Origin of the sequence: Castellaniella sp., assembly GCF_004321985.1 — a bacterium.
Classification (GTDB): domain Bacteria; phylum Pseudomonadota; class Gammaproteobacteria; order Burkholderiales; family Burkholderiaceae_B; genus Castellaniella.
Window position 1 is genome coordinate 1 of sequence record NZ_SCQN01000055.1, and the last position, 45,034, is coordinate 45,034.

Genomic DNA, 45,034 nt, shown 5'->3' on the forward strand with positions numbered 1-45,034 from the left:
CGATGCTCCTGCACCAGCCGCACGGCGCGTTCGCGCACTTCGGGGGAAAACTTCGTTTGGTTTGCCATGACTCCATTCTCTCAAAGCTTGGAGCCTCCGCGAAACCCGGGGCGATTCACATCGCGGCGGCCATGACATTCGAGTCACTATCGACGGATCCAACATAACCGCAGAAATTTTACGCAATGATGGCGCTACTCTCGCGAAGTCGATGTCCGAGCATCACGGTGCTGTTGGGCCGCATACGGCGGAACCTGAAAAGTCTGTCTTAAGCAAGGCAGTGGTCAATGAGGCAATTCGCAAACTAAATCCGTTCGACAGCCTAATCGCCGAGCTTCGCGTGGCCTATGCTCGAAAGAGGGGCTGCTCCCCACGCAAGATGATGCTAATCTTCGAGGCTCCCAAGCGCGGCGCGATCTTGGCGAAGGCCGATCGCGCCCTCGAAACCGGTCGGCCGACGAAAGCGGCCAAAGCGAGCCGGCAGCCCGTGCTGAGATATGACCCGAACGCGCCCGTCGACGCCGCCGTACTCCGCCGTGTCATCGCGGTTGCCAAGCGTGGCGTGCTGACAGCCACCGACCTGCAGTCCGTCAAAGATGCATATCGCGCCGGCCTGGCGCTGCCGGGCTTCGTGCTGCGCAAACTTGCGGAGGTGCGGTCATGACCGGCGTTCGCATTCCAGTTGAGGCAAGTTTTGATCCTGGTGACTTGCAGCGCATGGTGCAGCAATTCACTGACCAAGTTAATAAACTTGGGACGGCCGTCGCTCAGGCGAACAAGGTCAAGTACGAACCGGTCGACAAGCGCACGCTGGACAACATGCGCACGCTCAAGGCGCAGTTCGAAAGCCTCAAACGGATCTCCGGTGGCTTCAACCAGCGCCTGCGCGCGACCGGGCAGGGATCGACGGGTTTCTTCGATATCGACTGGGCCCGGATGTACGACAATCCGGCCATCCGTGCGCGCCAGATGCGACAGACCTACGAGTATGTCGCGGTTGGGGTGGGAGGGCGGTTCATTGGTGCTCCGGACGTGCCCCCCGCACCTGGCGGCGGCCGGGGTCCCGGTGGAGGTGGTGGCGATGGTGGCGTACCAAACACGCCTCGGCCGGGCCCTGGTTCTCAACCGGGCTGGCGATCGGCCGGCCGGAATATCGTGTCATCCGGACTGCGCGCCACGGGCTCCGTAGGTGCGGGCGTTGATGGCGCGCTATCGGCAGGCGCGATCGGTGGCCTTGCCGGCTTGGTCGGCGGCATCGTGGCGCTGGGCGTTGGCAAGGCGATCGGCGCCGTCATGGGTAAGGTGACCGGGCAGTCTCAGCGTGTCTCCATCGAAGGCGCTTTCACCCTGAACAAGCCCGATGGCACGTCGGTGGCGTCGCCTATCCGGATCAACAAGACTGTCGGTGCCCCGACATCCTTCGGAGGGTAGCGAGGTGCCCACCGTTGTCTACGTCGAGATCGTCCCGGGCATGAAGCACTTCACTTGCGAGCGAATGCGCGCCACCCTGTCTGTGCAGGCGTGTGCCGACAATTGGCGCCGTGGGCATTATGAGGGTGACTTGTCCCGTCAGCCTTGCAAGGGCTGCGAGATTGGTGCCATGCACGCTGGCGAGGCGGGCGCAAGTCAATCGCCGCTGCTCAACACTCGGATCTGTGGCCGATGCCATAGGACGGGAATGCGGTTGATCCACAAACATCTGTGCGTGAGCTGCTACAACAGACAACGAGAGGTGCTGGTAGGCAAGAACGCCAAAGGCTCGTCACCGGTGAAGTGGCAGGCCCTGGCGCGGCGCACCATCACCTATCAGCTATCCGATGGCACGGTGGCAGAGCGTACGCTTGACCGGACCACCGACATGGAGGAGCTGATCGTGGGGGTGCTACGCGATGAGCGCAAGGCGGTGCGATTCGGCTGGAAGGCGCCGGAGCATGTGCGTCAGCTATTGGACGGGCTCGACGGCGACCTCGAGTCGGACCTGGCGGCGTCTCCAACGGCTTGAAGCACGCAACGACTGCGCTGATGACGGTGCCGTCGCTGCACACGCGCTGGCACTTGGGCGCGGTCGGCGTCGCAGCGAACAAGAGCTTGCCTGTGATTCGCAACGAACGTGTTTCAGAAGGCTGGCTTCACTGGCGCTTCGGCTTTTCCTCCGGTCGGCCTGATTGCACTTTCGGCGTGTCATCATCCGGGCCCGGAGCTGGGCGTGGCGGGCGATTAAATCCTGATCGAACGGTAAGCGTGCTGCCGGATTTAGTCATGCTCATGCTGTCTCCACCTCGAAGAAAATGTCAGCGATCTCAGGGTCACCAACAAGCCTGCTGGCTACGCGATCGTCAGGAAGGCCGGCCAGAGACGCGATAGCGCATGCTGTGAGCCGTCGGTTGAGGACGCTGCCCCCGGCCGTGCTTTGCGAGAAGAAACAGGCGGCCCACCAGGGTTCCGAAGTCGATGTGTCGCTCATTCAGGTCGCCAGAGCGAATGTCCACGACGCCCCCGTCGTCGACTTGGACCCTAGCGCGAACGTCCGGGCCGGACACATTGGGTGAATGGTTGACAGGCCGCCATTCAGCGCGGCCGCTCCCCTCCGGGGAGACGTCCCAAGCAAAGAGTTCGAGTACCATGTCGACCGCCAGTACAAACCCAGTGGCAAGACGCGCGTCGCTGCGGCGCCGGGCGAGCTCGTGAAGCGCGGCGTCGTCGATGTCGGGGGCATTCATTCGGCCTCCCGATTGGCACGCGGCTCACGGGCAACAATCGCCGCGAAAACCTCAATTGGCATCGCCTCTGAGTCGTAGCCGGCGGCGCTGAGCACGATATCGCGCACCGCCGTGACCAACACGTCGTCATCGGCGCTCAGACGCCCGATTCCTTTATCCCGAGCTATCCGGGAGAGGGTCACCAGAAGCTGCATATCGTTGTCAACTGACTCAAGCGACGCTGTCTCGCAATCATCGGCATCGCCCAGAAAGATCTGCACGGTGCCAGGGTCGGAGGAGGAGGAAAGCGCGAAGCTTTCCTGATAGATGCCCCCGTTTTGCGCGACAGGGTGCCACCGGAATAGGCCGTGCTGAGTAGGGGGAAGCGCGACCCAGCTAAATGCCCGGAAAATCGTGTCCGCACTAGTCATATAGCGCTTGGCCAGGTCAAGATCAGCATCATCGCCAGCGAGTTGAGCTGGTGGCTTCCGATCAAAATCTGCGCGTGTCACAGTGCTCATGCGGCCTCCGCGTGGCTGCCTTGGGGGGCATGGGCCAATTCCCATGCTCGAGGGTCCTCTAGATACCTTCGAATCTCTTCAACGCGCCAGCGCGTACACCGCGCACTGAATCGCTCCGGCGCAGGGAATCGTCCTTGCCGGATTAGTGAAAACAGACTGCTGCGCCCCCACGGCGTGCAGCCGCTTGGCTGCGCAAGTGCTCTGATACTGCAGAATCCCTCGGAAGGAAGAGCAATTACGGCCGGACGTTGTTGAGTTCGTTCGGGCTTTTGAGTATTGCTGCGCATATGAACTCCGTTTGTGTGCGTCTGTGTCCATTTAGCCATCACGACCGGGCGCCGTGTTGCGCTCAGGTTGCGCCCTAAGCTGCGCCCTAAACGCCTGCTGGAAAAAATCGTGAGTCGGCAAATAGCCAGACTGACAGTCTGTTTTCTGATTTGTATTTCTTGTAACAGCGTGCCGGAAACGCAACATTAGCCCGACGAGAGCGGAGGAATCCGCGCACCAACCGGACGGTCATATTCAAAAACAGGACGCATGATTGCGCCGCTATGGTTGAGGCTGCGATGCGAGTCGCTTCAGCGCCTAGACGAATACCCGCCCCCTATCGACAAGGGTCAAGGAAAAATCCTGTTTACCCCTTTGTTTACCCCTTACGCGCAAGAAAGCAAAAGGGCCTACAGACTGCAATCTGTAGACCCTTGATTTCATTGGTCGGGGCGACATGATTCGAACATGCGACCCTCTGCTCCCAAAGCAGATGCGCTACCAGGCTGCGCTACGCCCCGACAGGCGATACTTGAAACGATTTACGGGATACCAGGGATGCAGATTCTACCATGCTTCCCTGGTGTACGAGGGGTTGCCGGGCGGCGGAGGTTGGCTTGGGGTGCGGCTCTCGCCGCGCTCGCTTGCGCCATCAACCGCACCGTCTCAGGCGGCTGCGTGATGCAGCAATTCGGGCAGGCTGTGGGCCTGGTGCCGATAGGCCCAGGTGGGCCAGAGCGCGTGGGCGAGGGCAATGCGGCCCAGCTCGGGATCGGGACCCAGCGGGGTATAGGTATCGGGAGCCGTGTAGCGATAGAACAGCGGCGCCCGATGCGGTTCCAGCACCACCAGCGTATCGCCCCTCAGGTACCCGTAGTGGTCTTCGTATTGCATCAGCGCCCGGCCGCCCGTGCCAGGCTGTGTCAGGTCGTGGCCTATCATGGGGTGGGCATCGGACACGCCGATCAGCGACAGCAGGGTCGTGGGCAGATCGATCTGGCTGATGATGCGTTCGTCCCGTCTGGCCTCCACTCCAGCTCCGACGATCAGCGCCGGGATGTGAAAGTGCCGCAGCGGGATGCGCTGGGCGCCCCCTACACGCGCATCGTGGTCGGCCACGATGAGGAACACGGTGTCTTCCCAATAGCTGCTCGACCGTGCGCGATCGAAGAACTGGCCGATGGCCCAGTCAGCATATCGGACACTGTTTTCAACCGTGGCCGGGTCTCCCTGCACGGTGATGCGGCCGGCTGGGTATTCCCAGGGGGTGTGGTTGGTGACGGAGAAAGCCAGGTGCAGCGTGGGTTGTTCGCGGCTCTGGGATAGCAGGGTGTGCAGCTTGTCGAACATGTCCTCGTCGCTGGCGCCCCAGGTGCCGACGAATGCGGGTGACTCGAAGCTGGGGAGATCATGCAGTTCGTCGAAGCCGTTGCCCAGGAAAAAACTCTTCATGTTGTCGAAGTGTGCCTCGCCGCCATAGATGAAGCGTGACCGGTAGCCGTGGCGGCGCAGGAGCTGTGCCAACGTGAAGAACCGGCTCTGCGCGCCAGTCAGCCGCAGGGCGGCATCCGACAGCGTGGGCGGGAAACCGGCCGTGACCGCCTCCAGGCCGCGGACTGATCGCGTCCCGGTTGCATAGGCGCGCGTGAAATTCCAGCCATGTCCAGACAGAGTATCCAGGCAAGGGGTGAGCCCCGAGCCGCCCAGGTTGCCCACATATTGAGCGCCCAGGCTTTCCTGCACGATCAGGACCAGATTGCGGGGCCGGGCGGGGGCCTGGCTGGCCGGCTGGGGGTGCAGGGTGGGGAGTTCGGGGGGACCGGGCTCGATGTGGGCCTGTTCTCGGATGATGGTCTGTAGCGTGTCTTCGGGCAGATCACCGTACACGTCGGCCGCCGAACGCTCGTTCTTGATGGCGTACAGGGCGAACAGCACGCTGTAGAACGAGTTCAGCGGCAGCGTGTTGAGCAGGCTGTCTCCGCACCAGGCGACCGAGGATGGATTGATCGGGCGGTGGCCCAGCGTGCCCCGGATCGCCAGCGCGATGGCTGCTCCGATCAGCAACGTCAGCAGGATGCGCCAGGGCCAGGCCGGGAGCGCGTCCGGTTGGGCCTGGGCAAACCACACATGGCCCAGCCAGGCGGCCACTGCCATCATGACGGCCGCGCCGAACAGCACCAGTTTGTAGCCCTTCCAAAGCATGCCGAAGACTTCCTTGGGATATTTCAGATATTCGACGTACAGACGGTTCGGACGGCTGTCGTATTCCTGGATGAACTGCGGGGTCGACACTTCCATCAGCACGAACACCAGCCAGATGATTTGAAGCCACAGGCCGGTCAGGGTGATGGCGACGGGCTGGTCGGCCAGCCAGGGCGCGAGAAGCGCGGGGACTGCGGCCCACATCGCGATCTGGTTCAGGTCGATGCGCACGCCCCATCGCAGGATGGTCCAGGGCCCACCGGCTGCCCGTACGCGCGGCCAGAGCCAGGCGATCAGCGCGATCCGGCTCAGGGTGAGCAGCATCAGCATCGCCAGGATGAAAATCCCGATTTGTGTGAACATGGTTGTGATCGGTCCCTACGGAACGAAGGCGATGCCGACACGGAATTGTGGATCGTTCTTCTGGTCGTAGCCTAGCAGCGTTTCGCCGTAGCCGCGGAAGTATTGGGCGTACAGGTAGCCGTTCATGTGCAGGAAGGTGCGCTTCAGCGGCCAGGCGGCTTCGATCTGGGTGGCATTGCGCCCGCCCGTGCCCTGTCGGTAGAGACCCGATAGCACCAGCCCGTCATCTTGCGCCCAGCGCAATTTCCAGTCCACGTATCCCAGTGAGTTGGGATAGCCCATGCTGGGGTCGGTCCAGACATAGTGCTTGAAACGCGGCATGAAAGTCAGTGTGCTGCCGCTGTCCGACCGGTAGTTGAATTCCGGCTGGATGTAGAGATCATTCAGGGAGCGTGAGTCGTCGCCTGCCTTGCCGTTGGATTTGTGTTCGAACCCGGTGTTCAGTCCCAGGAACCAGTGCTTGTTGCTGCTTTGCAGCAGCGATTCGCGTGCCCAGAAGAGGCTGGGGTTGTAGGTGGTATCCACGAAGGGAATGGAGTTCGAGTGCAGGTCCCACAGCGAGGTCTGGGTGTAGCCGAGATACCAATTGTCCATGAACCGGGGATGTTCTGGATCCTGGGGGCTGAACAGGCGGTATTTGAGGCTGAGCTGGAAGCGTGCCGTGGCACCGCCATTATTGCCCACGATGAAATAGATGGGGTCGTAGGGCGAGATCGCGTTGCGGAAGGTGTCGAAGGGCGACAGTGCGGGCGCCGAGGCGACCTGGGCTGTGGGGGCCGGTGTAGAGGCCTGCGGCTCGGTCTGGGCGACGTGCTCGGAGGCGGTACCCCCGCCGACCTGCAGCGCCAGCAGCGTGTCGTTGGACCCGTTCAGACGGAGCGTCATCAGGCCCTTTGCGTCTGTGGGAACTCGGCCTGTCCAGATCATTCGCGTGAAGGTATTGGCCGGCAGGTTGGCGGTATCGGGGGACGTTCGCAGATGGAAGTGCGCGGGTATCGTGTGGCCCGCCGCATCGACCCACTCGCCGTCCAGCTCTTGGGGCGTTGGTGCAGTCAGCGGGCCACCGGTATCGTTGTAGAGAAGGCCCTGCAGTTCGACGGTAGCCCCAGGCGTTCCCTGGGGGCTGGCCAGGTGGTAGAGCATGCCTGCTTGGGCAGCGCTGACCGGCAGGAGCAACGCGGCCAGAAGCAGGCGTGGCAGTGTGCGGGAAAGGGCATGGCAAAAGGCGGGCATGGCGGGGGCAAGACAGGGTGCATTGCCCGAAACTTTAGCATCCACAGGGTAGAATTCGGGTTCTGGTCTGTGTCGTCAGGTATCCGCCCTTAGCTCAGCTGGATAGAGCAACGGCCTTCTAAGCCGTAGGTCGCCCGTTCGAATCGGGCAGGGCGGACCAGCCTAACCTACGGGAACCCGCATAGATATTGGGTCTCCCCTGTTAATGATGAAGAGCCCTACCGCTGTGATCGTGCGGCTGAGCGTGTAGCGGCGCCCGACCGCCATGCCTTCGAACTCTTGCCTGGTCACCTGTTCTCAGCCTTTCGTCGCCTGCGCGGCCGGAATGACACCCTTGTCGACCAGATGTTGGATCTCGTCTTCTCCGTAACCCGACTCGGCGAGTACTTCGACCGTATGCTCGCCGATCCGCGGCGGTGCACGCCGCAAGGCGGGCGCCTTGCCGTCGTAGCGCACGGGGTGAGCGAGCACGCGTATCGTTCCCTTGTCGTGGTATTCGATCGGCAGCACCACCTCGTTGTGGCGGACCTGGGGGTCGCTTTCAACCTGCTCATAATCATTCACTGGCGCATACCAGATGGCGTGCTTCTCGAAGATCTCCGTCCATTCGTGCGTCGTCCGCCCCCGCACGGCTTCGCACACAATGGCATGAACCGCCTCGCGCGCCTGTCCGGCGCTCTGCCCGGCATAGTGGGCAAGCTCGGGGCGCTGCAGGGCCTCGGCCAGCTTGTCGAGCGGAGAAATCGAAATGGCGATCCAGTCATCGGCTGTCTGGTACGCCCCATAGGGCGCCGCGTGGAATCGGCTGCCCATGGAAGGCGTGGTCTTGGCCCACAAGGGACCCTTGTTCAGATAATAGGTGAACGGCTCGATTTGCAGATCCAGCGCCGCGTTGAGCAGGTTGCTCTCCACCCGGGAACCCTTGCCCGTGCGCTCGCGCTGGTGCAATGCGGCCAGCACGCCGAAGGCCGCCAGCGTGGCCGCATGCTGGTCTACGATGGCCGACCCCACCAGAACCGGCCCCGAATCGCGGTCTCCCGACAGCTTGGACAGCCCGCTCATGGCCTGCAGCAGCACATCCTGACCCGGCCGCTCCCGATATGGCCCCGACGAGCCGTAGCCTGTACACGAGCAATAGACCAGGCGCGGGTTGACAGCCTTCAGGGCCTCGTACCCCAGGCCGAACTTCTCCAGCACGCCCGGGCGGTAATTCTCGACCAGCACATCGGCCTCGGAGGCCAGCCGGCGGGCGACCTCCTGCCCTTCGGGCTGTTGCAGGTTCAGCGCGATGCTGCGCTGATTGCGATTGGCCAGCATGAAGAAGATGCTCACGTCATCCACGAACGCGTCGAGCCCGGCCCAATGGCGCTCCCAGGCACCGCGCGCGGGTTCGACCTTGACGACGTCCGCCCCTATGTCGGCCAGCATCTGGACCGCGGAGGGTCCCTGAAGAAAGTGGGTGAAACTCAGGACCTTGATTCCTTCCAGCACAATGGGTTCCCTCCTCAGGCCAATAGTTCGCGAGAAATGATCATGCGCTGGATCTCGGAGGTTCCCTCGACGATCTCCAGCACCTTTGCGTCGCCCATGGCACGCGCGACAGGATATTCGCTCATGATGCCGTAGCCCCCGTGGATCTGGATGGCCTGATGCGTGGCCTCCATGGCCTTCTCCGTGGCGAACAGCTTCGCCATGGACGCCTCGCGGGAAAACGGCTCGCCCCGATCCTTGCGAGCCGCGGCGTCGTAAATCATGAGACGCGCCGCATGCGTGTGGACAGCCATGTCCGCTACCTTGAATTGCAGCGCCTGAAACTCGGAAATCGGATGGCCGAACGCCTTGCGCTCTTTCATGTAGGCGAGCGAGCGATCCAGAGACCCTTGCAGGAGTCCCAGGGCCAGCGCACCGATCAACACGCGGCCAGTGCTGATTTGCGAGAGTGTCTGGCGCAGGCCTGCCCCCCTTTCTCCCAGGAGGTTCTCTGCCGGCAGACGGCAATCCTGGAAAGACAGCTCATATGTGCTGGAGGCGCGCCAGCCGATCTTCTGCAGCTTGCGACCATAATGAAATCCGGGGGCGTCGCCCGGCACGATGAAGTTGGAAATCTCCTTGCGTCCATTGGCGCGCTTGCCGGTCACTGCGGCAATCACGACGGGACTGGTGATGCCCGTCCCTGTGTTGCTGATGAAAGTCTTCGCGCCATTGATGACCCACTGACTACCGTCCCAGTCGGCACGCGTCGAAACATTTGCGGCATCAGAGCCTGCATCGGGCTCGGTCAGTCCGATTGCGCCTATCCGGCTGCCTTCGAGCATAGGCACCAGATACGCCTGTTTCTGCGCCTCCGTCCCGTAGTAATACAGCAGGCTCGACACCGTCGAATTGGCCATCACTGCATTGGCCACGGCACAATCCACCCGTGCAAGCTCTTCGAGGACGATGGCGAAGGAAACCCAGTCACCGCCGCCTCCGTGGTATTGCACGGGATACGGCAAGGCTGGAAAGCCCAGCTTCGCCGCCTGCTTCCAGATCTCCAGCGGGAATTCCTGATGCTCCCACAACGCCTCGGAGGCCGGTGCAATCACCGCTTCTGCAAAGCGCCTCACGGCATCACGGATGATTTCATACTCGCTGTTCATGTTTGCGTCATTTTCCATCATGTCTCACACCCACTCAGGAATGCCCAGCGACGATCACAGGCGCTGAAGATGGCAGGAACTTTCCGGGCATTGCGGCGCGGCACAACGCTTCGACGAAGAAATAATCGCCAAACATCGTGGCGCTCGCCACACCGATCCGATGGGGTCGAGAGTAACAGCTGTTGCGCAGCAGCCCACGATGCGACGCCTCGTCCGCGAATTCCTCGCGACACAGGCCGGCCAGCATTTCGAGCCCGCGTTCGCGCCAGGACAGTGCAACCGTCTCGTCAGGGTGAATGTCGCCCAACTCCAGCAGGGCCGATGCGACGGCAGCTGTCGTTGCAGTGTCCTTGATGTCCGCGTCGGGGCCCGTCGCGTCGAAATCCCAGGGCGGCACGAGGCGCCCGTTCAGGCGGGCAAGATAATAGTTGGCTGTCCGCTCTGCGAGATCCAGGTAGGCTGCTCTGCGTGTCTCCCGATAGGAAACCACGTATCCATAGATGGCCCATGCCTGGCCGCGCGACCAGTCGGACTCGTCATGCAGCCCCTGGAAGGTGAACCCGCGGGTGCGTTTGCCGGTGGCCTCGTCGTACTCCACTGCGTGATAGGTGGAGTCGTTCGGACGGATGAAGCCCTTTGCTGTCATGGCGGCGTGCGCATCCGCTGCCAAGCGGTAGCTGCCGTCGCCGCTATGGTTGGCAGCCCAGTAGAGGAGCGGCAGGTTGGCCATGGTGTCGATGGCCGAACTGCGCCGACCGCGTGGATCATCCATGGGTCCCCAGGACGCGATGTAGGCCCCCGCCGGCGTGGTGACAAGCCGGGCGCGCAGCCGGTCGGCCGCTCGCAGCGCAATCTGCGCGTACCAGTCATCTCCCGTGATGTGAAAGCCCGGAATCGCGCTGCTTTCAAAGATGAAGCCGATATCGTGCGTGTTGCCATCGTCGGCACGCTGCGCCACCAAGCGCATGCGCTCGCGCGCCCAGACCAGGTAGTGTTCGTCGCCGGTCCGTAGGTACGAGGCAAAAAGCAGTCCGACCCAGAATCCGCAGAACCAGTTGCCATGGCTCCAGGCCTCGCCCTGGTAGCCTGCCGACAGGGAGGCCGGCATCAGGTCCCAGCTGCCGTCGGTGCGTGTCACATAAGGGAATTCGACGCCCAGCCCAGGTTCGTCCTCAGCCACTTTCTGTGCCACGCGCGCCAGCGTCAGGTCGAAAAGTTCGCGCAATGGCGCCGGCAAATCATGGCGTGTTTTCTGGCTTCGGGCATCCGTTTGCGTCGTCATGTCCATTACCCTTTCTTGACCCACTTGAGGATATGGTGGCCCACGGCGACCGTCTCGCCGTGCTGGTTGACAACCTGGATGTCGGCGCGCGAACGGCGCCGCTCGGCGTCGATCTCCGAAATCGTGTAGTGCGTCGTGAGCGTGTCACCGAAGCGCACACCCTTGAGAAATCGAATCCCGTCGTAGCCCAGGGACACCGGCAGCTCCGGGCCCGCGCTCTTGTCCTGGGTCGACTCTATCATCAGGGTCGAAGTCGTGGACATGTAGCCGACCAGCAGGGCGCCGTGCGCGATACGCCCGCCGTAAGGCGTCTGACGCATCGTTTCTTCATCCACGTGGTTGGTCGAAAGATCGCCAGTGAGACCGGCGAAGCTGTAGACGTCATACTCGCCGACCGTCTTGGTGAACTGGACGTGGTCGCCCACGCTGACATGAAAACTCATGACTTGGCCTCCTGGAGAGAGTGCGGATTAGATTGCGCAGGGATGATCCATGAGCCCTGGCGCTCAGTCGGAAGTGACCACGGAGACGGGCCGATCTCAGCCGAGAAATGCGACACGACTCTGATCCGTGCAAGTATTATCCCGAGTAGTCTGCCGGTAAACAACCCGGTGGGTGCACCCATCAAGTCCGAGGATCACGTGTGGACCGCTTTCGGCCGCCCGATCGACGGCTCGCGCGGGACCGTGAGACCCGCGAACAGCCCTGGCCGCGCCGACAAAGCCGCATGTCCCGCTCTGACAAGCGAAAAAAAACCTATTTTCTGAACGAAGATAAAAGGTCTTCTTCCAGAAATAGCGCTGTGCCATACTGGCTTCAGCATTTTCGGTAGACATGAGGACCTTCCATGGTAACCCCCAAGAAGATTCGTGGCGTGCTATCTCCGGTATTGACCCCCTTCAACGCCGACTATTCCGTGGCGGAAGAACGATTTGTCGACCACTGCCGCACGCTGGTCGATTGTGACGTCGGCCTTGCTATCTTCGGCACGAATTCTGAAGGGAACTCGCTGTCCGTACGCGAGAAAATGCAGCTGATGGACCGGCTGGTCGATGAGGGCCTGCCGGCTGACCGAATGATGCCGGGAACGGGTTGCTGCTCGCTTAGCGACTCCATCGAACTGACCCGCCACGCGGTCGAACTCGGCTGCGCCGGTGTCCTGATGCTGCCCCCTTTCTTCTACAAGGGAGTGAGCGATGCGGGCCTGTACCGGAACTACGCGGCGATCATCGATGCCGTTGCAAGCGAACAGCTGCGAATCTACCTGTACCACATTCCGCACGTCAGCCACGTGGGTATCACCTACGGGCTTATCGAACACCTGCTTCGGGACTTTCCAGCGACCATCGCGGGGGTCAAGGACAGTTCGGGCGACTGGAACAACACGCTGGGAATGCTGGAACAATTCCAGCCGCACGGCTTCGACGTGTTCGCAGGCAGCGAGCCCTTCCTTCTCGAGACCATGCGTCATGGTGGGGCAGGCTGTATTTCCGCCACCGGCAACGTCAATGCCAGCGCCATCTCCCGCCTGTATGCTACTTGGCAGGAGAATTCAGCAGACCGGCAGTAGGCCGCTCTCAACACCGTTCGCTCCGTCTTTCAGAAGTTCCCAATGATTCCGGCGATGAAATCGGCCATCGCCACTCAGAAGCAGGACTCGGAATGGTGCACGCTCAGACCGCCGCTGGTCGAGCTGGATAGTGAACAGACCCGCCAGCTGCAGCAAGCGCTTGCGGCGATCGACTTCGAACCCAATGGATCGCGCCCGTACTGACGCGATCCACGGGCGTCCCACACAAGCGGACGAGACCGCTTACAGATTTCCCTTTCATGCTGCCCCCACGGAGGCGAAGCAGACATAGACGGCAAGATTACCTTTCTTGATCACGATCATGCGGTAAAGGGAACATAAGCCCTCTGGGCTGCCCGTTCGCGGGTCCAACGAATTCCCACGCCGTCCAGGAGACATACCGAATGGCACCCAAACCGATCAAGCGGAGATTTTTCGGCGAACAGCAGCGCTTTGCCCTTGCGCTGGTGGCTCCCGCTGCCTTGATACTCATCTTCTTCCAGCTGATTCCCATCATCATGGGCACCAGCGCGAGCTTTCGCGACTGGATGCTGTTCAATCCAAAAAAGACCTGGGTTGGACTCGCACAATATAAAGCGGTGCTGACGGACTCGGGCTTCCTCACGATCGTTCTGCCCAACACCTTCCTTTTCATGATTTCCAGCGTCGTGATCTCGCTGGTGATCGGGATGATGCTCGCATTGGCCATGAACCGGGCCTTTATCGGTAGGAAGCTCGTGCAGACCATATTGCTGCTGCCGTTGATGGTTGCGCCAGTCATCGCCGCCATCATGATGCGCTGGATCTTCAACGACCAGTTCGGCATCGTCAACGTGGTGCTCGAGGCGCTGGGCGGTACAGGCCAGGCATGGCTCGTGCAGCGGTGGAGCGCCTTCAGCGTCATCGTGCTCACGGACGTCTGGCTGTGGGCTCCCTGGTTCGGCCTGCTGCTGTTGGCCGGGCTTCAAAGTCTGCCGAAAGAACCCTTCGAAGCGGCGGAAATCGATGGCACGACGGCCTGGCGTACCTTCCGCTACCTGACGCTGCCGATGCTCAAGCCCGTCATCATCGTCTGCATCGTGATCCGTGCCATCGATGCCTTCCGCACCTTCGATACTGTATGGGCGCTGACCGGGGGAGGTCCGGCGCGGCAGACAGAGCTCTTCAGCCTCTATGCCTATGAAGAAGCTTTCGTCTTCCTGAATTTTGCCAAGGGAACCGCAGCTGCCATCGTCGGCGCAATCATCATCTTGGTGGCCGGGCTCGCACTGTACCGCGCCTTGGGCCACGTACGGAGGGCTGGTTAAATGAACGGAATCCAGCGAGGCTTCGCAGCAGCCCTTGCGCCGGGGGCGCGCAAGATCACTTTCATCTGCGGGATGATGATTACCTGCTTCCTCTTCGCCTTCCCTGTGCTGTGGATCATCCTCACGTCGATCAAGCCCCAGGCGGATATCTATTACGTCTACAAGGGGACGGACTTCACCCTGGACAACTTCGTCCAGGTGCTGGTCAACCCGCGCATCGTCCAGGCCTTCGTCAACAGTGCAGTGGTCGCCACGACGGCAACGGTTGTCTCCATCATCGTAACCGTCTCCAGCGGCTACATGCTCTCCCGCATCAAGGGACCCATTTCGCGCACCTGGTTCGGCGCGATTTATGCAATGCGTTGCGTGCCATTCGTCACCTGGGTACTGCCTCTGTATTTCGTTGAACAGCAATACGGGCTCTACGACACCTACACAGGCCTGTTCCTGGCGCACGTGGCCGTGCACATCTGTTTCTTTTCATGGCTCATGAAGGGTTTCTTCGACGGGATCGACCCCTCGATGGAGTATGCGGCGCTCATCGATGGCTGCACGCGGTGGGGAGCATTCTTGCGGGTGGCAGTGCCTTCTGCGCTGCCTGCCATCTCGGCGCTGGCCGTGCTCTCGTGGCTGTTTTCATGGAACGAGTTTTTGTTCGCCCTCATCCTGACCGGCCAGCACACGCCCCTGACCACCGTGGTCATGGCACAGTTCGTCTCGGAAATGGGCATGCAGTGGAACCTGATGGCCGCCACTGCCGTGCTGGCGCTGGTGCCGGCCTTCCTGCTCACGCTCTTTGGTCAGAAGTATGTGATCCGAGGCCTCAAGATCTAGGAGGAGTGCATTTATGACATGACCCCGAAACTAGGTTTTCCAAAAATAGTTGGTGAAGGTCCACCCAATTGAAGGAGACTGCCAGATGTTTAAATTCAAAGTAAAACAGCTGCTTGCGCTGTGTGTCGTCGGACTGAGCCTGTCTGGTCTGTCCGCCACCAGCGCCATGGCGCAGCAAAAGGAATTGCGTATTGCCTACCAACCCAATCCGCTGCAGGAAGCATCCATCGACATGATGGTGAAGTGGGGCAAGGCACATAACGTCAAGATCGTCAAGATTCCGAATTCTTACGGGGTCTATGTCGAGAAGATGACGGCCTCGCTCACGTCGGGCGCGGACCAGTATGACGTCATCTGGCACAACGACGACTGGGGGCAGCTCTGGGCCTATCTGCTGGAGCCGATGGACGATATCGCCGCCCTCAAGCACGTCGACAAGTGGAGCAACAGCCCCATCATCTTCAGCAACAAAGACGGCAAAATGACCGTCGTGCCCATGGGAGAGACCATGGGGGCCTTCTTCTACCGCACCGATCTGGTCAAGGAAAGCGAGCTGCCCAAAACCTGGGCCGACCTGGTGACGCTGAGCAAGAAACTGCAGTCCGAAGGCAAGGTCAAGTACGGCTTCGTCGGCGGCATGGACGCGAACGGCGACTGGAACTCCACCCTGTGGTCCATGTGGAACAATGATTGCGACGTCATGGTGCCCACGTTCTCCCGGGAAAATAAGGTGCTGGCACAGAACGGCTGGAAGAGCAATCTAGATCAGGAATGCGCCAAGCAAGCCGCGGAGTTCTGGTGGGATGCCCTGCACAAGGACAAGATCATCCCGCCCGGAATGCCGGCATACGGGCGGAACGAAGCCAATGCCGTCTTTACCGCCGGCAACGCGGCGTTCACCGTGGCCGACACCACCTACTGGGGAGACTTCAACGACCCCAAGAAGTCCAAGGTCGCCGGCAAGGTGGGGCTGGCCAAGTTCCCGATGGGTCCCTCAGGCAAGGTGTTCCGCAATTGGGACGACCTCTGGGGCTGGGCGATCCCGAAGGCCGCTCCCGCTGCCAACAAGAAACTAGCCAAGGAAATGCTCGCCGCCATGTTGGTCGACAAGGAAGGCCAGATGGCGCTCTGGAAGAAGACGGGTGCACCCCCCCCCAACGTGGACTTCTGGCCTGAAATCGCCAAGAGCGATCCTTTCATGGCACAACTTCAGAAAGTCTACCTGGACAACCCGAACAAGGTACGCGGAGCGTACTACTTCCCAGCGTGGCCCGCGGTTCACAAGGCGTACAACGACGCCATGACCAAGGCAGTCACAGGGTCGCGTGACGACATCGCCAAAGCACTGGCCGATGGTGCCAAGAACATTCACGCCGCTGCAACAGCCAAGTGAGGTGTCAACCGGTGATCCACGCCACCGTCTGGTGGTGTGGATCGCACTAGAAAGAGCCCCCCATGAGTGAAATCGTACTGAGTCGAGTGAACAAGCACTACGGCACCACATTCCACGCAGTCAAAGACGTGGACTTGACCATCAGCGACAAAGAGTTTGTCGTCCTGGTCGGTCCCTCGGGGTGCGGGAAATCCACCACGTTGCGCATGATTGCCGGTCTGGAAGACATCAGCAGTGGCGAGATCCGCATCGGTGACCGCGTCGTGAACACCCTGCCACCTCGGGATCGTGACATTGCCATGGTCTTTCAGAATTACGCCCTCTACCAGCATATGACGGTGTATGATAACCTGGCTTTCGGCCTGCGCAACAAGAAAATGCCAGAGGAAAAGATCAAGCAGGCCATCGGTCACGTCACCGAAATTCTGGGCCTGGGCACGATGCTGCAACGTAAGCCGCGCCAGCTCTCGGGTGGGCAGCAGCAGCGGGTCGCCCTGGGCCGTTGCATCGTCCGGAACCCCCAGGCGTTCCTTTTCGACGAACCCCTGTCCAACCTGGACGCCAAGCTGCGTACGCAGATGCGCGTGGAAATCAAGCGGTTGCGCGCGCGAGTGCCCACTACGTCCGTCTTCGTCACTCACGACCAAGTCGAGGCGATGACCTTGGGTGATCGAGTGGTCGTCATGCGGGATGGCTCCATCCAGCAATGCGGTACTCCCCTGCAGGTCTACAGCGAGCCGTCCAACAAGTTCGTCGCGGGCTTCATCGGAGCACCTGCGATGAATTTCCTGTCGGCGGAAATCCGCATGGAAGAAGGCGGGCTTGTGGCACACGCGCCGGGGCTGCGCATTCCGGTGCCAGCGCGCTGCCGCGAAGCGCTGTTCTCTCGGGCGGACCACAAGGTCATTCTGGGGGTGCGGCCGGAACACCTTTCCATCACCCCCACGGACAAGCCGATCGGCGCTGCACAGGTCGAGGTCGTGGAGCAGCTCGGTGCGGAATTGGTGATCGAAACCCTGGTCGAGGGGCAAGCTATCACCGTTTCCAGGATGGACCCGACGCTGCACATTACCGCGGGCCAGAAGGTCGACCTGCACGTCACCAGCGAGCAATTACATTTCTTCGATCCTGAAACCGAATGGCGCATCCAATGACTCCCTTTACACAACCGAAGAAACTCAAGATTCTGATCACGGGCGCCGCCGGCAATATCGGCACGTGCCTGCGCACGCATCTGCGCGGCCGGTACGGCCTCATGCGCCTTGCGGACATCGCCGACCAGGAAGCGGGGCAGGGGAACGAAGAGATTTACGCGTTCGACGTCCGCGACATGAAGTCGGTCGAACGCTGCATGAACGGCATTGACTGTGTGGTGCACCTGGCCGGAATTCCGGGTGCGGATACCTGGGAGAAGATCCTGCCGATGAACATCGAAGGCTGCTACAACGTCTTCGAGGCGGCACGACGCGCCGGTGTCCGACGGGTCATCTTCGCGAGCTCCAACCACGCGGTGGGTTACCACCGCCGCGAGAAATTCCTCGACAACACGGTCCAGCCCCGCCCCGACTCGCGCTACGGCATCTCGAAGGTATTCGGGGAAGCAGTCGGGCGCATGTACGCAGACAAGTACGGCCTGTCGGTAGCCTGCCTGAGGATAGGCACCTTCCGTACGCCCGATCGGCCCGACGAATCCAGGCAGTTGCTCACCTGGATCAGCCATCGGGATATGGCGCAACTGGTGCGCTGCTGCATCGAGCACGAGTCCTACCACTTCGTCGTAGCCTACGGCGTATCGAACAACCTGCGCAACCGCTGGGACAATTCCAATGTGAAGTTCCTCGGATACCGCCCCGAAGACGACTCGGAGGTCTTCGCCGAGGAGATCCTCGCCCGGAACATCCCCGAAGATCCGATTGCGGCACAGTTCCACGGTGGGTTCTATTGTCCGCTCGAATTCGTCGGATCAACCGACCGAGTCGATTGATTTTATTCATACTGCACCCCAGGAAACGCCATGTTCGCCGCCCCCCCCGTCATCAGCACTGAGGTATTCGCCGTCATCCCCGACGAGTTTCGCATCCGGGGCCGGACCAACCAATGGGTCGACGTGCAGCGTGGCGGCGCGGAAACCGGTTGCTTCCTCGAAGGTCCGTCGTTCGACCGGGACGGCAACCTGTTCGTGGTGGACGTGGCCTGGGGGCGGATCTTCCGCATCTCGCCCGATGGCAAGAAGGTAGAGCTGTTCGTCGAATACGACGGCGAGCCCAACGGGTTGAAGATTCACCGAGATGGGCGCATCTTCGTGGCTGACTATCGCCACGGAATCATGGTCGTCGATCCCGACACACGCATCGTCAGGCCTTATCTGGACCGCTCCATCCTGGATCGGTTCAAGGGCGTCAATGATCTCGTCTTCGCCTCCAACGGCGACCTGTACTTCACCGATCAGGGGATGACGGGTATGCACGATCCCACCGGCTGCCTCTACCGCCTGGAAGCCAACGGGCGACTGGTACGGCTGTTGGACAACATCCCCAGTCCCAACGGTCTGGTGCTCAGCCTCGATGAATCGGCGGTCTTCGTGAACGCGACCCGTGGCAACTGTGTCTGGCGGGTGCCACTTTGGCCCAACAATCGCATGCCCTACAAGGTGGGAATCTTTATCCAGCTCTCAGGAGCGCTAGGCGGGCCCGATGGGCTTGCCATCGACAGTGCGGGCAATCTGGCTGTCGCGCATATCGGTCTGGGTGTCATCTGGCTATTCAGCCGGCTGGGCGAACCCATTGCGCGCATCAACTCGTGCAAAGGGCTGGCAACCACCAACCTGGCTTATGGCGGACCTGACAACCGGACGCTCTACATCACCGAATCAGATTCGGGGTCTGTCCTGACGGCCAGGCTCGACACGCCCGGTCAGCCGATGTTCTCGCATATGTGATCCGCCAGGGCGGCTACAACGCGACGCGGCGAAACTCCTGGACCAGTTCCTTGCGAATGGAAGAGCGCAGCATCAGCAGGCCGACCGACCGGGTGGGAGTGGGCCCCGGCAGGCGATGCTGTCGCACCGACGGGCCGTCGATTCCGTAGGCAGCCGAGCTGGGCAGGATGGCGACACCCAGACCGTTCCTGACAAAGTTTGCGATGTGCAGGATTCCGTCAAGCTCCACCTGCGTGTTGGGTTCGAGATTATGGGCCTTCAGATAATCGTCGACCATCTTGCCGCCCACGACCCTCCGGTCGTACCGGATGAAGGGGTTCTGGCGAATGATGTCGAATGGATGCTGGCCGCCGATATCGGTCGGTGTCAGCAACACAATGGTGTCGGTCCAAAGAAGCTGCCAATCGCAGATCTTGGGAAGGTTGAACAGCGGCTTGGTCAGGATGGCTGCGTCCAGATCCTTGTCCAGGACGCGTTGGTACAAGATGGTCGATGAGGCAGGCTCCAGCAGGATGGAAATATCGGGGTGCCTGCTCGTCCATCGGCGCAGCATTGCGGGGAGCATGCTGTCCATGGCTGAAGGAATCGCTCCCAGGGTCAGCGGTCCCGCCGGAAACTCGTTGCTGCTGGCCATGGACAAGAAATTATCGACCTCAGAGAGCAGCAGTCTTGCCCGCGACAGGACCTTGATCCCCACATCCGTTGGCACGACCGTGCGCCCCGCGCGTTCGATCAGCCGCTCATGGACCTCTTCCTCGAGTGATTTGATGCGCAGCGACACCGCCGTGGGCGTCAGATGTAGTGAGCGGGCCGCTCCGGCGATGGAGCCGAGCTCGACGACCTTGACAAAGCTTTCGAGGAAACGTGTGTCCATTTTTCTTCAACAAGGCGTTCGACTCATCCCGCGATACTCCTGAAAATCCACTTTCCGTTCATTCTAAACCCACAGAAAAGGCATTGTTCTTTGAACCGGTATCGCAAAGAATGAACAGCAGAACATAACACCCCGATAATCCGGTGGAACATCATATCTTGAATCATCCGCCGTTCTCGTTCATAGGAAGAAACCCATGCCCACCATTGCCACTATCGAGACCTGCGCACCGGCTGTCCCCCTGGATAAAATAACATCGTTCTCCAACCGGACGGTGTCCGAACGGCATTATGGCCTCGTGAAGATTCGTTCGACCGATGGGGTAGAAGGGATCGGTTTCTGTTATGTCGGGACTTCGGGTGGCGCCATTTTCACGAAGATCGTGAAGGACCTCTTTAAGCCGCTATTATTGGGCGCCGACTCGTACGCGACCGAGGCCCACTGGGCCGCCATGTACCAGGAGGCCTTGCTGCAGGGCCGCGCGGGAACCGCGATGCGGGCACTTAGCGCGCTGGACATTGCCATGTGGGATCTGAATGCCAGGACCCATGGGGTTCCGCTGCATAAATATCTGGGCGCCATGGACCTGAACGAGGTTCCGGCCTACGCGAGTGGCGGCTACTATCTCGACGGCAAGAGCCCCAACGACCTTGCCAAGGAAATGACGGATTATGTCGCGCTGGGTTTCAAGGCGGTCAAGATGAAATCCGGGCGCCTCTCGCCCGCTGAAGAAGAAATCCGACTCAGGACGGTGCGCGAGGCGGTCGGTCCCGACATCGACATTATGATGGACATGAATAATGCTTGGTCCGACACGACTCAGGCCATGCGCTATGTGCGTCGTTTTGAAGCCTATGATCCCTATTTCTTCGAAGAACCGTTCCTGCCGGACGACATCGACAACCACGCGCGTCTGGCGAAACTGACGCGGGTCCCCATTGCCACGGGCGAAATCGGCTATGGACGCTGGTACCACAAGGCCCTGATGGAAAAAGGCGGTGCGTCCATCCTCCAGACCGACGCGGCCGTATGCGGCGGGATCACGGAATGGCGCCGGATCGCTCAGACGGCGGCCAGCAACGGCCTGGTGATGCTGCCGCACTGGTTTCACGACCTGCATGCGCCGCTGGTCGCCAGCATGCCCAACGCGCATTTCGTGGAATTCTTCGCCAACGACCAGGTGCTCAACTTCCGCAAGCTGCTCGATCGCCAGCTTTCATTCAAGAATGGCAAGATCCAGCTTCACCAGGAACCGGGCCTGGGGTTCGGGTTCGACGAGGCCTCCCTTGCCAAGCTGGCCAGGTGGGAATGAACTGGCCGTCTTTTTCCAACCTCATTCGGTTGTCGGACTTCCGGAGGAACTGTCGCTCCAACTGACCACCCCGTGATTGCGAAGGCCTTCAATGGTCTCCTGGTTCAGGCCGAGTTCTCCCAGAATTTCCTGTGTCTGGGCGCCCAGGGCCTGCGGCGGCAGGCGTACGCCCGGTGCCTGGCCGTCATAGCGGACGGGGTGGCTGACCAACCCCACCGGCGTACCCGTCCAGCCTTCGACCTCAGCGAAGCTTTGCAGGTGACGGACCTGAGGGTCGGCGAGCACAGCGGCATAATCGTTGACCGGCGAGTACCAGATATGCCTTTCTTCAAACCGGTCGACCCAATGCGCTGTGGTTTCGCGAATGAGGTAGTGCGCCAGAATCGTTGAGATGTCTTCTTGCCGCTGGAAGGCCTCCGCCTCGGGAATCCGTTCTGATGCGGGCACGCCCAGCACGTCGTAGATGGTTTCCAGCGGGCAGAGAGAGATTGCCAGATGGCCGTCCCGGCTCGGATACACGCCATAGGGTGCCGGAAAATACCATCCTGAAACCCTGCCCGGTTGACGGATGTCCGCTGGCGGCTGCTTGCTGTTCAGGTAGCACACGAACGATTCCTGTTGCAGGTCAATTGCTGAGGACAGCAGATTCACATCGACCCTGCCGCCTTGCCCCGTGCGCTCACGCCGCAGCAAGGCTGCCAGGATTCCCATCGCATAGAGCGCCGCGCCATGGTGATCCACGACGGAGACTCCGACGGCGCGCGGCCCATGTTCACGATCGCCAGTGATGGCCGCAAGCCCCGACATTGCCTGAATGATCAGGTCCTGGCCCGGACGATTGACGTAAGGGCCCGTTGTCCCGAAACCGGAAGCTGCCGCATAGATGATGTCCGGCTTGATGGCCCTGGCGGCCTCGTAGCCCAGACCCAGTCCGTCCATGACTCCGGGACGATAATTCTCGGCCAGCACGTCCACTGTGGCAATCAGCTGGCGTGCGATCTCGACGCCCCGAGGGTCCTTGAGATTGAGCGCCAGACTGCGCTTGTTCCGGTTGCCCGCCAGCTGCAGCATGGTCTGGCCATCCACGGTCTCACCGGTCCCGCCCCACTTGCGCTGGAACGCACCCTGGATGGGTTCGACCGAGATGACGTCGGCACCCAGGTCGCCCAGATGCTGGACGCCGACCGGCCCCATGAAGAAATGATTGAAACTCAGGATCCGTACGCCTTCCAATCCGAACGCCATTTGCTTCCACCCACAAGAAAGTCACTGATACCCGGAAGTGTGATCCAACGGACTGGCCGGGTTTCGAAGAGGAGAATCCCCGGGATGTCCAGCCAGGGGATCCCGTCAGAGCTCCTCGGCCTTGAGCGAGCCCACTAGCAGCAGGAGGCACTCGACAAGGAAATAGGAACCGAAAATCAGTTCCGCGTTGGTCACCCGGTCATGCGACCGGGAATCGGGACGGTTGTTGAAGCAGCCCCCGACCAACATGCCAGCCGGCCGGCCGCCGCCTTCGCGCGTCAGATAGTCGCGCACCAATGCGCGCACCGAGTGTTCCGCCGCCTGCCGATAGCGCGCACGGTCATCGGCTGTGGGCGCGTACTGCGCCAAGCGCAACAGTGCTGCGCTGGCGATCGTGGTGGCCGCCGTGTCGCGCGGAGCGTCCGGGATGGCCGGATCGTCGAAATCCCAATAAGCAACCCCGTCCGCGGGCAAATGGGCCAGCCACCAGTCTGCCGCGCGCATGCTGTGGGCCAGCCACTGTGGTTGTCGGGTGCGCACGAATGCCATGGCGGTATACAGCATCCCCCATCCCTGGGCTCGGCCCCAGATGCTGGTATTGCTGAAGCCTTTGTGCGTGAAGTGGCGCTTCACTCGTCCCGTCGTCGCATCCAGTTCGCTGGACTGGATGATGGAGCCGTCGGGGCGGCAATGCACACGGAATACCTGCTCCGTATGGCGATCCGCACACTCGCGGAACCGCTGATTGGCGGCCTCGTCGGCCGCCCAGTACAGCAGCGGGCTTGCCTGAAGCGAGTCTATGCTGCTGAAGACGCTGCCCGTCTCGCCGGCTTCCTCGGCTTCCGGACCCAGCGGGATCAGGCCCAGCACCGGATCGAATTGCGCAGCGAGCGACTCGGCTGCTTCCTCGGCCATCCGCCCCAATTCATCGTCCTTGGCCAGGATGCTGCCCAGGACTGCGCCGCAGAAGAATCCAAAGCCCTTGAACACGGTCTGGCGATGCACGCGTGGTCGAAGGCGCAGCCCCCAGGTGTGTGCCAGGTCCCGTAGCTGCTGCCCGCCGGTGAGCCTGTATCCCAGCCACAGGATCCCCGGAAAAGCACCACCAGTCCAGTCGCCATCGGGCGTCGTGGTCCACTTGCCGGTACTGGCATCTGCCCAGTGTGGGAAACCTTTGCCTTCAAGGGTGAAGGCACTCTGCTCCGCGCGCCGCACCATCAATGCAGCCGCGGCCTCCCAGGAGATGGGTTCCGAATCATGCGTCGCCAAGGTCTGCCTCTCTTCACGTTCGGCCACATATCCCCGGTCCTGCCCGGGCCCATGTCGCACAGCGCGATAGGGGCGGTCGTCGAGTTCGTTGGCAGGAAGGGCGAGGCTCATCGGCGGTGCCGATGTTCTCGGTAGATTCTATCGCAGGACTGGACGGCGTGATTTGCGTTTTCGGCCTCGGTCGTTGCCAGCAGCGATCCCTGGAGGGTTGGGCGTTCAGTGAAACGGCACCGTCTTCGCGTCTGATCCTGGCGGGGGCATGAAGAAATCATGCAGGTATTTCTCGCCTTCATCGTCCAGGATGGTGACCACGGTCTTCAATTCGGGGTGTTGCTCGCGGATTCGCTTTGCGGCGAGTAAGTGGGCGCCAGAGCTGGGGCCACAGAACAGGCCACGCTTTCGTGCGAGGTGGCGCATCTCGTCCACAGCGGCGGTGCTGGAGATGCCTAGCGTGTCGTTGACCAGTTCCCGGTGGTGGGCAAAGATGCCCGGCACGAAGCCGTCCGAGATGCCCTCGATCTGGTGCAGCGCGACCTCGCCGCACAGGATGGTACGGGATTCCGAGGGCTCCATGGCAAACAGCCGTACGTGCGGGTTGACCTCACGGAAGGCCTGGCCGACGCCGATCAGTGTGCCTCCGGTGCCGACTCCGTGCACGAAGGCATCGGGAATGCGGCCTTCTGGAAGCTGTGCAAGGATTTCCGGCCCCAGCAGCTCGCGGTTCTCCTCGACATTCCATTCCGACTCGAACTGGCCGGGGAAGAAGAACCCGGGCTGTTGACCGAGCTGTCGGGCGCGTTCCAACGCGTCGTTGACGTGGAAGGTGCCGCTGAAAAGGACTTCCGCACCATAGGCGCGCGAGATTGCCACTCGTTCCGTGGACAGGCCTTCCGGCATGACGACGATCATCTTGTAGCCTTTGACGGCGGCCACCATGGAAAATGCGTTGCCAGTGTTGCCGCTGGTGGCCTCGACGATGGTGTCTCCGGGCTTCAGTGTGCCCGTCTGCTCTGCGCGCTCGATGATGTATTTGGCGATTCGCGCCTTGATCGACCCTGATGGGTTCAGAAATTCGCATTTGGCGAATATGCCGTCGATTTCCATGAGCGGCGTGTCGCCGACTGCGTCCAGGATGTTGGCGGTCACGCCGGTGTAACGAGTGGCCATGGGGAGCTCCTTGAGCCGGCCTGCCGGCAGGCTTCCGCTGTTTGCGGTGCCGGCACTGGTACAGGCCTTGTCCGTGTCATTATGAGCTTTCTGGCGAGGGCAGCAGAGCGACCGACAGCACGGTGCGGTTATCGCCTCAATCGACTGCCGGTCCGGTGGCACGACCCGCATCGCAAAGCGGCGGGATCGTTTGCCATGACGATGGGGCGTGATACGCTGGTGGCTTTTCAGTCCATCAATCCAATGAGGTTGATTAACATGAATCGGCTCCGTTGGCTGGCTGGTTGCCTGGTGTTGTGTGCCTGGCTCCCGGCACAGGCGGGCGAGGTGCTGGTGTCGGCGGCTGCCAGCCTGACCAATGCATTCAAGGATCTGGCCGTACAGTATCAATCGGTGCATCCGGGTGAGCTGATACTGACTACGTTTGGGGCGTCCGACGTGGTGCTGCGTCAGATCATCGAAGGCGCGCCGGCCGACGTGTTCGCGTCGGCCGACCAGAAGGCCATGGACAAGGCTCAGGCAGCGGGTGTCATCGATCCGGCGACTCGCGTGAATTTCGTGCGCAATGAGGTCGTGCTGATCGTGCCTGTGCGGGACCCCCACCATATCAAGTCGCTCGCTGATCTGGGCAAGCCGGGTGTCACACGGATTGCGCTGGGGAATCCGGTGTCGGTTCCGGTGGGCCGTTACACGCGGGCGGCGCTGGAGAAGGCCGGTCTGTGGTCCACGGTCCAGGCGAATCAGATCCTGGGGCAGAATGTGCGTCAGGTGCTGAGCTATGTGGAACGAGGCGAGGTAGATGCCGGTTTCGTCTTTGCGACGGATGCGGCCCTGCTGAGGAACAAGGTTCGTGTGGTGCAGGTGGTCGCTACACCTGTGCCGGTCGTCTATCCGATTGCGCTGGTGCGCCGGAAGGGGCGTTCCCCCGAAGCTTCGGGATTCTTGAAATATGTGCTGTCGGATGCCGGTCGGGCTGTATTGCAACGCTACGGATTCAGCCGTCCATGAGCTCCGTGGCGTACGGTTGATGAATTGTTTTGGAAACGGTGGCTGAATCGATGGGGGATATCTGGGTTCCTCTGCTGCTGTCCCTGAAGGTCGCCGGATGGGCCACGGTTCTCGCGTCGCTGGCCGGGATCACGGTGGCTTATGGTCTGTCGCGCCAGGGCTCCCATTGGGGCGATTTCATGGATTCGCTGCTCACGCTGCCCATGGTGTTGCCGCCGACGGTGATTGGCTATTACCTGCTGGTGCTGTTTGGCCGAAGGGGCTGGCTGGGAGAGTGGCTGCAGGCCCATGGTTTCGAGCTGGTCTTCACCTGGCAAGGTGCCGCCGTCGCAGCCTCGGTGGTTGCTTTCCCTATGGTGCTGAAGGCATCGCGCGCGGCCTTTCTGTCGGTGGATCATCGGCTTGAACAGGCTGCTTCCGTGCTGGGTGCAGGGCGTGTGGCGGTGTTCCTGCTGGTCAGCCTGCCGCTGGCCGCCCGTGGGATCCTGGCGGGGATACTGCTTGCGTTTGCTCGCGCGTTGGGCGAGTTCGGCGCCACGCTGATGGTGGCTGGCAGCATCCCGGGCCGCACGCAGACGCTGTCGATTGCGATCTATGAGGCGGTTCAGGCCGGCGACGATGGCATGGCTGACGTTCTGGTGCTGGTCACGTCGGCGACCTGCGTGGTGGTGCTGTGCGTGGTGGCCTGGCTGCTTCGGCGCAGCGGATCGGGGGTGCTGATCGGGCGGCGCTGACAAGGGCCTGTGCGTAGCCTGTCGTCATGTCCGGCCACTGAGGCGTCCAGCCGCTGGCCCGCAACCTTGCGTTGGATAGCCGTTTGCCGTCTGGCGGGCGGGTTTCGCGGTCGGGCAGGTGACAGTCCGCCATCCGCGCCAGAGCGTCATACAGATCGGCCGTCGGCAGCGGGTGATCGTCCGTCCCGATGTAGCAGGACAACGGTTTCGGCAGCGCCAGAAGATGAGCACAGGCGGATGCCGCATCCTCGATGTGAATGCGGTTTGCCCAGTGGCCCGGACCGGTCGGGGCCTTGATGCGCCCGCTGCGCAGGCCTTCGATCAGCCGAAGGCGGCCAGGGCCATAGAGGCCTGAGAGGCGCAAGGCGGTGCCGATTACATTTTGAAACCGGCCAGTCAGCTGCTCGTGCAGCAGGGCTTCGGCTGCCAGCATGGACGCGCCGCGAAAGTCCTCTGGATTGGCAGGGGTTTCCTCGTCCACCCAGGCATTCGACGGACCCCAGACGGCCGTCGAATCCACCATGACGCAGCGTCTCAGCCGTTCCGGTTCGGGGAGTGTCTCCAGCAGCGTCCGCAGCCCTTCCGGGTAGACTTGGACATAGGTTTCGGGTGTACGCGCATCCGGCGCCGGTGCATACAGAAGGTGGGTGGTGGGCGGGATGGCGGATAGTGCGGCGGACAGGCTTGCGGGATCGCGGAGGTCTGCCTGAAACCACCGGATTCGGCTGCCGGGGGTGGCCAGGACGGGGCGCCGCCGCAGGCCAGCGCATTGCCATTCGGCAGAGTCCAGACGGCCGGCCGTGCGCATGCACAGGTCGCCGCCAATCAGAAGCAGAGTGTTCATCCCATGTTTATACCCTGTCTGGCGCCGCAGCTGTCCGTGCGAGCACTGCCAGGTCAAATAGAATGATGGTCCGGAGAAACTTCATTTTGCAGGTGCCACATCATGGCTGAAACCTTCCCCTTGCATCGCACGCATCCCGACGAACTGCTGGTCGGACTGGTGTCCATTTCGGATCGAGCGGCTGCGGGAGTCTATGAAGACAAGGGTATTCCTGCGCTCGAGCAATGGCTGCGTGGTGCACTGACCCGCCCGCCGCAAATCGTCTCCCGGCTCATCCCGGACGGACGCGAAGGCATCGCCACGACCCTCAGGGAACTGGTGGACCAGGCTCGTTGCGATCTGGTGCTCACCACCGGCGGCACCGGGCCCGCGCGGCGCGATCTGACGCCCGAGGCGACGCTGGACGTTGCGACCCGCGAAATGCCTGGTTTTGGTGAGCAGATGCGCCAGGTCAGCCTGAAGTTCGTACCTACTGCGATCCTGTCGCGGCAGGTGGCCGTGATCCGCGAGCTTCCCGATCATGCAGCGCTCATCATCAACCTGCCGGGCCAGCCAAAGGCCATCCAGGAGACGCTGGAGGGGCTGCGGGGCGCGGATGGGGTGCTGCAGGTGCCGGGCATTTTTGCGGCGGTGCCGTATTGTCTGGATCTGATTGGCGGCCCCTACATCGACACGCACGATGAGATTGTGAGGGCGTTCCGCCCCAAGTCCGCGCGGCGGGTCAGCGGGCCGGCCTGAGAGGGGCGCCATCAGCACCGATTCCCGTTACGCCTTAAAATCACATGAATCTGATTTCCCGCCATTTTCCCATTCAGGAGGTCCCCCATGGCCCTGGTTTCCATGCGTCAGCTTCTCGATCACGCGGCCGAGCACGGCTACGGAATCCCCGCCTTCAATGTCAATAATCTGGAACAGGTTCAGGCCATCATGGAGGCCGCCGATCAGACCAGCAGTCCGGTGATCATGCAGGCTTCGGCCGGGGCTCGCAAGTACGCCGGCGAAGGCTTCCTCAAATACCTGATCCAGGCGGCCGTGAGTTCTTATCCGCACATTCCGGTCGTCATGCACCAGGACCATGGGCAGTCGCCGGACGTGTGCCGGGGTGCGATCGGCCTGGGGTTCTCCAGCGTAATGATGGACGGCTCTCTCATGGCCGACGGCAAGACCGTCTCCAGCTATGACTACAACCTGGATGTGACCCGACAGGTCGTGGAGATGTCGCACAAGGTCGGTGTCACTGTGGAAGGCGAACTCGGCTGCCTAGGCTCGCTGGAAACCATGAAAGGCGACAAGGAAGACGGGCATGGCGCCGAAGGCACCATGACGCGCGAGCAGTTGCTCACGGACCCCGAGCAGGCTGCCGATTTCGTGCGTCAGACGCAACTGGATGCCCTGGCTATCGCGGTGGGCACCAGCCATGGCGCCTACAAATTCAGCCGCAAGCCGACCAGTGAAACCCTGTCCATCCAGCGCGTGAAGGAAATCCACGCGCGCTTGCCCAATACGCACCTGGTTATGCATGGCAGCTCCAGCGTGCCGCAGGAACTGCTCGCCATCATCCGCGAATTTGGCGGCGACATGAAGCAAACCTATGGCGTGCCAGTCGAGGAAATTCAGGAAGCCATCAAGCACGGCGTGCGCAAGGTCAACATCGATACCGACATCCGTTTGGCCATGACTGGGGCGATCCGCAAGTTCTTCGGCGAGAACCCGTCCAAGTTCGACCCGCGCGAATATCTGAAACCCGCCCGCGAGGCGGCCAAAAAACTGTGCGTGGCGCGTTATGAACAGTTCGGCACGGCGGGGCATGCCCCGCAGATCAAGGCCATTCCGCTGTCCGACATGGCTGCGCGCTATGCCTCCGGTGAACTCAAGCAACAGGTGAAATAAGTCTCCATGACGGCCTTGCTTCAATCCTCCATCACGTCGCTGCCCCTGCTGGGGCGCGGCAAGGTCCGCGACATGTATGCCGTGGGCGACGACAAACTGCTGATCGTGGCGACGGACCGGATCTCGGCGTTCGACGTGATCCTGGATGATCCCATTCCCGGCAAGGGCAGGATCCTGACAGCTCTGACCGAATTCTGGCTGAAGCGGCTGGGTCACCAGATGCCCACTCACGCGACGGGCATTGCACCCGAAGACGTGGTTACGCCTCAGGAGCGCGATCAGGTGTCAGGCCGGGCCATGGTGGTGAAGCGGTTGAAGCCGATTCTGGTCGAAGCCGTCGCGCGTGGTTATCTGGCCGGGTCGGGTTGGAAGGACTACCAGGCGAACGGCTCCGTGTGTGGGGTGGCACTGCCGGCAGGCCTGCGGCAGGCCGAAAAGCTGCCGCAGCCGATCTTCACGCCCGCTGCGAAGGCCGAATTCGGACACCACGACGAGAACGTCGATTTCGAGTATGTGGTGGGCCAGATCGGCCTGAAGATGGCCGAGGCCGTGCGCACCGCCACGCTGTCGCTGTACGCCGAGGCAGCCAATTACGCCGGTGGGCGCGGCATCCTGATTGCCGACACCAAGTTCGAATTCGGTCTGGACGAGCACGGTACGCTGCACCTCATGGATGAGGTGCTGACGCCTGATTCCTCGCGTTTCTGGCCGGCTGATGGTTATGCGCTGGGCATCAGCCCACCGTCGTTCGACAAGCAGTTCGTGCGCGACTGGCTGGAGACCCAGGACTGGGCCAAGAAGCCGCCTGCCCCCAGGCTGCCGGCCGATGTGCTGCAACGCACTGCCGCCAAATACCAGGAGGCCCTGGATCGGTTGACCCAGGGCGCCGCATGATTGCCTCCGGGTCCGGGGACCGGGCGGTGGCACCGCAGCAGGACTCGCAGCCGGCCGCAGCCGCACAAGGCGCTGTGTCCCCCGTCGTGGGCATCATCATGGGGTCTTCCAGCGACTGGGAGATCATGCGACATGCAGCGGCGATCCTGGACGAGTTTGGCGTGCCGTATGAATCCCACGTGATCTCGGCGCACCGCATGCCGCTGGATATGGTGGAGTACGGTTCTCAGGCATACAACCGTGGGCTCCGTGCCATCGTCGCCGGTGCGGGAGGGGCGGCGCACCTCCCGGGCATGATGGCGGCGCTGACGCCGGTTCCCGTCTTTGGTGTCCCGGTGCCGTCGCACTACCTGCGCGGCGAAGATTCACTGTTGTCCATCGTACAGATGCCACGCGGCGTGCCGGTGGCGACCTTTGCTATCGGCGAATCGGGCGCGGCCAATGCCGCCCTGCACGCGGTGGCCAATCTGGCCATGACCGATGGCGATCTGTTGTTGCGGCTGAAGGCCTACCGGGCGCGCCAGACCGACAAGGCGCGTGCGATGGTGCTGCCGCCGGAGAATGCATGAACGCTTCATCCGGACCTCAGCCCTCCGGGGCCTGGTTAGGGGTGCTGGGCGGCGGCCAGTTGGGCCGCATGTTCTGTCACGCGGCGCAGGCCATGGGTTATCGGGTTGCGGTGCTCGATCCGGGCGAGACCAGCCCGGCCGGCATGGTGGCCGATTGGCACATCCGCGCGGCTTACGATGACCCGGTGGCACTGGATCAGCTTGCGCAGCGCTGCGTGGCCGTCACCACGGAGTTCGAGAACGTCCCAGCCGACAGCCTCAGGCGCTTGTCCAGAACCTGCATCACGGCGCCATCCGGTGACTGCGTGGCCATTGCCCAGGACCGCCTGGACGAAAAGGCGTTCATCCACGATTCTGGCGCGGCCGTTGTGCCGCATGCCGCCGTGCGTACACCGGCCGATCTGCAAACCTGCGACGCAGCGCTCTTTCCCGGCATTCTGAAGACGGCGCGGTTGGGGTATGACGGCAAGGGCCAGGTTCGGGTGGCGGATCGCGGCCAGGCACTGCAGGCGTTTGAGGCTCTGCATGATGTCCCATGTGTGCTGGAAGCTTTGCAGCCGTTGGATTACGAAATTTCCGTCATGGTGGCGCGCGATCTGTCGGGTAACGCCGTGACCTATCCGCCGTCGCGCAACCGGCATCGCGATGGCATTCTGGCCCTTTCGCTGGTCGACGGCTCGGTACCGGAAGCCGTCGCCGGCCGGGCGCGTGACGATGCGCTGCGCATTGCCCGTGCGTTGGACTATCACGGCGTGCTGGGTGTGGAATTCTTCGTGTTGCGGGACGGTCGTGTGATTGCCAACGAGATGGCTCCGCGTCCCCACAATAGCGGTCACTACACCCAGGACGCCTGTCTGGTGAGCCAGTTCGAGCAGCAGGCGCGCATCATGGCCGGGCTCCCGTTGGGGGGTACGGATGTGTTGCGTCCCGCAGCCATGTTGAATCTGCTGGGCGACCTCTGGTTCGATGCTCGGGACCAGCGGCGGGAACCAGACTGGTCGGGTGTGCTCGCGGTACCGGGTACGCGCCTGCATCTGTACGCCAAGTCCGAGGCGCGGCCAGGACGCAAGATGGGACATGTGAACTTGCTGGCCGACACGGCAACGGAGCTGCATGCCCGTATCGCCCGGGTCGCGGCGGTGCTGGGGCTACCGGATGTCTGATCCAGACCACGACAGGATCGTCGAGGCGGCGCACCGTCTCGTACAGGGCCGGCTGGTGGCGTTTCCGACGGAGACGGTCTATGGTCTGGGAGCGGATGCCGAGAATCCGATGGCCGTCGCCCGCATCTACGCGGCCAAGCAGCGCCCGGCCAATCACCCCATCATCGTGCATCTGGCGCCGGACACTGACCCGGCCTATTGGGTCACTGCCGTGCCACCGCTGGCGCGCAAGCTCATGGCGGCATTCTGGCCTGGGCCGCTCACGCTGATCCTGCCCAGAGCCGCGCGTATTCCGGACGTGGTCAGCGGCGGGCAGGACAGCATCGGCCTGCGCTGCCCCTCGCACCCGGTGGCCCAGACTCTGCTGCATGTGTTTGCGGGACTCAAGTCTCATGGCTGTGGCGGCGTGGCGGCGCCCTCGGCCAACCAGTTCGGCCAGGTGTCGCCCACACGAGCCGAGCACGTCCGCCGTGAGTTTCCCGATCTCGACGCGCAATCTCTGATGATCCTGGAGGGCGGCGAATCCGAGGTCGGCATCGAGTCGACGATTCTGGATTTGTCGCGCCTGGACCAGGGCGTTGCGCCGACGCTGTTGCGGCCCGGGGGGATCAGCAGCCTGCAGTTGGCGGATGTCCTGGGTGATCTCCCGGCGCAGCCGGATGCGGCGGCACCGCGCGTGTCCGGGTCGTTGAAGGCACACTATGCGCCACGCACGCCCTTGTCGCTGGTGTCGGCCGAGACCCTGCGGGCCTGGCGGCATCATTCAGCGCCGTCATCATCGCGGCCAGAGGCGGATGCCAGCCAGCGGGTGGCTGTGGTGGTGCTGGGCGCCGCACCCGGCCCTGCACCTGAAGGGGTCGACTGGGTGATTGCTCCCGATGACCCCGCCGCCTATGCGCATCGTCTCTATGCCCTGCTGCGCGAACTGGATGCCGCCGGCTACGACCGCATCGTGCTCCAGCGTCCGCCTCTGGAGCCTGCCTGGCAGGGGGTCAATGACCGTATCGGACGGGCGGCTGCTGCGTTTGAGGGTTGATCATCGGTTTCGGCTCTCCGCTGCCTTTCATACCACGACTTCAAATATCAAGGATATGCATGACCCGGGGCGCCGCCCTTGGGAGGTGTTGCCGCGTCCGTCCCGTGTTGACCGGATGATCGATTGCGATGTATGAAGTAGCAGGTGCTCTGCGCGCAGAACCAGGCGTCGCAGGGCAGTCAAGCGGGAGGATATATGGCCAAGGAGATCATCGACGTATTGATGGAGCTCCGTCAGAAAAAGGTACCCCACGCGGTCGCAACGGTGGTGGAGGTCATCGGCTCCGTTTCCGCAAAGACCGGATCCAAGGCGGTCATCGATCAGGATGGGGGAGTCGTGTGGGGATGGGTAGGCGGTAGTTGCGCGGAATCGGCGGTGTGCCAGACCGGCCTGCAGTGCATGGCGACTGGGGAAACCACAGTGATCGATGTGGATCTGGACGACGAGGTGCTGGGGGTCGGGATGCCGTGCGGAGGCAGCATGCGCGTTTACGTTGAGCCGATACGGCCCAAACCCACGCTCTGGATCATGGGGCATGGCCGGATCGCCGAGTGCATCTGCGAGGTCGGTGATCTGGTGGGCCTTGATGTGGTCGTCAATGACCCGTCCGCTACACTGGTCAAATTCCCGTCGGCCGCCCGTCTGGTGACGGATGATCTCGATTATCAGGAACTCAAGCCGGGGCCGGAAGATTTCGTAGTCATTGCGACGCAACACAAGGGCGACCATGAATCGATGCGACGGGCCCTGGCGCTGAAGCCGGGCTATATTGCGCTGATTGCAAGTCGTAAACGCGCCGGGCTCGTGATGGATTATCTCCGCCAGGAGGGCTTCCCGGAGGACGAGCTGGCCAAGGTGGTAGCTCGCGCGGGTCTGGATCTGGGTGCGAGGACCCCTGAAGAGGTCGCGGTATCGGTCATCAGCGAGATCATCATGCTGCGCCGTGGTGGCAGCGGTCTGCGCCTGCAGCAATTGCCTCGCACCGGCCAGGCTTTCGCGGGCGCTCGCACTGTGGAGACCACTCATGGTTGTGAATCGTGCGCGCCGGCGGGGCATCCAGCGGTTCCGGCTGAGGCTGAGTCGTGACGATCTACAAGGATGTGTTGCTCGATCATGGCCGTCACCCCCGTAACTATGGGGATCCGACCGGCATGAGAATTGTGCGGCGCGGGCGAAACCCTTTGTGTGGCGACGAAGTGGAGGTCGGCATCGACGTCGAGGGCGAGCGGCTCACGAGCGTCCGTTTTCGCGGCAGAGCCTGTGCGATTTGCGTGGCTTCGGCCTCGATCATGACTGGGGTGGCCGAGGGAAAAAGCCTGGCCGAAGCGCTCGATGTGATCGCCTTCATGCACCAGTGGCTGGGTGCTGACGGGGAGCGGATGCAGGCTCCGGAGCCGCTGGAGCCCCTGTCCTCCGTTCGCGGTTTGCCCTCGCGCAGGAGCTGTGCGCTGTTGGCATGGGATGCATTGGCCGATGCGGTGAACGGGTGCGCCGATGCAACGGCGTGAGATCATGCCCGCATGTCGGGAAAGGGTTGGCTGCCCGCTGGGGAGTCTCATGACCATGGACGGTTTCGATCGTTCAGGAGGCAATGCCGGCAAATCCGGTTCTGTTTCTCGATGGACCCGACCGTAATCGTGCTGGCCGCCGGCCGTGGTGAACGCTTCTTGCGGTCCGGGGGCGCCACGCACAAGCTCCGTGCCCCGCTGGGTGGCGTCCCTGTGCTGCAGCGGGTGCTGCATACTGTGGAGGCTTCGGGCCTGCCTTTTCATGTCGTTCGCCCCGATGGGGGCCAGGCGGCAGATGGCATGGGTGATTCGATTGCGCGGGGTGTAGCCGCCACGACGGACGCCTCGGGTTGGCTGATTCTGCCTGGAGATCTACCATTGGTCGGCGCCGGTACTCTGCGCCTGGTTGCACAGGCCTTGGCTACCGATCTGGTCGTCTTGCCATTCTGGAGGGGGCGACGTGGCCACCCCGTCGGTTTTGGGAAGCCGTGTGGTTCGTCGCTTGCGATGCTTGGTGGTGATGTGGGTGCGGCTGCGATTGTGAGGGCGCATCGACAGTCTGGCGAGGTACGGGATCTTGCCGTGGACGACCCTGGCATCGTGATGGATATCGATACGGTGGATGACCTAGCGCGTGCTGAAGCCTTGCTCGCGCTTTCGAGTGGCCGAGGGACGTAGTCGGTGGTCGTGCGCCTCCGGAACGGTGGTTGCGCTGCACGAGGGGGCCGCTCTTGACAACGCGCAGTATGCTATACCGTTTCCTATGACACACGTTGTGTGGCATGCTGTCTGTTAGGGCATACAGTGGGGCACTATCATGTCGACCGCAATTCGCGTCCTTCAGGGGCAATTTGGCCGAGTTGCGCTCCTGAACATGGATCATCCTCTTGTCAATCACGCGCATTCCCAATGCCACGTCTTGATCAAGACGGGCGGATCCGATACCTTTTTTCGCGTGAAGGGCAGGTACTATCCTCTGAATGAAAACACGGCTGTCTTGATCAATGCCTGGGAGTCTCATGCCTATACCCACCACGTTGCTGGTGCCCCGCAGACGGTCATCCTGGCCTTCTACATAGAGCCGACCTGGCTTTGCGAGATTGACAGATCCTTCATCCTCAGCAATTCCTGCAATTTCTTCCTGCAATCCTGCGTTCAGTTGCCCCGGAACATTCGTAACCTGTCCGACGAGCTCGCGGCGCAGATGTTGTATGGCGAACAGCTGAGCGGCGACGAACTCCAGGCTCAGTTGTCGAATTTGATGGTCCTCATCATTGATGCGTTTTCGCAATGGCGCCGCCGTTCCACGCTGGGAAGCATTGATCTGCCGCACATACAGGATTTCCGGATCCGACGGGCCATCTCCTTCATGCGTGCCAATGCGGGGATGGAGATCGACATGAAAGAACTGGCGGCGGAGGCGTGTCTGTCCAGAGCGCATTTCTTCAAACTTTTCCATCAGCAGACGAATCTCACGCCGAGCCTGTACAACAATATCCTGAGAGTCGAAGCCGCGATTCATGGGCTGACGGAGACGCATCAGTCCATGAACATGCTGTCGCTGGGGTTGGGATTCAATGCCCAAAGCCATTTCACCCGTTTCTTCCAGCAGCACACGGGGGTCGCGCCGAGTCAGTATCGGCGGGTAGTCGATATATACGGCGCCCGAGCCGAGCGTGAGGCGCGTGTCCAGTGACGCAGCCGGGTTTGCCTGAATGCCGGGCGGCCGTTCGTGATCGAATAGTACTCATTGATAAAAGATCGCACCTGACGGTAAGGCGCTTTCTGTCATGATGGTCTACGATGGCGGAAGTTATTGCAAGATTATTCAGGTGACCCAATGAATGGCATCACTCACCCATCCAGTGCCTTGCTTCAGGACCTGGACGGCTTCAGAGTCGAGACAGACCCCCAGGGTGGGCGCGCTGATATCATCCTTGACCGGCCCCCGCTCAACATCATTTCGATGCCGCAACGGGATCAGTTGCGTTGTGTTTTCGAGGCGCTGGATGCGGATGCTTCGATTCGGGTAATCGTCGTTCGCGCAGTGGGCAAACACTTTTCCAGTGGTGGCGATATCAAGGGCTTTCTGGCTGCGTCTCCTGAGCATGTCGCGAGCCTGGCCTGGAACGTGGCGTCGCCCTATCGTTGCTCCAAACCTGTCATTGCTGCGAATCAGGGCTACTGCTTTGGCGTCGGATTCGAGCTGTCCCTAGCCTGTGATTTCCGGATCGTGACGGAGTCCACGCAGTACGCGCTGCCTGAACAGAAGTTGGGTCAGATACCGGGGTCAGGGGGATCTGCGCGCCTGCAGCAGATGATCGGCATCACGCGCACGAAGGACGTTGTCATGCGGTCACGCCGCATACCTGGGCAACAGGCCTACGAGTGGGGGATTGCCACCGAGTGCGTTAAGGACGCGGAATTGTCGGATGCGACGGACGCCATGGTGAAGGATCTGCTGGCGTTCTCACCGATCGCCCAGAGAACCGCAAAACGGTTGCTCAATGAAAGCGAGGACAGCTCATTGTCGACCGCGATCGAGCTCGAAGGGCACTGCTACAGTCGCCTTCGGACATCGCATGACTTCCGCGAGGGGGTCGAGGCGTTTCATCAGAAAAGAGCGGCGCAGTTCATCGGTGAGTAGGTCATCGTCCATTGCATGTGCCCCTTGGCGGCAAATCCAGGATCACAGTGGGGCGCTGTGTGGTACTTGAACAAGAAGAAAAGACTGTAAGGTAAATGCCCGGATGGTCCGATAAGGAACTTCCTGCAATTACCGCATAATGAGGTGCGTGACGGTGTGCATGACGATGCACGGGGTGTCACGGTCATATCAAAACTATAAGTATTGCGGAGACATCATGAAGAGACAATCTCCTTCCTAGCATCTGACAGCGTATCCGGCTGGGTACGGGATCGACGACGGTCCTGTGGTTCTCACGCCGAGCAAGTCATTGCATCGCACGCATCTCGGTTTGCACAGCGGACCCTCCGACGCTGATCGGATGGGGTACGCATGCCTTGTCCAGCGCGTGTGCGTGCCCGCGGATTACCCGATTCACTCGATCAATGAGTCACGGAACAGGATGGCCATCATGAAGCGTTGTTTTTACAGAATGACAGTCGGTGCGGTAGCGGTGCTGACACTCACTATCGGTAGCGTCGCGCTCGCGGCGGATGCCGCGCCAATCAAAATAGGCGTGTTGACACCGTTGAGCGGGACGTATGCGCCGATCGGGCAGCAGGTCAAGTGGGGAACTGAGCTTGCCGTGGGGGAAATCAATGCGGCGGGCGGAATCGGCGGAAGGCAGATCAAGCTGATTTTCGAGGATGGTGAGGCCGATCCGAGCGTCATGACGCGCAAGGCCGAAAAACTTTTTCAAAGCGACAAGGTGGATTTTCTGACTGGTGTTGTCAATTCGGGCGGCACACTGGCAGTCGCGCAGGTAGCTGAACGCAATCACGTCATCGCGTCGACCACCGTTTCGCTGTCGGATGCCATCACGGGTTCGAAGTGTTCGCCGAACATGTTCCGTGTCAACGCGCCTGGCGGCATGCAGGCGACTGCGCTGGCGCAATGGATCAAGGAGGACAAGCCTAGTGCGAGGGTGTTGGCCATCGGGCCCGATTATGAAATGGGCCGCAATACCGTCGCGAGTTTCGTCGATAAGGCGAAGGGTGCCGGCCTGAATGTCATTGGCCAATTGTTTCCGCCGCTGGGAGAGAAGGATTTCACCTCATACTTCGGTCAGCTGAGGCAGGCACGCCCGGACATCGTCTACACGTCCACGGCCGGCAATGACACGGTGCGTCTCTTTTCCCAGCTGCAGGAATACGGCTTGCGCGATCGGGTCACGATGGTGGGCGCTTCTGTTGCTGTCACCGCGCAGAACATCAAGGCGATGGGAAAGACGGCCGAGGGCTTCGTGACGGTCGCAGGCTATTCTCCGGATCTGGATACCCCTGCCAACAAGAAATTCACTTCCGATTTCCAGAAGAAATACGATTCGCTGCCGGATCTCTATGGAGCGGATTCGTACGGTGTCATCTATTTCTACAAGGCCGCGGTGGAGAAGGCAAACAGCACAAAGACGGACGCCGTCCGAAAAGCAATGGAGGGGCTGAAGTGGGCCACTCCGCAGGGTGAGAAGGTCATGAGGGCGGGTGACCATCAGGCGATCATGGATGTCTATGTGCTTCGCGTCAAGAATGGCCAATTCACCATCGTTGACCGGGTCAAGGGTGATGATGCGGCCGGGAAAGACGAATGCACCAGGTTCTAATTTTCCACAGATCGCGCGAGTTGCGTTCGCGACATGATTGACTACATCGAGTTCGTGCTGGCGCCCCAGGTCGTCAATGGGCTGACGATAGGCGTCGCCATCATTCTGGTGTCATTGGGCCTGTCCATCATTTTTGGTCTCCTCGATGTCGTCAATATGGCTCATGGAGAGTTCTACGCCCTCGGCGCCTTCATCAGCATGTCGTTGTATTCCCTGGGCCTGGGCTTCTGGTTTGCGCTCGTGGTGACACCGTTGATCGTGTTGCCGATCGGCGTGCTTCTGGAACGTGGCCTCATACAGCTGGTCTATCATCGCCCCGCGAGGCACGTGCAGACCCTTTTGCTGACGATCGGCATTTCGATCATGCTGAAGGATCTGTTCGACATGATCTACGGGCCGAATACCATGCGCCCCGATAGCCCAATCAGTGGCGTCGCGCGGCTTGGCGACATCATCGTTCCGAATTACCGCCTGTTCCTGATGGGGTTCGGGACGATAGTCATCTTGTTGACCTGGTATGTGCTGTTCAGAACGAAACTGGGTTCCGTCATCCGCGCAGCCGCTTATGACAAGGACATGACGGCCAGCCTGGGAGTCCCGGTGAAGGTCATCTATTCGGGGGCCTTTGCGTTCGGGACGGCCTTGGCGGCGCTGGCTGGCGTGCTTCTGGCCCCCATCTATTCCGTCTTTCCGACCATGGGACAGGATTTCATCCTGCTGGCGTTCACGGTGGTGATCGTGGGCGGGATCGGGAGTTTCTGGGGGACGGTTGTCGCGGGTCTTCTTCTGACACAGATAGAGTCTTTGTCCGCGCTGTTCATTCCACCCAATTGGAGTGAACCGCTGGTTTTCGGCATCATGATCGCGGTCCTCATCTTTCGTCCCCAAGGCCTTTTCAGCTGGAACAGGCGTTAGCCATCCAAAGATGAATCGATAGGGTGAATCTTTCATATGCTGGTTTCTGGAAGGATCTGGTCGGGCTTGAAACGCGAACCGTTGGTCGCGGTCCTTTTTGTGGCCGCCCTGGTGTTTGCGGTGATTGCATGGGCGACGCATGAAACGTTCTATCTTCGTCTTGCCACCGAAGGGGTCATCCTTGCCGGCCTCGCGCTGAGCGTTGATCTGCTGCTTGGTTACACAGGGTTGTTTTCGCTGGGTCAGGCGCTCTATTTCGGACTGGGCGCTTACGTGACGGCGTTGTTGCTGCTGCATGATCCTGGCTGGGGATTCTGGGGTGCGCTGATCTGCAGTCTGTTGGCATCGAGTCTTGTGGCGTTGATCGTGGGCGCGGTCGTGATTCGATCCCGGGGCGTCTATTTCATTCTGATCACGTTTGGCCTGGCGCAGGTCGTCGCGACGTCTGTGTACAACATCCGCCGGCTGGGTGGGTCGGACGGCCTGACGGGTATTCCAGTGCTGAAGGTCAATTTCCTGCTGTTTCATGTCGACCTCGGGAATCCGGTGAGTTTCTTCCTGTTCGCCGTGGCCGTGATCGGTATCCTGTACGCGCTGCTGAGCTACCTGATTCATACGCCACTGGGCCATGTTCTGGTGGCCATACGGTCCAACGACCAGCGGGTGCGTTTTCTGGGTTATGACTCATGGCGTTACAAGCTGGTTTCCTACGTTGTTGCGGCGGATGTCGCGGCGGTGGCGGGTACCCTGTATCCGTTGTTGCGTGGATTCGTTTCTCCCGAACTCATGTATTTTGGGGTCTCCGCCGATGCGGTCATCATGACCATCATCGGCGGCGTCGGCACGCTGATCGGACCCATCTACGGCAGCCTGATCTTGATAGCGCTCAAGACCTTCATCAGTGGGTGGACCCAGCACCACGGCCTCGTGGTGGGGGCGGTGTTCATCGCGACAGTCATATTCCTCCCCGCTGGACTCGTGGGTTTCCTCAGGACGCGTTCGCCACGAACGGCCGTGAAGGCAGCGGGTGGCGCTCATGAGTGAATCTATTCTCAGGGTGGACGAAGTCAGCGTTTCCTTCGGGGGGCTGAGGGCGGTCGAGGGTGTCAGCTTCGAGGCTCACCGCTGCTCGGTGACATCGGTGATCGGCCCCAACGGAGCGGGGAAAAGCACGCTTTTCAATCTGATTTCGGGAGCTATCAGGCCGCAGTCTGGACGTGTGGTCTTTGATGGCAGGGATATTACGGGCCTGCCCCCCAACAGGATCTGCCGGATGGGGCTCGCGCGTTCCTTTCAGATTTCCAATCTGTTCTTCGACCTAACCGTTCAGGAGAATCTGCGGCTGGCGTGCCAGGTCAACGAGCCCGGCCGTCGTCTGCTGCTGCCACTGGCATTCAGCAAGGAGGTCGATGCCAAGGTCGACGCGCTGCTGGACCGCGTTGCATTGGAAAGCCAGCGCATGAATCTGGTCGGGAACCTTTCGCACGGAGAGCAGCGCAGGCTGGAGATTGCCGTCGCGCTCGGCAGCGAACCCGGGATGCTACTCCTTGATGAGCCCACACAGGGGATGTCCCACGGTGATACTGAAGACACGAAACGGACGATACAGGACCTCTCGCGCAGTGTTGCTGTCTTGCTGGTGGAGCATGACATAGAACTTGTCATGGGGATCTCCGACTGGGTCGTGGTCATGCACCAGGGGAAAAAACTCGCTGAGGGTGACCCGGACACGGTGCGCGCCAATCGCGCGGTGCGTGAAGCCTATCTGGGGGGTGGTTGAGCGATGCAGCTCGAGTTGAAGAATGTGCATTCCTTCTACGGACTGAGTCATATCCTGAACGGAGTCACCCTTCGCGTGGGTTCGGGTGAACTGGTGGGGCTGTTCGGCAGGAATGGCGTTGGCAAGACAACAACGCTGAGAACGATTGCGGGCTGGCTCGTACCTTCGGAGGGCGAGATTCTTCTGGGCGATGTGTCGCTCGCCGGAAAGACTCAGGATGATATCGCTCGTTGCGGGGTGGCTTTCGTACCGGAAGACCGGAGAATCTTTCCCGGTTTGAGTGTGGACGAGAATCTTCAGCTTGGTTTTTTCCAGAATCGCCGGATTTCCAGGGCTCAGCGTCGCGAGGAATTGGACAAGATATACGCGAGATTTCCTCGATTGTTCGAACGGCGAAAGCAGAACGGCATCACGCTTTCCGGCGGCGAACAGCAGATGCTGACGATTGCACGGGCGCTGGTCGGCCGCCCGTCCGTCCTGCTGATCGATGAGCCCAGCGAAGGCCTGGCACCCATGATCGTCGACGAAATTTTCCGGCTGCTGACGGAACTGAAGCAGGGGGGTGTTTCCATCCTCCTGGTCGAACAGAACATCATGCGTTCCCTGGATGTGGTGGACCGCTTCTACGTCATGCGCCGTGGAGAGATCTTCATGGCAGGAGACGGGCATTCACAAGATGATCGGGAGGCTCTGTTGAATGCCGTGGCGATATAGAAATTTCGATCGGGTGATTAAAGATACCGTTTGGTAAATCGAGACGCGATGCGGTGTTTCGCTACCGGGGTGATTACCTATCATGGGAAGAAGGGTTAGTTGGATCTGTCGATATTGTGATGAGGGTCATGTGCATGGCTTCTGATCTGAATGATGGCCGCCCACTGACGTTGCGGCGCTGGCTGCGGCACCTGCATGATACCGATCGGCTGTTCGTCGCACGCGCGGGCGTGGGCTTGAAATTCGAGCTGGCGGCGGTTGCCAAGTGCCTGGATGGCACGAAGGCTGTCTTTTTTCCTGGGCCGGGAGGACACGAAATTCCGGTCGTATCGGGGCTGGTGTCTAATCGCGGCTGGATTGCGGAAGCCCTGGGAGTCCCTGCCTCGGCGGTGCTGCAGCGATTCCGGGAAGCAACGGAGCATCCCGTGGCATGGTCCGAGGTTGATGCCGGTGCGGCCCCATGTCAGCAGGTGGTGAAGAAAGACGTGGACATAAGGGCGGATCTGCCGATCCCGACCCACAGCGAACACGATAGCGGCCCCTATATCACGGCGGGTGTGGTCATTGCCCGGAACCCGGTCACGGGCATTCAGAACGTATCGATCAACCGGATACAGATCAATTCCAGAAACCGGATGGCGGCCCTGTTGTTGCCCAGACATCTCCACGCCTTTTTCGCCGAGGCCGAGAGTCGTGGAGAGGCACTGCCCGTCGCCGTCGTCGTTGGTGTGGATCCGTTGGTTCTGCTGGCATCGCAGGCCATCACGCCTATCGATCGCGACGAGCTCGAGATTGCCGGGGCTCTGGGTGGCGCGCCGTTGTCCGTCGTGAAGTGCCTGACCAATGACGTCCGGGTTCCGGCGCAGGCGGAGATCGTCATCGAAGGGCGCTTTCTACCAGGCGTGCGGGAATCTGAAGGCCCCTTCGGGGAATTCCCGAAATATTACAGCGCACAGGAAAAGCGTGAAGTGATCCAGATCGATCTGATCACCCACCGTAGAAATCCGATCTATCACACCATCATTCCTTCGGAGATGGAGCACCTCCTGCTGGGTGCCATCCCGCGAGAGGCGACCCTGCTTTCACATCTGCAAAAGAGTTTCCCGAATGTTCTGGACGTGCATCTTTCGGTCGGCGGCGTATGCCGGTACCACCTGTATGTGAAGCTGAGAAAACACCACGAGGGCGAGCCGAAGAACGTCATCCTGGGCGCCTTGAGCGGTCATTACGACATCAAGCACGTGGTTGTGGTGGATGAGGATGTGGATGTGCACGATCCGCGGCAGGTGGAGTGGGCCGTTGCCACCCGGTTTCAGGCAGACCGCGATCTGGTCGTGATTTCCGGGGCGCAAGGATCTGCACTCGACCCCTCGACAACCAAGGTGTTCGGGGCGGCTGAGACGCATATACCCAGGCAGCTTCAGGGCCTTGGCGCCAAGATGGGGCTGGATGCGACCCGGCCGCTCGAGTACGGAGAGTATGTCTTCACGAAGGTGATCATCCCGGGAAGTGATCGCATCGATGTGGATGATTTCGCGGCCAGTGATATGTCGGACGTGATCCATTTGCTGGAGTCGGATTCCTAGAGCCATGTCTGTGATTGTTTTGTATCTGCCGCTTGTTGGAGCCTGTGGGTGTTGATGTTGACAGTGAGGGTGTGTTGAATTTGCTTTCTGATACTTCGCGGAAATCGGGTTTGGGGACACAGGGGCGGGAGCCGCGCCCGCACGTCGGCCGTGCCGAGACTCGCGTGGAAGACGCTCCTCTGCTGACCGGACGTGGGCTGTACGCTGACGACGTCGGAATCAAGCCAGGAACTCTGCATGCCGCGATCTTGCGTTCGCCCTTCGGGCATGCCGAGATCGTGTCGATCGACACCGAGCTAGCGCTTCAACAGCCTGGCGTGCGTGCTGTTTTGACGGGCGAGGACGTCAGGCGTTGGTCGGCTCCGTTCCCGGTTGGCGTCAAGCAGCCCATGGAACACTGGTGTCTGGCCGTCGATCGCGCGCGCTATGTGGGCGAGCCCGTCGCCGTGGTGATCGCCGAGGACCGTTATGTTGCGGAGGACGCGCTGGATCTGGTCGACGTGAGATATCACCAGCTCCCCGTTGCGGTGGACCCGGAGCGTGCGATGCTGCCGGATGCGGTGCTGCTGCATCCGGCCGTCGGTTCCAATGTCGTCAGTGATCGTCATTTCTCCTACGGTGAACCTCAGCCTGCCTTCGAGGCTGCGGAACACAAGGTATCGCTCACCATTCGGTATCCGAGGAATTCGACGACCCCCATAGAAGGCTTTGTAGTGGTGGCGGATTTTCTGGCGGGTGGACAAGGCTACGACGTGCTGTCCAATTTCCAGGGACCGTTTGCCGTGCACACGGTGGTGGCGCGTGCCCTGAAAATCACGACCGGCAGGCTGCGGCTCAGGTTCGTGCGGGATTCGGGAGGCAGTTTTGGCGTCAAGCAGGCCGTTTCCACGTATATCGCACTCCTTTGTCTTGCTTCACGCAAGGCGGGCGCTCCCGTCAAGTGGGTGGAAGACCGCTACGAGCATCTGATGGCCGCGGCGTCGGCGCCGAAT

Annotated in this window: 46 protein-coding genes and 2 tRNA genes; 33 read left to right on the plus strand and 15 right to left on the minus strand. The window is 61.3% G+C overall.

Annotated elements, in window-relative coordinates:
* Positions 1-211 precede the first annotated feature (211 nt).
* The 3 genes from EPN31_RS14500 to EPN31_RS14510 all read left to right on the plus strand — a co-directional run bounded on the left by EPN31_RS14500 (position 212) and on the right by EPN31_RS14510 (position 2,002).
* Positions 212-664 (plus strand): hypothetical protein, encoded by a 453-nt coding sequence (locus tag EPN31_RS14500; protein ID WP_291774559.1) that lies wholly within the window; start codon positions 212-214, stop codon positions 662-664.
* Positions 661-1,431 carry a hypothetical protein gene (locus tag EPN31_RS14505; RefSeq protein ID WP_291774562.1) on the plus strand — a complete coding sequence of 257 codons (771 nt, stop codon included), beginning with the start codon at positions 661-663 and terminating at the stop codon, positions 1,429-1,431. Before EPN31_RS14500 ends, EPN31_RS14505 begins: the two co-directional genes overlap by 4 nt.
* 247 nt (positions 1,432-1,678) lie before the next feature.
* Positions 1,679-2,002 carry a hypothetical protein gene (locus EPN31_RS14510; RefSeq protein WP_291774564.1) on the plus strand — a complete coding sequence of 108 codons (324 nt, stop codon included), beginning with the start codon at positions 1,679-1,681 and terminating at the stop codon, positions 2,000-2,002.
* A 334-nt stretch (positions 2,003-2,336) separates the two neighbouring features.
* Here the strand turns inward: EPN31_RS14510 and EPN31_RS14515 are convergent, their stop codons facing one another.
* From EPN31_RS14515 to EPN31_RS14535, 6 genes are all read right to left on the minus strand, one after another.
* A complete protein-coding gene (locus EPN31_RS14515) occupies positions 2,337-2,720 on the minus strand; it encodes a hypothetical protein (RefSeq protein ID WP_291774567.1) in 384 nt (127 codons plus the stop codon).
* Positions 2,717-3,220, minus strand: coding sequence for a hypothetical protein (locus EPN31_RS14520; RefSeq protein ID WP_291774570.1), 504 nt, complete (start codon positions 3,218-3,220; stop codon positions 2,717-2,719). The genes EPN31_RS14515 and EPN31_RS14520 overlap by 4 nt, the downstream gene beginning before the upstream one ends.
* A complete protein-coding gene (locus tag EPN31_RS16735; RefSeq protein WP_367188322.1) occupies positions 3,217-3,546 on the minus strand; it encodes a helix-turn-helix transcriptional regulator in 330 nt (109 codons plus the stop codon). Before EPN31_RS16735 ends, EPN31_RS14520 begins: the two co-directional genes overlap by 4 nt.
* Before the next feature lie 385 nt (positions 3,547-3,931).
* A tRNA-Pro gene (locus tag EPN31_RS14525) sits at positions 3,932-4,008 on the minus strand.
* A gap of 145 nt (positions 4,009-4,153) precedes the next feature.
* Positions 4,154-6,052, minus strand: coding sequence for an LTA synthase family protein (locus EPN31_RS14530; RefSeq protein ID WP_291774573.1), 1,899 nt, complete (start codon positions 6,050-6,052; stop codon positions 4,154-4,156).
* 15 nt (positions 6,053-6,067) lie between these two features.
* Positions 6,068-7,330, minus strand: a complete 1,263-nt coding sequence (locus tag EPN31_RS14535; RefSeq protein ID WP_367188319.1) for a phospholipase A — start codon at positions 7,328-7,330, stop codon at positions 6,068-6,070.
* Positions 7,331-7,368: 38 nt separating this feature from the next.
* On the opposite strand from EPN31_RS14535, the gene EPN31_RS14540 reads away from it, so the two are divergent.
* Positions 7,369-7,445 (plus strand) — tRNA-Arg (locus tag EPN31_RS14540).
* A 137-nt stretch (positions 7,446-7,582) separates the two neighbouring features.
* On the opposite strand, the gene EPN31_RS14545 is transcribed toward EPN31_RS14540, so the two are convergent.
* From EPN31_RS14545 to EPN31_RS14560, 4 genes are read right to left on the minus strand one after another with little or no spacing between them, the layout of a single operon-like run.
* Positions 7,583-8,776, minus strand: coding sequence for a CaiB/BaiF CoA-transferase family protein (locus EPN31_RS14545; RefSeq protein WP_291774576.1), 1,194 nt, complete (start codon positions 8,774-8,776; stop codon positions 7,583-7,585).
* A 14-nt stretch (positions 8,777-8,790) separates the two neighbouring features.
* Positions 8,791-9,924 carry an acyl-CoA dehydrogenase family protein gene (locus EPN31_RS14550; RefSeq protein ID WP_291774579.1) on the minus strand — a complete coding sequence of 378 codons (1,134 nt, stop codon included), beginning with the start codon at positions 9,922-9,924 and terminating at the stop codon, positions 8,791-8,793.
* Positions 9,925-9,958: 34 nt separating this feature from the next.
* A complete protein-coding gene (locus tag EPN31_RS14555; protein WP_291774582.1) occupies positions 9,959-11,206 on the minus strand; it encodes a glycoside hydrolase family 88 protein in 1,248 nt (415 codons plus the stop codon).
* A 5-nt stretch (positions 11,207-11,211) separates the two neighbouring features.
* The gene (locus EPN31_RS14560; RefSeq protein WP_291774586.1) at positions 11,212-11,649 is read right to left on the minus strand and encodes a MaoC/PaaZ C-terminal domain-containing protein; all 438 of its coding nucleotides are present in this window, start codon (positions 11,647-11,649) and stop codon (positions 11,212-11,214) included.
* A 404-nt stretch (positions 11,650-12,053) separates the two neighbouring features.
* Between EPN31_RS14560 and EPN31_RS14565 the strand changes: the two genes are divergently transcribed.
* The 8 genes from EPN31_RS14565 to EPN31_RS14595 all read left to right on the plus strand — a co-directional run bounded on the left by EPN31_RS14565 (position 12,054) and on the right by EPN31_RS14595 (position 19,248).
* Positions 12,054-12,776 carry a dihydrodipicolinate synthase family protein gene (locus tag EPN31_RS14565; protein ID WP_367188320.1) on the plus strand — a complete coding sequence of 241 codons (723 nt, stop codon included), beginning with the start codon at positions 12,054-12,056 and terminating at the stop codon, positions 12,774-12,776.
* A gap of 54 nt (positions 12,777-12,830) precedes the next feature.
* The gene (locus tag EPN31_RS16740) at positions 12,831-12,980 is read left to right on the plus strand and encodes a hypothetical protein (RefSeq protein WP_367188321.1); all 150 of its coding nucleotides are present in this window, start codon (positions 12,831-12,833) and stop codon (positions 12,978-12,980) included.
* Positions 12,981-13,180: 200 nt separating this feature from the next.
* The gene (locus tag EPN31_RS14570) at positions 13,181-14,083 is read left to right on the plus strand and encodes a carbohydrate ABC transporter permease (protein WP_291774588.1); all 903 of its coding nucleotides are present in this window, start codon (positions 13,181-13,183) and stop codon (positions 14,081-14,083) included.
* Positions 14,084-14,917: a carbohydrate ABC transporter permease gene (locus EPN31_RS14575; protein WP_291774591.1), complete on the plus strand. Its 834-nt coding sequence runs from the start codon at positions 14,084-14,086 to the stop codon at positions 14,915-14,917.
* Positions 14,918-15,002: 85 nt separating this feature from the next.
* Positions 15,003-16,310 carry an extracellular solute-binding protein gene (locus EPN31_RS14580; protein ID WP_291774593.1) on the plus strand — a complete coding sequence of 436 codons (1,308 nt, stop codon included), beginning with the start codon at positions 15,003-15,005 and terminating at the stop codon, positions 16,308-16,310.
* A gap of 62 nt (positions 16,311-16,372) precedes the next feature.
* Positions 16,373-17,464: an ABC transporter ATP-binding protein gene (locus EPN31_RS14585; protein WP_291774595.1), complete on the plus strand. Its 1,092-nt coding sequence runs from the start codon at positions 16,373-16,375 to the stop codon at positions 17,462-17,464.
* Entirely contained in the window at positions 17,461-18,294 is an 834-nt protein-coding gene (locus tag EPN31_RS14590) for an NAD(P)-dependent oxidoreductase (protein ID WP_291774597.1), read from the plus strand. The genes EPN31_RS14585 and EPN31_RS14590 overlap by 4 nt, the downstream gene beginning before the upstream one ends.
* A 30-nt stretch (positions 18,295-18,324) precedes the next feature.
* The gene (locus EPN31_RS14595; protein WP_291774600.1) at positions 18,325-19,248 is read left to right on the plus strand and encodes an SMP-30/gluconolactonase/LRE family protein; all 924 of its coding nucleotides are present in this window, start codon (positions 18,325-18,327) and stop codon (positions 19,246-19,248) included.
* Between the two features lie 13 nt (positions 19,249-19,261).
* On the opposite strand, the gene EPN31_RS14600 is transcribed toward EPN31_RS14595, so the two are convergent.
* The gene (locus EPN31_RS14600; protein WP_291774603.1) at positions 19,262-20,122 is read right to left on the minus strand and encodes a LysR family transcriptional regulator; all 861 of its coding nucleotides are present in this window, start codon (positions 20,120-20,122) and stop codon (positions 19,262-19,264) included.
* A 196-nt stretch (positions 20,123-20,318) separates the two neighbouring features.
* Here EPN31_RS14600 and EPN31_RS14605 point away from each other — a divergent pair, with 196 nt between their 5' ends.
* Positions 20,319-21,434 (plus strand): mandelate racemase/muconate lactonizing enzyme family protein, encoded by a 1,116-nt coding sequence (locus EPN31_RS14605; RefSeq protein WP_291774606.1) that lies wholly within the window; start codon positions 20,319-20,321, stop codon positions 21,432-21,434.
* Positions 21,435-21,455: 21 nt separating this feature from the next.
* On the opposite strand, the gene EPN31_RS14610 is transcribed toward EPN31_RS14605, so the two are convergent.
* The 3 genes from EPN31_RS14610 to EPN31_RS14620 all read right to left on the minus strand — a co-directional run bounded on the left by EPN31_RS14610 (position 21,456) and on the right by EPN31_RS14620 (position 25,115).
* Positions 21,456-22,679 carry a CaiB/BaiF CoA-transferase family protein gene (locus EPN31_RS14610; RefSeq protein WP_291774609.1) on the minus strand — a complete coding sequence of 408 codons (1,224 nt, stop codon included), beginning with the start codon at positions 22,677-22,679 and terminating at the stop codon, positions 21,456-21,458.
* Positions 22,680-22,784: 105 nt separating this feature from the next.
* Positions 22,785-24,059, minus strand: coding sequence for a glycosyl hydrolase (locus EPN31_RS14615; protein ID WP_291774612.1), 1,275 nt, complete (start codon positions 24,057-24,059; stop codon positions 22,785-22,787).
* Positions 24,060-24,164: 105 nt separating this feature from the next.
* Complete coding sequence (locus tag EPN31_RS14620) at positions 24,165-25,115, minus strand: PLP-dependent cysteine synthase family protein (RefSeq protein WP_291774615.1); 951 nt, start codon at positions 25,113-25,115, stop codon at positions 24,165-24,167.
* Between the two features lie 258 nt (positions 25,116-25,373).
* On the opposite strand from EPN31_RS14620, the gene modA reads away from it, so the two are divergent.
* A complete protein-coding gene (modA, locus tag EPN31_RS14625; RefSeq protein WP_291774617.1) occupies positions 25,374-26,123 on the plus strand; it encodes a molybdate ABC transporter substrate-binding protein in 750 nt (249 codons plus the stop codon).
* Positions 26,124-26,173: 50 nt separating this feature from the next.
* The gene (modB, locus tag EPN31_RS14630) at positions 26,174-26,857 is read left to right on the plus strand and encodes a molybdate ABC transporter permease subunit (protein ID WP_291774670.1); all 684 of its coding nucleotides are present in this window, start codon (positions 26,174-26,176) and stop codon (positions 26,855-26,857) included.
* Here the strand turns inward: modB and EPN31_RS14635 are convergent.
* On the minus strand, positions 26,769-27,701 hold the full coding sequence (locus EPN31_RS14635) for an NAD-dependent epimerase/dehydratase family protein (RefSeq protein ID WP_291774620.1): 933 nt from the start codon (positions 27,699-27,701) through the stop codon (positions 26,769-26,771). The genes modB and EPN31_RS14635 overlap by 89 nt on opposite strands.
* Before the next feature lie 102 nt (positions 27,702-27,803).
* Between EPN31_RS14635 and mog the strand changes: the two genes are divergently transcribed.
* The 18 genes from mog to EPN31_RS14725 all read left to right on the plus strand — a co-directional run.
* Positions 27,804-28,439: a molybdopterin adenylyltransferase gene (mog, locus tag EPN31_RS14640; protein ID WP_291774623.1), complete on the plus strand. Its 636-nt coding sequence runs from the start codon at positions 27,804-27,806 to the stop codon at positions 28,437-28,439.
* An 87-nt stretch (positions 28,440-28,526) separates the two neighbouring features.
* Positions 28,527-29,591: a class II fructose-bisphosphate aldolase gene (fba, locus tag EPN31_RS14645; RefSeq protein ID WP_291774626.1), complete on the plus strand. Its 1,065-nt coding sequence runs from the start codon at positions 28,527-28,529 to the stop codon at positions 29,589-29,591.
* A 6-nt stretch (positions 29,592-29,597) separates the two neighbouring features.
* Positions 29,598-30,485 carry a phosphoribosylaminoimidazolesuccinocarboxamide synthase gene (locus tag EPN31_RS14650; protein ID WP_291774629.1) on the plus strand — a complete coding sequence of 296 codons (888 nt, stop codon included), beginning with the start codon at positions 29,598-29,600 and terminating at the stop codon, positions 30,483-30,485.
* A gap of 98 nt (positions 30,486-30,583) precedes the next feature.
* A complete protein-coding gene (gene purE, locus EPN31_RS14655) occupies positions 30,584-31,054 on the plus strand; it encodes a 5-(carboxyamino)imidazole ribonucleotide mutase (RefSeq protein ID WP_291774674.1) in 471 nt (156 codons plus the stop codon).
* A complete protein-coding gene (locus EPN31_RS14660; RefSeq protein WP_291774632.1) occupies positions 31,051-32,217 on the plus strand; it encodes a 5-(carboxyamino)imidazole ribonucleotide synthase in 1,167 nt (388 codons plus the stop codon). Before purE ends, EPN31_RS14660 begins: the two co-directional genes overlap by 4 nt.
* Positions 32,210-33,253, plus strand: coding sequence for an L-threonylcarbamoyladenylate synthase (locus EPN31_RS14665; RefSeq protein ID WP_291774635.1), 1,044 nt, complete (start codon positions 32,210-32,212; stop codon positions 33,251-33,253). Before EPN31_RS14660 ends, EPN31_RS14665 begins: the two co-directional genes overlap by 8 nt.
* Positions 33,254-33,448: 195 nt before the next feature.
* Positions 33,449-34,339 (plus strand): XdhC family protein, encoded by an 891-nt coding sequence (locus EPN31_RS14670; protein WP_291774638.1) that lies wholly within the window; start codon positions 33,449-33,451, stop codon positions 34,337-34,339.
* Positions 34,336-34,761, plus strand: a complete 426-nt coding sequence (sufU, locus tag EPN31_RS14675) for a Fe-S cluster assembly sulfur transfer protein SufU (protein ID WP_291774641.1) — start codon at positions 34,336-34,338, stop codon at positions 34,759-34,761. Before EPN31_RS14670 ends, sufU begins: the two co-directional genes overlap by 4 nt.
* Positions 34,762-34,872: 111 nt before the next feature.
* The gene (locus EPN31_RS14680) at positions 34,873-35,439 is read left to right on the plus strand and encodes a nucleotidyltransferase family protein (protein ID WP_291774644.1); all 567 of its coding nucleotides are present in this window, start codon (positions 34,873-34,875) and stop codon (positions 35,437-35,439) included.
* 139 nt (positions 35,440-35,578) lie between these two features.
* Positions 35,579-36,457: a helix-turn-helix domain-containing protein gene (locus EPN31_RS14685; RefSeq protein ID WP_291774647.1), complete on the plus strand. Its 879-nt coding sequence runs from the start codon at positions 35,579-35,581 to the stop codon at positions 36,455-36,457.
* 144 nt (positions 36,458-36,601) lie between these two features.
* Positions 36,602-37,408 (plus strand): enoyl-CoA hydratase/isomerase family protein, encoded by an 807-nt coding sequence (locus tag EPN31_RS14690; protein WP_291774650.1) that lies wholly within the window; start codon positions 36,602-36,604, stop codon positions 37,406-37,408.
* Positions 37,409-37,859: 451 nt separating this feature from the next.
* Positions 37,860-39,047: an ABC transporter substrate-binding protein gene (locus EPN31_RS14695; RefSeq protein WP_291774653.1), complete on the plus strand. Its 1,188-nt coding sequence runs from the start codon at positions 37,860-37,862 to the stop codon at positions 39,045-39,047.
* Positions 39,048-39,080: 33 nt separating this feature from the next.
* Positions 39,081-39,962, plus strand: a complete 882-nt coding sequence (locus EPN31_RS14700; protein ID WP_291774656.1) for a branched-chain amino acid ABC transporter permease — start codon at positions 39,081-39,083, stop codon at positions 39,960-39,962.
* Positions 39,963-40,028: 66 nt separating this feature from the next.
* Positions 40,029-41,006, plus strand: coding sequence for a branched-chain amino acid ABC transporter permease (locus EPN31_RS14705; RefSeq protein ID WP_291774658.1), 978 nt, complete (start codon positions 40,029-40,031; stop codon positions 41,004-41,006).
* Complete coding sequence (locus EPN31_RS14710) at positions 40,999-41,742, plus strand: ABC transporter ATP-binding protein (RefSeq protein WP_291774677.1); 744 nt, start codon at positions 40,999-41,001, stop codon at positions 41,740-41,742. The genes EPN31_RS14705 and EPN31_RS14710 overlap by 8 nt, the downstream gene beginning before the upstream one ends.
* 3 nt (positions 41,743-41,745) lie before the next feature.
* On the plus strand, positions 41,746-42,456 hold the full coding sequence (locus tag EPN31_RS14715) for an ABC transporter ATP-binding protein (RefSeq protein ID WP_291774661.1): 711 nt from the start codon (positions 41,746-41,748) through the stop codon (positions 42,454-42,456).
* Between the two features lie 134 nt (positions 42,457-42,590).
* Positions 42,591-44,042 carry a UbiD family decarboxylase gene (locus EPN31_RS14720; protein WP_291774664.1) on the plus strand — a complete coding sequence of 484 codons (1,452 nt, stop codon included), beginning with the start codon at positions 42,591-42,593 and terminating at the stop codon, positions 44,040-44,042.
* Positions 44,043-44,122: 80 nt separating this feature from the next.
* The coding region (locus tag EPN31_RS14725; RefSeq protein WP_291774681.1) for a molybdopterin cofactor-binding domain-containing protein at positions 44,123-45,034 on the plus strand (912 nt) is incomplete at its 3' end.

Coding starts and splice junctions, on each gene's coding strand:
- EPN31_RS14670 (WP_291774638.1), top strand. CDS start 33,449: ATGGCCAAGGAGATCATCGACGTATTGATGGAGCTCCGTCAGAAAAAG.
- EPN31_RS14505 (WP_291774562.1), top strand. CDS start 661: ATGACCGGCGTTCGCATTCCAGTTGAGGCAAGTTTTGATCCTGGTGAC.
- EPN31_RS14565 (WP_367188320.1), top strand. CDS start 12,054: ATGGTAACCCCCAAGAAGATTCGTGGCGTGCTATCTCCGGTATTGACC.
- modB (WP_291774670.1), top strand. CDS start 26,174: ATGGGGGATATCTGGGTTCCTCTGCTGCTGTCCCTGAAGGTCGCCGGA.
- modA (WP_291774617.1), top strand. CDS start 25,374: ATGAATCGGCTCCGTTGGCTGGCTGGTTGCCTGGTGTTGTGTGCCTGG.
- EPN31_RS14530 (WP_291774573.1), bottom strand. CDS start 6,052: ATGTTCACACAAATCGGGATTTTCATCCTGGCGATGCTGATGCTGCTC.
- EPN31_RS14660 (WP_291774632.1), top strand. CDS start 31,051: ATGAACGCTTCATCCGGACCTCAGCCCTCCGGGGCCTGGTTAGGGGTG.
- EPN31_RS14595 (WP_291774600.1), top strand. CDS start 18,325: ATGTTCGCCGCCCCCCCCGTCATCAGCACTGAGGTATTCGCCGTCATC.
- EPN31_RS14500 (WP_291774559.1), top strand. CDS start 212: ATGTCCGAGCATCACGGTGCTGTTGGGCCGCATACGGCGGAACCTGAA.
- EPN31_RS14700 (WP_291774656.1), top strand. CDS start 39,081: ATGATTGACTACATCGAGTTCGTGCTGGCGCCCCAGGTCGTCAATGGG.
- EPN31_RS16740 (WP_367188321.1), top strand. CDS start 12,831: ATGAAATCGGCCATCGCCACTCAGAAGCAGGACTCGGAATGGTGCACG.
- EPN31_RS14685 (WP_291774647.1), top strand. CDS start 35,579: ATGTCGACCGCAATTCGCGTCCTTCAGGGGCAATTTGGCCGAGTTGCG.
- EPN31_RS14570 (WP_291774588.1), top strand. CDS start 13,181: ATGGCACCCAAACCGATCAAGCGGAGATTTTTCGGCGAACAGCAGCGC.
- EPN31_RS14665 (WP_291774635.1), top strand. CDS start 32,210: ATGTCTGATCCAGACCACGACAGGATCGTCGAGGCGGCGCACCGTCTC.
- EPN31_RS14560 (WP_291774586.1), bottom strand. CDS start 11,649: ATGAGTTTTCATGTCAGCGTGGGCGACCACGTCCAGTTCACCAAGACG.
- EPN31_RS14615 (WP_291774612.1), bottom strand. CDS start 24,059: ATGAGCCTCGCCCTTCCTGCCAACGAACTCGACGACCGCCCCTATCGC.
- purE (WP_291774674.1), top strand. CDS start 30,584: ATGGGGTCTTCCAGCGACTGGGAGATCATGCGACATGCAGCGGCGATC.
- EPN31_RS14590 (WP_291774597.1), top strand. CDS start 17,461: ATGACTCCCTTTACACAACCGAAGAAACTCAAGATTCTGATCACGGGC.
- EPN31_RS14605 (WP_291774606.1), top strand. CDS start 20,319: ATGCCCACCATTGCCACTATCGAGACCTGCGCACCGGCTGTCCCCCTG.
- mog (WP_291774623.1), top strand. CDS start 27,804: ATGGCTGAAACCTTCCCCTTGCATCGCACGCATCCCGACGAACTGCTG.
- EPN31_RS14515 (WP_291774567.1), bottom strand. CDS start 2,720: ATGAATGCCCCCGACATCGACGACGCCGCGCTTCACGAGCTCGCCCGG.
- EPN31_RS14550 (WP_291774579.1), bottom strand. CDS start 9,924: ATGAACAGCGAGTATGAAATCATCCGTGATGCCGTGAGGCGCTTTGCA.
- EPN31_RS14650 (WP_291774629.1), top strand. CDS start 29,598: ATGACGGCCTTGCTTCAATCCTCCATCACGTCGCTGCCCCTGCTGGGG.
- EPN31_RS14555 (WP_291774582.1), bottom strand. CDS start 11,206: ATGACGACGCAAACGGATGCCCGAAGCCAGAAAACACGCCATGATTTG.
- EPN31_RS14710 (WP_291774677.1), top strand. CDS start 40,999: ATGAGTGAATCTATTCTCAGGGTGGACGAAGTCAGCGTTTCCTTCGGG.
- EPN31_RS14600 (WP_291774603.1), bottom strand. CDS start 20,122: ATGGACACACGTTTCCTCGAAAGCTTTGTCAAGGTCGTCGAGCTCGGC.
- EPN31_RS14695 (WP_291774653.1), top strand. CDS start 37,860: ATGAAGCGTTGTTTTTACAGAATGACAGTCGGTGCGGTAGCGGTGCTG.
- EPN31_RS14635 (WP_291774620.1), bottom strand. CDS start 27,701: ATGAACACTCTGCTTCTGATTGGCGGCGACCTGTGCATGCGCACGGCC.
- EPN31_RS14690 (WP_291774650.1), top strand. CDS start 36,602: ATGAATGGCATCACTCACCCATCCAGTGCCTTGCTTCAGGACCTGGAC.
- EPN31_RS14720 (WP_291774664.1), top strand. CDS start 42,591: ATGGCTTCTGATCTGAATGATGGCCGCCCACTGACGTTGCGGCGCTGG.
- EPN31_RS14510 (WP_291774564.1), top strand. CDS start 1,679: ATGCGGTTGATCCACAAACATCTGTGCGTGAGCTGCTACAACAGACAA.
- EPN31_RS16735 (WP_367188322.1), bottom strand. CDS start 3,546: ATGGCTAAATGGACACAGACGCACACAAACGGAGTTCATATGCGCAGC.
- EPN31_RS14520 (WP_291774570.1), bottom strand. CDS start 3,220: ATGAGCACTGTGACACGCGCAGATTTTGATCGGAAGCCACCAGCTCAA.
- EPN31_RS14680 (WP_291774644.1), top strand. CDS start 34,873: ATGGACCCGACCGTAATCGTGCTGGCCGCCGGCCGTGGTGAACGCTTC.
- EPN31_RS14715 (WP_291774661.1), top strand. CDS start 41,746: ATGCAGCTCGAGTTGAAGAATGTGCATTCCTTCTACGGACTGAGTCAT.
- EPN31_RS14575 (WP_291774591.1), top strand. CDS start 14,084: ATGAACGGAATCCAGCGAGGCTTCGCAGCAGCCCTTGCGCCGGGGGCG.
- EPN31_RS14620 (WP_291774615.1), bottom strand. CDS start 25,115: ATGGCCACTCGTTACACCGGCGTGACCGCCAACATCCTGGACGCAGTC.
- EPN31_RS14610 (WP_291774609.1), bottom strand. CDS start 22,679: ATGGCGTTCGGATTGGAAGGCGTACGGATCCTGAGTTTCAATCATTTC.
- EPN31_RS14580 (WP_291774593.1), top strand. CDS start 15,003: ATGTTTAAATTCAAAGTAAAACAGCTGCTTGCGCTGTGTGTCGTCGGA.
- fba (WP_291774626.1), top strand. CDS start 28,527: ATGGCCCTGGTTTCCATGCGTCAGCTTCTCGATCACGCGGCCGAGCAC.
- EPN31_RS14585 (WP_291774595.1), top strand. CDS start 16,373: ATGAGTGAAATCGTACTGAGTCGAGTGAACAAGCACTACGGCACCACA.